Origin of the sequence: Siphonobacter sp. (genome assembly GCF_048595215.1) — a bacterium.
Lineage (GTDB): Bacteria > Bacteroidota > Bacteroidia > Cytophagales > Spirosomataceae > Siphonobacter.
Genome location: NZ_JBMDWJ010000150.1, coordinates 1 through 57671 on the forward strand (window position 1 = coordinate 1; position 57671 = coordinate 57671).

General features: G+C 49.8%; 45 protein-coding genes. 16 read left to right on the forward strand and 29 right to left on the reverse strand.

Annotated features, from left to right (window positions below; all coding sequences use genetic code 11):
* The 4 genes from ACOJTG_RS08635 to ACOJTG_RS08650 all read left to right on the forward strand — a co-directional run.
* The coding region (locus tag ACOJTG_RS08635; protein WP_420153444.1) for a hypothetical protein at nucleotides 1-185 on the forward strand (185 nt) is incomplete at its 5' end.
* A gap of 542 nt (nucleotides 186-727) precedes the next feature.
* Nucleotides 728-1300 carry a gluconate 2-dehydrogenase subunit 3 family protein gene (locus ACOJTG_RS08640; protein WP_420153445.1) on the forward strand — a complete coding sequence of 191 codons (573 nt, stop codon included), beginning with the start codon at nucleotides 728-730 and terminating at the stop codon, nucleotides 1298-1300.
* Nucleotides 1301-1375: 75 nt separating this feature from the next.
* Nucleotides 1376-3085, forward strand: coding sequence for a GMC oxidoreductase (locus tag ACOJTG_RS08645; RefSeq protein WP_420153446.1), 1710 nt, complete (start codon nucleotides 1376-1378; stop codon nucleotides 3083-3085).
* 164 nt (nucleotides 3086-3249) lie between these two features.
* Nucleotides 3250-5661 carry a TonB-dependent siderophore receptor gene (locus ACOJTG_RS08650; RefSeq protein WP_420153447.1) on the forward strand — a complete coding sequence of 804 codons (2412 nt, stop codon included), beginning with the start codon at nucleotides 3250-3252 and terminating at the stop codon, nucleotides 5659-5661.
* A gap of 57 nt (nucleotides 5662-5718) precedes the next feature.
* Here the strand turns inward: ACOJTG_RS08650 and ACOJTG_RS08655 are convergent, their stop codons facing one another.
* On the reverse strand, nucleotides 5719-5994 hold the full coding sequence (locus ACOJTG_RS08655) for a hypothetical protein (RefSeq protein ID WP_420153448.1): 276 nt from the start codon (nucleotides 5992-5994) through the stop codon (nucleotides 5719-5721).
* Nucleotides 5995-6444: 450 nt separating this feature from the next.
* Nucleotides 6445-7485 carry a class A beta-lactamase gene (gene bla / locus ACOJTG_RS08660; protein WP_420153449.1) on the reverse strand — a complete coding sequence of 347 codons (1041 nt, stop codon included), beginning with the start codon at nucleotides 7483-7485 and terminating at the stop codon, nucleotides 6445-6447.
* 310 nt (nucleotides 7486-7795) lie between these two features.
* On the opposite strand from bla, the gene ACOJTG_RS08665 reads away from it, so the two are divergent.
* Both ACOJTG_RS08665 and ACOJTG_RS08670 read left to right on the forward strand, forming a co-directional pair.
* Nucleotides 7796-10909 (forward strand): SusC/RagA family TonB-linked outer membrane protein, encoded by a 3114-nt coding sequence (locus ACOJTG_RS08665; RefSeq protein WP_420153450.1) that lies wholly within the window; start codon nucleotides 7796-7798, stop codon nucleotides 10907-10909.
* Between the two features lie 13 nt (nucleotides 10910-10922).
* A complete protein-coding gene (locus tag ACOJTG_RS08670; protein WP_420153451.1) occupies nucleotides 10923-12344 on the forward strand; it encodes a SusD/RagB family nutrient-binding outer membrane lipoprotein in 1422 nt (473 codons plus the stop codon).
* A gap of 157 nt (nucleotides 12345-12501) precedes the next feature.
* Here ACOJTG_RS08670 and ACOJTG_RS08675 read toward each other — a convergent pair whose 3' ends face one another.
* Together ACOJTG_RS08675 and ACOJTG_RS08680 are read right to left on the reverse strand one after the other, a co-directional pair.
* Nucleotides 12502-14388, reverse strand: coding sequence for a mucoidy inhibitor MuiA family protein (locus ACOJTG_RS08675; RefSeq protein ID WP_420153452.1), 1887 nt, complete (start codon nucleotides 14386-14388; stop codon nucleotides 12502-12504).
* 157 nt (nucleotides 14389-14545) lie between these two features.
* On the reverse strand, nucleotides 14546-16024 hold the full coding sequence (locus tag ACOJTG_RS08680; RefSeq protein WP_420153453.1) for a tail fiber domain-containing protein: 1479 nt from the start codon (nucleotides 16022-16024) through the stop codon (nucleotides 14546-14548).
* A gap of 180 nt (nucleotides 16025-16204) precedes the next feature.
* Here ACOJTG_RS08680 and ACOJTG_RS08685 point away from each other — a divergent pair, with 180 nt between their 5' ends.
* Together ACOJTG_RS08685 and ACOJTG_RS08690 are read left to right on the forward strand one after the other, a co-directional pair.
* A complete protein-coding gene (locus tag ACOJTG_RS08685; protein ID WP_420153454.1) occupies nucleotides 16205-16780 on the forward strand; it encodes an RNA polymerase sigma factor in 576 nt (191 codons plus the stop codon).
* A gap of 13 nt (nucleotides 16781-16793) precedes the next feature.
* Nucleotides 16794-17828 (forward strand): hypothetical protein, encoded by a 1035-nt coding sequence (locus ACOJTG_RS08690; protein WP_420153455.1) that lies wholly within the window; start codon nucleotides 16794-16796, stop codon nucleotides 17826-17828.
* Between the two features lie 58 nt (nucleotides 17829-17886).
* On the opposite strand, the gene proC is transcribed toward ACOJTG_RS08690, so the two are convergent.
* From proC to ACOJTG_RS08750, 12 genes are all read right to left on the reverse strand, one after another.
* Nucleotides 17887-18687, reverse strand: a complete 801-nt coding sequence (gene proC, locus ACOJTG_RS08695) for a pyrroline-5-carboxylate reductase (protein WP_420153456.1) — start codon at nucleotides 18685-18687, stop codon at nucleotides 17887-17889.
* A 29-nt stretch (nucleotides 18688-18716) separates the two neighbouring features.
* Nucleotides 18717-19070: a four helix bundle protein gene (locus ACOJTG_RS08700; protein WP_420153457.1), complete on the reverse strand. Its 354-nt coding sequence runs from the start codon at nucleotides 19068-19070 to the stop codon at nucleotides 18717-18719.
* A gap of 84 nt (nucleotides 19071-19154) precedes the next feature.
* Nucleotides 19155-20267: a redoxin domain-containing protein gene (locus tag ACOJTG_RS08705; RefSeq protein WP_420153458.1), complete on the reverse strand. Its 1113-nt coding sequence runs from the start codon at nucleotides 20265-20267 to the stop codon at nucleotides 19155-19157.
* On the reverse strand, nucleotides 20264-21727 hold the full coding sequence (gene gatB / locus ACOJTG_RS08710) for an Asp-tRNA(Asn)/Glu-tRNA(Gln) amidotransferase subunit GatB (RefSeq protein ID WP_420153459.1): 1464 nt from the start codon (nucleotides 21725-21727) through the stop codon (nucleotides 20264-20266). Before gatB ends, ACOJTG_RS08705 begins: the two co-directional genes overlap by 4 nt.
* 99 nt (nucleotides 21728-21826) lie before the next feature.
* Nucleotides 21827-22288 carry an SsrA-binding protein SmpB gene (smpB, locus tag ACOJTG_RS08715; RefSeq protein WP_420153460.1) on the reverse strand — a complete coding sequence of 154 codons (462 nt, stop codon included), beginning with the start codon at nucleotides 22286-22288 and terminating at the stop codon, nucleotides 21827-21829.
* Between the two features lie 182 nt (nucleotides 22289-22470).
* Complete coding sequence (locus ACOJTG_RS08720; protein WP_420153461.1) at nucleotides 22471-23757, reverse strand: nucleotide disphospho-sugar-binding domain-containing protein; 1287 nt, start codon at nucleotides 23755-23757, stop codon at nucleotides 22471-22473.
* A 169-nt stretch (nucleotides 23758-23926) separates the two neighbouring features.
* On the reverse strand, nucleotides 23927-24544 hold the full coding sequence (locus tag ACOJTG_RS08725) for an OmpH family outer membrane protein (RefSeq protein WP_420153462.1): 618 nt from the start codon (nucleotides 24542-24544) through the stop codon (nucleotides 23927-23929).
* Nucleotides 24545-24647: 103 nt separating this feature from the next.
* Complete coding sequence (locus ACOJTG_RS08730; RefSeq protein ID WP_094814773.1) at nucleotides 24648-25022, reverse strand: hypothetical protein; 375 nt, start codon at nucleotides 25020-25022, stop codon at nucleotides 24648-24650.
* 36 nt (nucleotides 25023-25058) lie between these two features.
* Nucleotides 25059-27491, reverse strand: a complete 2433-nt coding sequence (locus ACOJTG_RS08735) for a penicillin acylase family protein (RefSeq protein WP_420153463.1) — start codon at nucleotides 27489-27491, stop codon at nucleotides 25059-25061.
* 140 nt (nucleotides 27492-27631) lie between these two features.
* Complete coding sequence (locus ACOJTG_RS08740) at nucleotides 27632-28417, reverse strand: LytR/AlgR family response regulator transcription factor (protein WP_104714853.1); 786 nt, start codon at nucleotides 28415-28417, stop codon at nucleotides 27632-27634.
* Nucleotides 28414-29565 carry a sensor histidine kinase gene (locus ACOJTG_RS08745; RefSeq protein ID WP_420153464.1) on the reverse strand — a complete coding sequence of 384 codons (1152 nt, stop codon included), beginning with the start codon at nucleotides 29563-29565 and terminating at the stop codon, nucleotides 28414-28416. Before ACOJTG_RS08745 ends, ACOJTG_RS08740 begins: the two co-directional genes overlap by 4 nt.
* Entirely contained in the window at nucleotides 29562-30629 is a 1068-nt protein-coding gene (locus ACOJTG_RS08750; RefSeq protein WP_420153465.1) for a sensor histidine kinase, read from the reverse strand. Before ACOJTG_RS08750 ends, ACOJTG_RS08745 begins: the two co-directional genes overlap by 4 nt.
* Before the next feature lie 749 nt (nucleotides 30630-31378).
* On the opposite strand from ACOJTG_RS08750, the gene ACOJTG_RS08755 reads away from it, so the two are divergent.
* From ACOJTG_RS08755 to ACOJTG_RS08765, 3 genes are all read left to right on the forward strand, one after another.
* A complete protein-coding gene (locus ACOJTG_RS08755) occupies nucleotides 31379-32257 on the forward strand; it encodes a c-type cytochrome (protein WP_420153466.1) in 879 nt (292 codons plus the stop codon).
* A gap of 194 nt (nucleotides 32258-32451) precedes the next feature.
* Complete coding sequence (locus ACOJTG_RS08760; RefSeq protein ID WP_420153467.1) at nucleotides 32452-33009, forward strand: hypothetical protein; 558 nt, start codon at nucleotides 32452-32454, stop codon at nucleotides 33007-33009.
* 148 nt (nucleotides 33010-33157) lie between these two features.
* Entirely contained in the window at nucleotides 33158-33823 is a 666-nt protein-coding gene (locus ACOJTG_RS08765; RefSeq protein ID WP_420153468.1) for a hypothetical protein, read from the forward strand.
* A gap of 60 nt (nucleotides 33824-33883) precedes the next feature.
* Here the strand turns inward: ACOJTG_RS08765 and ACOJTG_RS08770 are convergent, their stop codons facing one another.
* Nucleotides 33884-34915 carry a glycosyltransferase family 4 protein gene (locus ACOJTG_RS08770; protein ID WP_420153469.1) on the reverse strand — a complete coding sequence of 344 codons (1032 nt, stop codon included), beginning with the start codon at nucleotides 34913-34915 and terminating at the stop codon, nucleotides 33884-33886.
* Between the two features lie 786 nt (nucleotides 34916-35701).
* Here ACOJTG_RS08770 and ACOJTG_RS08775 point away from each other — a divergent pair.
* The 3 genes from ACOJTG_RS08775 (at nucleotide 35702) to ACOJTG_RS08785 (ending at nucleotide 40220) form a co-directional block, all read left to right on the forward strand.
* Nucleotides 35702-37537 carry an ABC transporter ATP-binding protein gene (locus ACOJTG_RS08775; protein ID WP_420153470.1) on the forward strand — a complete coding sequence of 612 codons (1836 nt, stop codon included), beginning with the start codon at nucleotides 35702-35704 and terminating at the stop codon, nucleotides 37535-37537.
* 194 nt (nucleotides 37538-37731) lie between these two features.
* Nucleotides 37732-38583: a glycerophosphodiester phosphodiesterase family protein gene (locus ACOJTG_RS08780; protein WP_420153471.1), complete on the forward strand. Its 852-nt coding sequence runs from the start codon at nucleotides 37732-37734 to the stop codon at nucleotides 38581-38583.
* 86 nt (nucleotides 38584-38669) lie between these two features.
* Nucleotides 38670-40220 carry a GH3 auxin-responsive promoter family protein gene (locus tag ACOJTG_RS08785; protein WP_420153472.1) on the forward strand — a complete coding sequence of 517 codons (1551 nt, stop codon included), beginning with the start codon at nucleotides 38670-38672 and terminating at the stop codon, nucleotides 40218-40220.
* A 78-nt stretch (nucleotides 40221-40298) separates the two neighbouring features.
* Here ACOJTG_RS08785 and ACOJTG_RS08790 read toward each other — a convergent pair whose 3' ends face one another.
* The 11 genes from ACOJTG_RS08790 to ACOJTG_RS08840 all read right to left on the reverse strand — a co-directional run bounded on the left by ACOJTG_RS08790 (nucleotide 40299) and on the right by ACOJTG_RS08840 (nucleotide 55117).
* The gene (locus ACOJTG_RS08790) at nucleotides 40299-40916 is read right to left on the reverse strand and encodes a porin family protein (protein WP_420153473.1); all 618 of its coding nucleotides are present in this window, start codon (nucleotides 40914-40916) and stop codon (nucleotides 40299-40301) included.
* Between the two features lie 42 nt (nucleotides 40917-40958).
* On the reverse strand, nucleotides 40959-41666 hold the full coding sequence (locus tag ACOJTG_RS08795; RefSeq protein WP_104714843.1) for an OmpA family protein: 708 nt from the start codon (nucleotides 41664-41666) through the stop codon (nucleotides 40959-40961).
* 262 nt (nucleotides 41667-41928) lie between these two features.
* Nucleotides 41929-42234, reverse strand: a complete 306-nt coding sequence (locus ACOJTG_RS08800; RefSeq protein WP_094815052.1) for a (2Fe-2S) ferredoxin domain-containing protein — start codon at nucleotides 42232-42234, stop codon at nucleotides 41929-41931.
* Between the two features lie 65 nt (nucleotides 42235-42299).
* Entirely contained in the window at nucleotides 42300-43388 is a 1089-nt protein-coding gene (locus ACOJTG_RS08805) for a sensor histidine kinase (RefSeq protein ID WP_420153474.1), read from the reverse strand.
* Between the two features lie 191 nt (nucleotides 43389-43579).
* The gene (locus ACOJTG_RS08810) at nucleotides 43580-44095 is read right to left on the reverse strand and encodes an MOSC domain-containing protein (protein WP_420153475.1); all 516 of its coding nucleotides are present in this window, start codon (nucleotides 44093-44095) and stop codon (nucleotides 43580-43582) included.
* A gap of 108 nt (nucleotides 44096-44203) precedes the next feature.
* Entirely contained in the window at nucleotides 44204-46129 is a 1926-nt protein-coding gene (locus ACOJTG_RS08815) for a c-type cytochrome (protein ID WP_420153495.1), read from the reverse strand.
* A gap of 48 nt (nucleotides 46130-46177) precedes the next feature.
* Complete coding sequence (locus ACOJTG_RS08820; protein WP_420153476.1) at nucleotides 46178-48022, reverse strand: family 16 glycoside hydrolase; 1845 nt, start codon at nucleotides 48020-48022, stop codon at nucleotides 46178-46180.
* Nucleotides 48023-48118: 96 nt separating this feature from the next.
* Nucleotides 48119-49750 (reverse strand): RagB/SusD family nutrient uptake outer membrane protein, encoded by a 1632-nt coding sequence (locus ACOJTG_RS08825; RefSeq protein ID WP_420153477.1) that lies wholly within the window; start codon nucleotides 49748-49750, stop codon nucleotides 48119-48121.
* Nucleotides 49751-49765: 15 nt separating this feature from the next.
* Nucleotides 49766-53104, reverse strand: coding sequence for a SusC/RagA family TonB-linked outer membrane protein (locus ACOJTG_RS08830; RefSeq protein ID WP_420153478.1), 3339 nt, complete (start codon nucleotides 53102-53104; stop codon nucleotides 49766-49768).
* Nucleotides 53105-53300: 196 nt separating this feature from the next.
* Nucleotides 53301-54380 carry a FecR family protein gene (locus ACOJTG_RS08835; protein ID WP_420153479.1) on the reverse strand — a complete coding sequence of 360 codons (1080 nt, stop codon included), beginning with the start codon at nucleotides 54378-54380 and terminating at the stop codon, nucleotides 53301-53303.
* Between the two features lie 131 nt (nucleotides 54381-54511).
* Nucleotides 54512-55117, reverse strand: coding sequence for an RNA polymerase sigma factor (locus tag ACOJTG_RS08840; RefSeq protein ID WP_420153480.1), 606 nt, complete (start codon nucleotides 55115-55117; stop codon nucleotides 54512-54514).
* A 145-nt stretch (nucleotides 55118-55262) separates the two neighbouring features.
* On the opposite strand from ACOJTG_RS08840, the gene ACOJTG_RS08845 reads away from it, so the two are divergent.
* Nucleotides 55263-55460 carry a DUF2188 domain-containing protein gene (locus tag ACOJTG_RS08845; RefSeq protein ID WP_420153481.1) on the forward strand — a complete coding sequence of 66 codons (198 nt, stop codon included), beginning with the start codon at nucleotides 55263-55265 and terminating at the stop codon, nucleotides 55458-55460.
* Nucleotides 55461-55506: 46 nt separating this feature from the next.
* On the opposite strand, the gene ACOJTG_RS08850 is transcribed toward ACOJTG_RS08845, so the two are convergent.
* The gene (locus ACOJTG_RS08850) at nucleotides 55507-56481 is read right to left on the reverse strand and encodes a c-type cytochrome (protein WP_420153482.1); all 975 of its coding nucleotides are present in this window, start codon (nucleotides 56479-56481) and stop codon (nucleotides 55507-55509) included.
* 185 nt (nucleotides 56482-56666) lie between these two features.
* Here ACOJTG_RS08850 and ACOJTG_RS08855 point away from each other — a divergent pair, with 185 nt between their 5' ends.
* Entirely contained in the window at nucleotides 56667-57539 is an 873-nt protein-coding gene (locus ACOJTG_RS08855) for a hypothetical protein (RefSeq protein ID WP_420153483.1), read from the forward strand.
* Nucleotides 57540-57671 lie beyond the last annotated feature (132 nt).

The following is a 57671-nucleotide window of genomic DNA, read 5'->3' on the forward strand; positions in this document are numbered from 1 at the left end:
TTTATCCCTCAAAATCGGGTATAAAAATCCCCCTAAATTTAGGGCCCCTTTTATCACTTAACGTAGCTGACTTCCCGGAACCATTAACCGAAAAATTGGACTTTTACCCTGAAAACCCTCCTCTAAAACTTAAAATATTGCTCTGGAAAAGGATTTTTACTCGTTTAAGTGGATTTTCTCTTTAGATAAGATTGAGAGTAATTTTGTATATACTTCCGCTCCCTTAAATCAACGGACTCTTCACTAGGCCTAGCCGAATCGCTTGTCCATTCAATCTTTTCGTTTATTTTCACAGTGTAAACATGTATACAAAGAGTACCCAAGGATCCTTAAGCACTCGCTGTTGGCGGACAGCGGGTGCTTTTTTTTTGTGCCCTTTTGCCAAACACACCCGTAAAATTCGGCGAAGTACTACGGGCAAATTCCTGAATCTTACGCCTACGTATTTTCCCCTGAGCATTTTTCTAGCCTTGTTTTCGTTGAATTCCTCTCTTTTAAACGAAGATGAGTACGGCCTACTCCCCTTTTTCCACGCTCCTGAGCATAACCTTGCCGCTGGCATGAATGGCTAAGAAACCCCTGAATTTAGGAAATTTTAAGCCCTATTTTCCACCCCTAAATTTTGTCTATCCATGGTATTTTTGTAATTTTCCCTGCTTATTCAGCCTCTTGCTAGTGGGCTCTGAATGATCTAACGTTTTACGTACTTAACACGCTTACTTTCCGCATGAAACGCAGAGAAGCATTACAAATGGTAGGGGTTATGATGGGAGGTTTGCTGGTAACCCCAGCGTTAGCCGACATCGTAGAGGGTCGCCGGGCTCTCCCTACGACATCCGCTACACTGGTCTTTGACCAGCCTACCGAAGATCTCATCGCTGAAATTGCTGACGTGATTATTCCAACGACGGCAGACTCACCCGGAGCCAAGGCGGCCGGGGTAGGCCCTTTCCTGAACGTACTGGTTTCGGATTGTTACCCGAAGGAATACCAGGAACGCCTGCAAAATGGCTTGGCTCGGGTAGACCGCGAAACCAAGGCTGTTTACGGAAAATCGTTTAAGGATGCTTCACTCGAGCAGAAAACGAATATTCTCAAGCTGGAAGAAGCGAATGCCTACGCGGACCGTAAAGCAGGGGTAAAAGAGGCCCCCTTCTGGTTTACGATTAAGGAGCTCTCTATGTTTGGCTATTTTACTTCAGAAATCGGAGCAACGCAGGCCCTGAGCTATGAATATGTACCGGGCCGTTATGAAGGTTGTACGCCGTTGAAACCAGGCCAAAAAGCCTGGGCTACCTAGGAGATGCCCCCAACGGTGCTTATTCCCCTTTTGTTACCGGGCTATGGCCCCCTCAAACATTGAATTCTTAAGGAAATGAATATTCTTCGAGCAAACGAACAAAATACGTATGATGCCATCGTGATCGGTTCGGGAATCTCCGGCGGCTGGGCTGCCAAAGAGTTGACCGAGAAAGGCCTGAAAACGCTGGTACTGGAACGTGGCCGTAAATTCGAACACGTCGTTGATTACGAAAACGCACTAAAGAAACCCTGGGAGCTTACGCACCGCGGCCGCATTACCAATGAAGAGCGGGCAAGCCACCCCTTCCTGAGCCGTGATTACCCCTACGGTGAAGCCAATAAAACCTACTGGTTCAACGACTCGGATGCTCCCTACAGTGAGCTCAAGCGTTTTGACTGGTACCGCCCCAACATTGTCGGTGGTAAATCGATTATGTGGGGTCGCCAAAGCTATCGCCTTTCGGATTTGGACTTTGAAGCCAACTTGAAAGAAGGCATCGGTACGGACTGGCCGGTTCGTTACGCAGAGATTGCCCCCTGGTACAGCTACGTGGAGAAATTCGTCGGCGTATCGGGCAGTAAAGATGGACTCGCTCAATTGCCCGATGGCGAGTTTCTGCCGCCCATGCAAATGAACTGTGCCGAGCAGGCCGTTAAGAAAGGCATTGAAGGTAAATTCCCGAACCGGGTTATGACGATTGGTCGGGTGGCTAACCTGACCCAGGCTGGTCCCGCTCAGCAGAAAGTAGGTCGGGGTCCCTGTCAGTACCGGAATCTTTGTTCGCTGGGTTGCCCCTACGGTGGTTACTTCAGTAGCCCTTCAGCTACCATCCCCGCGGCGATGGCTACGAAGCGACTGACGATTCGCCCCAATAGTATCGCGTCTGAACTCATCTATGATCCGGCCGCCAAAAAAGCCAAAGGCGTTCGTATCGTGGATTCTGAGACGAACGAAGTGATGGAGTTTTTCGCCAAAGTGATCTTCGTGTGCGGTGGAGCCATTGGTACGACTGCTCTGTTACTGAATTCAACCTCAGATCGTTTCCCCAATGGTTTTGGTAACGATTCGGGTCAGTTAGGTCATAACCTGATGGATCACCACTTCCGTACCGGAGCCAGTGGTATGGTGGAAGGTCTGGACGATAAATATTACTTCGGTCGCCGGGCGAATGGTATCTACATTCCCCGTTACCGTAACATCGGTAACGACAAACGGGATTACGTTCGTGGCTTCGGTTATCAGGGCGGCGGTAGCCGTCAGGGCTGGAATGGCCTCGTAGCTGAGATGGGTTTTGGAGCTGAGCTGAAAGAAAAAGCAACCAAACCCGGTCCTTGGAGCATGAACCTGGGCGGCTTTGGTGAAACGCTACCCGCTTACGAAAACCGGATGTTCCTGGATAAAACCAAAAAGGACAAATGGGGTCTACCTACGGTTGTGTTCGATGCCGATTTACGCGAAAACGAGAAGAAAATGCGGAAAGATATGATGAACGACGCGGCCGAAATGCTCGAAGCCGCGGGCGTGAAGAATATTCGAACGTTCGATAACGGCTCGTATTTGGGTATGGCTATTCACGAAATGGGTACCGCCCGCATGGGACGTGATCCTAAAACGAGCGTTCTGAATGGTAATAACCAAGTGTGGGACGCGAAAAACGTATTTGTTACGGATGGAGCCTTCATGGCTTCAGCAGGTTGCCAAAACCCTTCCCTGACGTATATGGCCTTTACGGCCCGGGCGGTTGACTTTGCCGTGAAGGAACTCAAGAAGAAGAATTTGTAATCTTTCTCTAAGGTATATTCGTAAAAAGCGTAGAAGATCCTCTTCTACGCTTTTTGTTTTTAGTCCGTATTCGTAAATTATTTTTATTTAGATTCATTAAAAAATATTTGGAATTCAACGGAGTCCGCCTTTGTTTTGCAGGCTATTTAGAAAAATTCCAAATTATGAGAGCACTTCGACTCTTCTTTCTTTTTTCCCTTTTTGCGATTTCTTCCCTGTATGCTCAGCACACGGGCGCTATTCGTGGCCGCATCACGACCAAAGATGGTAAACCTGCCGAAGGCGTTTCGGTAGGCATCCGGGGAACTACGCACGGCTCTTTAACGGATGAATTCGGCGAGTACCGAATGACCAAAGTAAGTCCGGGTACGCACATCATCGTCGTATCGGCCGTGGGTTTGAAAACCCAGGATAAAACCATTGATCTGCAAGCGAAGGCAAGTATTATCGTTGATTTCTCCCTCATTGAAGACCTGGCTCAATTACAGGAAGTTGTCGTAGCGGCCAGCCGTAATCGTTTTAAAGCGGATAAGGTTTCGCCTTCCCTTCGTTTACAGACTCCGTTACTGGAAGTACCTCAAAATATCAAAGTCATCACGAAAGAACTCCTGGCCGACCAACAGGTGTTTGACATGGTTGATGGCGTTACGCGTAACGTCAGCGGAGCCATCCGTTCCGGTCACTGGGACAATCAGTACGCCAATATTTCAATGCGGGGGACGTCCATTCCGGCGTTTCGTAACGGCATGAACGTAAAAATGCCCTGGGGCCCGCTAGCCGACGACATGTCGACGGTCGAACGCATTGAGTTTGTGAAAGGTCCCGCCGGTTTCATGATGGCCAATGGCGAACCGGGCGGGATGTACAACGTAGTCACGAAAAAACCAACGGGTACGAATCAAAGCTCCGTTTCCTTCACCACGGGAAGTTACAACACGGTACGGGCGGCCATTGACCTCGACGGCAAACTTTCCAAAGACGGCAAACTGCTCTATCGCCTAAATACGGCCTACCAGACGCGGGATACCTACAACAAGTTCAATTACAACGACCGCTATATCATTGCTCCGGTCATCAGCTACCAGATCGATTCCAACACCGTCATTACGGCCGAATATACTCACCAGCACGTTGAAGCGTTAGCTCTGGGTAATTACACGTTCTCAAAAAAAGGCTTTGGTGAGGTTGGTCCGGAATTCTTCCTGGGCGATCCGTCTCTTAATCCCCGAATCATTCAAGATCACAATGCCTTTTTGTACTTCTCGCATCGCATCAACGACCGTTGGAAGCTAAACGCTCAAATTGCGTACTTCAACTATTCCCTCGGTGGGGGCGGTACCGTATGGGTAACGTCTATCGATAGTGTGGGCAACATGCGGCGGAATTACAACATCGGTGATGAGCTGGCTATTAACAAAACGGGTCAGCTTACCTTACAGGGTGAAGAGCGAACGGGCTCCGTCTTGCACCGCATTCTGGGTGGGATTGACATGGGTAACCTGAAAACGTGGGGAGATTTCAGTACCACGATGCTCGGCGACCTCCAACTGGCGGGCAACGCCAATTTTAACATTTACAATCCTACGTACGGTATTCCGCTGGCGAATATTCCTCAGTTTGATCGTTCCCACAGTATCCGGGAACGTTCGGGTTCGAACATCTACGCGACCAACTTGACGTATTCGGGGATTTACCTACAGGATGAGGTGCATTTGTTTCAGGACAAATTACGCCTGACCGTGGCTGCTCGGTATACGCAGTCCCGGACGGTAGGTAAAACAAAAGCTACGGATATCAAAAATAACGTCGTAACCCCGCGTTTTGGCTTTAGCTACTCCGTCAACCGTGAAATGAGTATTTATGGGTTATATGATCAGAGCTATCTGCCCCAGGCGGGAGCCGATTTCGATGGAAACGTCTTCAAGCCGGTCTATGGTAATAATACGGAATTCGGTATTAAGAAAGACTGGCTGGGTGGCAAGTGGAACTCTACCTTTACGATCTATCAGATTACGAAAAGTAATGTGTTGACGCCTGACCCTCGTTTCGGTATCAACAACCCCCAAAACTGGCAGGTACAACTGGGACAAATTGTCTCTAAAGGTGTTGAGTTTGACTTGACCGGTGAAATTGTTCCCGGCCTGAATGCCACCCTGAACTATGCCTATACGGATCCGAAGGTAACGAAAGATGAGACCGCAAACCCCGCTAACAATCGCAAAGGAACCTATCTAACCGGAACGGCCAAACACATTACCAACGGCTGGCTGACGTACCGGATCAAGAGCGAGCGTTCGGCCCTGCGGGGACTGGGCTTCTCGGGCGGTTATCAGTACCAAGGGGAACGTTTTGCTGGAGCCGGTTTGAAGGAATCAAACTTCCCGGACTTTTTCCGTCTCGATGCGGGTGTCTCCTACCAGGCCCGAAAAATAAATGTTTCTTTGTTAGTGAATAATCTGGCGGACAAACGGATGTTTACCTCCGGCAGTGCTCCGGCTAACCCCCGAACGGGCTACTATACGTACATCTACGAATTTCCCCGGAATTTCCGACTGAACTTTGGTTACAAGTTCTAGCCTACCCTCTACTGAAAGCCTCCGCCATTCGTTGCGGGGGCTTTTTTAGTTAATGCTTTAATCGAGTATATCATCATCTGATACGCTATTGGAAAGGGGATTTTTCACCGTCAGCGGCAGAAAAAAGGTATGCTGACAGAATCGGCAACGTACATATTTTAGCGGTAGAAAACCGGCTAATTTTTTCATCCAATCGGGTCGACTCAGACGTTCCAAGTGGGCCGTCCGATGACACTTAGGGCAAGCCCAATCGTGGGCGGTTCGCCGCCGAATGGTTAGTAATACACCTGCATAGGTAACGAGTACAAGAAAGATAAGGGCGGCAGCAAGCATAGTGGAAAAGCGGTAAAGCATCCAAAGATAATCTCTTTTCACTAAGTCGCCAAGCCCTACCTTGGTAAAGTAATACTATAAAAAACAGTACATATCCCCAGGTAATCAACATTCTTCAAACTGATGTATCCCCTGCGTCGACAAAGTCTATGAGGAGCATAAATCTTCGAAAAGACCTGCCTTGGTTACCATCAACGTAATTTAGTATACGCCCCTATCCCCTACTGGGTACAATTTAATAACGCTATCGATCTGCTGCATATGGCAAGTCATTCTCCCTTGTTCAGGTTTGTTACCGTTGCCTTCGCTCTCATTATATTTCTTTCGTAGAGCCTTTATCTAGTGATGGAGATCAATTCTGTTACGCTTGGGACTGCTTGAGCACGCTCGGCAAACCCGTCAGCGTACCCAAGCAGTTCAATGCGTATGAAGTAGTGGAAAAACAGAGGCCTATTTAGACGCGGCCGGGTGATACAGAAAATAATCGTATACACTTCGACTGATCTGAGCAATGGTTTGTTCCCGAAGCTCGGAAGGTGCCAGCGAAGCTCCTACCATAACGGCAATGACGATATGACCCGCATTGCCGGGTAGAGTAATGATTCCCACATCATCGGTAGCCGATGCACCCATCGTACCCGTTTTATGAGCCACTACCGTTTCAGGAGTCAAATACCCCTTCAAACGACCCTGTCCGCCCCGGCAACGTTCCATGATCGCCAGCAGCGTATCCCGACTAGCAGCGGATACGGCTTTCGCCTGATAAATTTGGGTGAGTAACTGAACCATCGCTTGCGGAGTAGAGGTATCCCGGGGATCTTTATCAAACGTTGCCTGGGCCGTTTTCCGTACCTCCGGTGTTAATCGCTCTTCCAGGTTGGTGTAAAAACCAGGATTTTTCCACTGACTCGTATCCGGCAGCGTTACGCCTTCCCAATCGGCAATGAGCTGGATGATGGTACGGTCTACGGACATACCCTCAATGCCTAACGTCTTCAAGCGATGTTGTACGGCCCCGGTTCCACCCGCCAGGCGAATGAGTACATCCGTGGCCGAGTTATCACTGATGACCATCATCAACTCCATCAAGTTCTGAAGCGAAAGGTGAACGCCCGGTTTGGCAAACAGCGTCTCTAGCGTACCACTTCCGGGATGCAGATCCGAGGGCTTTAGCTCCGTCATGGTCAAATACGAAAGTTCTCCTTTTTCGATCTTGCGGAGTAATTCTACGGCCACGGCCACCTTCATCGTACTCGCCATCGGAAAGCGATCGGTGGCGTTCATCCGAATCTCTTGCCCACTTTCCAGGTGCAAGGCACAGACCCCTACTTTGCCTTTGGCCAGCCTGGCCATACGTTCAAGTTCCTGTTGTAAACGCTGCGTGGCGAGGTCGCTCGTTTTTAACGAAGATTGTGCCGAAACCAGTAGCGGCAAAAGAATGAAACTACAAATAAGCCTTAGGGAAGGAAAGCCGGAAAAGATCATTTTCATACGAACGAGAACGCCTGAACGAGTATCAGTTTATGATTAAACGTCGAACCTAGCATTTTTCCTACATAAAATAAAATCACTTGAATAGTTTACGTACATCTTTCCCAAATGTCAAAATAATATTTTTACTTTGATGCTTTTCCCAGAATAATGTTCATTTCAAACATTTAACTCCTTTATCTTCATTCCATGAAGCCGATTAAAGAGGGAAGCGGATCGTGGCAGCCTAACGCTCATGGGTGAACGCTGCTACTTCTCAACCCGCCACCGCTGGATCTTTAGCTCTGCTTTTTAACCAATTAAACCTTTTATGCACAAACGCTTACTATTTTCCATTCTTACGCTTTTCCTGTTCTCGGGTTCGCTGGCGTTCGCTCAGCAAATTCGTGGAAAAGTCACCGTAGAGGGCGATAACACGCCACTGCCGGGTGTCAATGTTTCCCTAAAGGGTACTTCCAGTGGTACCGTCACCAATGCTAATGGGGAATATAGTATCAATCTTACCGCCGGGCGTACGGTACTGGTTTTTAGTTACATCGGTTACGTAAATCAGGAAGTTGACGCCAACGGCCGTAGCACCGTAGACGTGACGTTGAAAGCCGACAACAAACAGTTTAATGAAGTCGTTGTCACCGCTTTGGGTATTAGCCGGGATAAGAAGGCGTTAGGCTACGCTGCTCAGGGCGTCGGTTCGGAGGAACTGGTCCAGAACCACCAGCCTAACCTCGTGAATGCGTTACAGGGAAAAGTGGCCGGGGTTACGATTTCGAGTACGGGCGGTGCACCCGGTCAGGGGGCTCGTATTTTGATTCGCGGGATTAACTCCATTGACGTCAGTCGGGATAATCAACCTTTGTTCGTGATTGATGGGGTCCTGCTGGACAACTCCACCTCTACGCTGGGAAATGATGCCGCGGGTCGTGGCATGAGCAACCGGGCCGCCGATGTGAACCCCGAGGACATTGAAACGATCAACATCCTGAAAGGGGGAGCGGCCACGGCTTTGTACGGCTTACGTGGGGCCAATGGCGTGGTCGTCATTACAACGAAATCAGGCAAAGCCGGATCTCTACGGGCCAACTACAGCGGCACCTACGGTTTTGAAAATGTAAATAAATACCCGGACGTACAGGATAAGTACACCATTGGCTGGCAGGGTCAGTACGATCCGAACAGCTTCTGGCCCTCCTGGGGACCGACGGTTGAGGAAGCCCGGAAAATTGATCCAACGCATCCGGCTAAGCTCTACAATCACTTTAAGGATGCGTACCGCACGGGTCAACAGTTTCAGAATAACCTTTCGTTTTCGGGCGGTACGGACAAAATCAACTTCCTTTCCTCGATCTCGCACCTGAATCAGCAGGGCGTTATTCCCTTCACCAACTACGAAAAGCTTTCGCTACGACTCAATAGCAATATCAAATTCAGCGATAAGTTCACGACGGGTGTGAACCTGAATTTCATCAATTCCGGGGGCGATCGCTACAATGCCGGTCGGTACAACGAAACCTTGAGTTACTGGTCACCCCGCTACGACGTCCGCGATTATCTGACGCCCGACGGAACCATGAAGGCTTACTCAGGTGATAATGCCAACCCGATGTATAACGCGATGACGAATAAATTCCGGGACAACGTCAATCGTCTCATTGGCGGGGTAAATTTCATGTATGCCCCCCTTTCCTGGCTGACGTTTACGTACCGGGCTGGTTTGGATACCTATTCGGAAGACCGGCTCCAAACGGCTCCGGGACCCAAAGGCATTGCGGGTGAATACATTTCCGGAGATAATGACCTGGGCTTTGTTTATCAGTACCATACCAATTTCCGGGCCATTACGTCTACGTTTGCCGCCAGTGCTACCCACAAATTTGGCGACCTGAATACGACACTCCGCCTAGGACACGATTTGTACGACCGTCGCATTCGCAGCTTTGGAGCGGAAGGTACGGAGCTGACCGTTTACGATTACTTTGATTTGCGGAATGCTAAAACCATCGTTCCGGTGCAATCGGCCGAAGATTACCGCCTGATGGGTCTTTTCGGGGAATTAACGTTCGATTACAAGGATTACCTGTTTTTGACCCTGACGGGCCGGAATGACATGACGTCTTCCCTGCAATCACCCAACAACTCGTTTTTCTATCCTTCGGCCAGCTTGGGTTACGTGTTCTCCCAACACATTAAACTACCCGAGGTACTGAGCATGGGTAAACTCCGGGCCTCGTACGCTAAGATTGGGAAAGACGCCGCTCCGTATTCGACTGCTACGGGTTATTCTTCCTACCAAAGCCTGCCTTCGGGCCTAACGGGCTTCACGCGTGGGGCTTTGCTGGGCAACCCGAACCTGCGTCCGGAATTTACCGATACCTATGAAGCGGGTCTGGAACTGGGCTTCCTCAATAACCGCCTGGGACTGGATTTCACGTATTATAACTCGCTGAGCAAAGATCAGATTATTCAAGTGAATGTCTCTTCCGGTACGGGTTATGTACGGGCGGCTATTAACTCCGGAGAAATGCGGAATCGGGGCGTTGAATTGATTTTACGGGCTACGCCCATCAAGACCAGCAAGTTCAACTGGGACATCAACCTGAATTTCTCGGCTAACCGGAACAAGATTGAAAGCATTCGGCAGGATTTGACTGAAATCAGTTACGCTTCCGAATTCGGTTACGCGAACTCAACTGTAACGATGAAACTCGTTCCCGGCCTAGCCTACGGTAACCTCTACGGAAGAGCCTACCAGCGGTACTACCCCACCACTGGAGAAGAACAACCAGCGGTACTGGATCGGGATCGGCCCATTGTAATTGGAGCCAATGGCTTCCCGGTGATTGGTACGGCTCAGAAGCTGCTGGGAAATACACAACCCAAATGGCTGGGCGGTTTGAACAACACGCTGCGTTACGGCAACTTCACGTTTACGGCCCTCTTCGATGCTCGCGTCGGTCAGGATCGCTATAACCAAATGGGCAACTTCTTCTCGGCGTTTGGCATCGCCAAATACACCGAAGATCGCAACGATACCAAGGTATTCGAGGGGGTTTTGGCTAATGGCACACCCAATACCAAAGCCGTTTGGCTCGGTCAGGGCGTTGGTCCGGATGGCTTTAACTACGGGAATGGCTTCTACCGGAATGTCCACCGGGGCGTTTCAGAGCTGTTCATCGAGGATGCTTCCTGGGTACGTCTGCGTTCGGCGAGTTTATCGTATTCCATTCCTTATTCCTGGATTAAATCGTCCATCGTGAAGAACGCCCGCCTCAGCGTAACGGGCAATAACCTGTGGCTGTGGACCAAGTACACGGGCTTTGATCCCGAGGCTTCGACCACCAACAGCGGTAGCAACGTAGACGGCTTTTCGGGCTTTAGCTACCCAGCCGTGCGTAGTTTCCTGTTTTCTCTGAATGTAGGTTTTTAATGATTTGATGGACATGAAAAGCACTTTGAAACGATATACCCTTTTAGCACTGACCACCCTGGGCTTAACGACGCTTTCGGGTTGTAAGGATTACTTTGACTTAAACGATAACCCCAACCTGATTTCCAATCCACCGCTGGCCTCCCTGCTTTCGACGGCAACGCAGAAAACGGGCCTGAACTCCCAGCGGGTGGGCGGAATCACTTCGTATTTCGTGCAGTACCTGGCCAGTCCTAGTACGGCCAGTCCCACGGACACGTATCAGGTAACCGATTACACCGGAACCTGGGATGCAGTTTATTTCGGTATGGCCGATTTAAGTGATCTCAAACGAATGGCTCAGGAACAGGGGGCTTCGGAATACGTAGGAGCCGCCGATGTGATGCTTTGCTATCACTTAACGCTGATCCACGATTTATTTGGGAATGCTCCTTTTTCGGACGCGTTTGCTGGTACTACGCTTACGCCTAAGTACGACAAAGCGGAAGATATTTACGCCGCTGCTCTGAATCTGGTCAATGAGGGGATTACGGAACTGAGTAAAACCGATTCCCGCGTAAAACTGGCGGCGGCCAACGATCTTATTCACAAAGGCAACACGGCCGCCTGGATTAAAACGGCCTACGCCCTAAAGGCTCGCCTGCTAACTAAAGTATCTAAAACGAGTGCTTACAAGCCCGCCGATGTATTGGCTGCGGTGGAAAAGTCGTATACGTCGAACGCCGATGATGCTCAAATGGCCAGCTTTCAACTCCGGAACCCTTGGGCTCAGGTAGCCCGCGATAACGCGAACTTGCTACTCGACGGCTGGTTGTCGGAGCAGCTCATCGATCAGTTGAATGGTACGACGTACGGTTTGTTCGATCCCCGCGTAGAGAAGATCACGGATAAAACGGTAAATGGCGTCTACAAGGGCACCATCAACGGACAGGGTAACATTGGAGCCGCCAACACGATCAAGGATGAAAGCTACATTACGCTGAATTCGCCCCTAACGGGTGATGCTTCGCCCCTGCTGATTGCGACCTTCGCCGAACTCAAATTCATTGAAGCCGAAGCAGCTTTCCGAAGTGGGGATAAAACGCGGGCCTACGCGGCGTACCTATCGGGTATTCAGGCGAACATGGATAAACTGGGCGTAGCTTCAGCCGCCAGCCAGACGTATCTATCGAACGCTACCGTAGCCGTGGGATCTCAAAATCTAACGCTCGATCTGATTTTCAAAGAAAAGTACGTAGTCACGTACCTCAATCCCGAAGCCTGGAATGACGCCCGCCGTTACGATTACAAATACAAAAACTTTACGTTACCCCTGAATGCGGCTCTGCCTACGTTCATTCGCCGGGTAGCGTACCCGAACGGTGAACAGGCGAAAAATACTTCCAACGTTCCAACGGAAGTACCTTTGTCTACGCCGCTTTGGTGGGATAAATAAGCCTACGAACTACGTTTTATCAGAAAAGGCGACCTCACGGGGTCGCCTTTTTCATTGCAAGATCGTATGCTATTTACAGGCCTTCATGAGTACTTCTTTGCCGCTCCTAAGAAACGATACTTTTTCTGAGGGGAACGAAGGGCTTTACGGTCAGGCCTTACTCTAAAAGGGAAGCCGTTGCCTTAGGCGATCGAATGGTATACGAAAACGGTGCACTTTGGGCTTCGCCGGGTTTCAGATTCCATCGCCAGTGGAAAATACCCGTCTCGTGATTCACTTCGGCTCCGCTGGCCTGACGATCGAGGATTTCAATCTCTTTCATTTTTGAAATGGGAAACTGATCGTATACCACCAGCGAGATGGGTTGGCGACGGGTGTTGCGTACGCTGATTTCGTACCGGCGTTCCTCGGACTGTGTACTACCCAGGAAGGATTTCTTCGTGAATTCCTTCTTCTTGATTCGCTGTACCTGGACCGCTTTGTCGCGTCCCAGTGACAAGCGAAGGGTATCACCCGTATTTTCCAGATTCAGCGTTGATTTTCCTACGTAATTGCCTTCCAGGAACAACTGAATATCACCATTTAATAAACCGTATTGTTCCCAGTTGGGAATCTGAGCGGTAAGGAATACGTCGGCATTGAGTTTAGGTACGGCACTGTATTCGTACAGAGCCGGTAATTCTACCTGCTTCACCTCTACGGCGTATACTTTTCCATCCGATGGAATGGTATAGGGCATTTTAATGTCGTAGGTGAAACTGGTGGGAGCTTCTTTTTCATTCAGTTCCAAGGGCACACCGGCTACTTTTCCCTGTAAAGATTGGACAGCTCCCGTTACAGTCTGTCTACGTTGCGTACTCTGCCCTACGACCACTACTTCATTCAAAACCTGTTGGTCTGCTTCCAGTTGCACATCCAGTATTTCCGAGAAGAAGGGTTTTCGTTGGGATCGAAAGCCAATCCCAGCAAAGAAGAGTTGGGTTGCATTTTGCGGCAGTTTCGGTGGGATGCTCAAACGATAGAAGCCATTTTCATCCGTCAGCGTACCTAAACTCGTTCCCGATAACGTCACGGAAGCGTTAGCAATCGCCATTCCCGCCACGTCGGTCACTTTACCAGAAACCTGCGTAACCGTGGGATTGTACGTTTGACTGATGGGAGAGTTCAGTTCAGGATAGTAATTCGTCTGGCCCGTCACCCAAGGCTTAAGCATAGATTGCGTCGCCCGTTGCCGGGGATCTGCGTTGGAAAGACTTAGCTGGATTTGTTTCCAATCTTCGCCCGTGTACTGAAACACCTGAGCTTTGTAACCCATTTGCAGGGGTTTCGTCAGATCATTGACTCGAGCGTCGTAACTAGGAATCCAGCCCGCGTCGGCGACAAAATAGGTAAGGGTAAATTGAGCTTGTGCGATGGGTTGTGGACTGGAAATAGTAAGCCATACTTCCCCTACCTGCTGATCCGTATCCGTATTGACGCGGGTTTGTTCACTGTTAAGGGTCTTGAGTTCGTCGTTATACTGATTGATTTTACGTTCCAGTTCGAGTTGCTTCGTTAGTACTTCCGTTAGGCGAGTTCGCTGGAAATCCGCCGCTTCTTTGATCTCACTGGCTTTGAGCGTTTGTACTTTCCCACCCAATTCCTGATTCTTCAGTAAAAGAGTTTCTTCCTGTTTATAGACTTGCAGCAGCTTTTGTTCCAACTGAATTTTAGCTTCGATCTCGGTCCGGCGTTTATCAAACTGCTTCGTTTTCTCCAACCGCGATACGCCTTCGTCGGCGTAGCTCTGCTGAGCCTGTACGGACAGCACCGTAAAATTCCCCTCCCCTCGTAGCTGGAGGCTCTGCTTATCGAGTTTAGGGGATAGGTTTTTGAAATACAGTTCCGTTCGGCCAGCGGGCAAAGCCGTTTGAGCGGATCGCTGAATCTGAGCACCGTTTAGGAAAACCGTTACTTTTTCGAGTTTGGAAGTCAGCGGTATAGGCGTAGGTTCCGCTAGGGCTACAAAGGAGCTAAAGAGTAGGAAAAACAGCGTTCGCTTCATCGGGAAAGGGTTAAGATTCAATCTTTGGATGCAGCAGCGACTTCAATTCCACACGTATACTGAAATTTTTTCTTTTAAATTTTCTGACGATCCAAAGAAAAAGCCCACTGAATAGCTGTCAGCGGGCTTTTTATGTATTCAACAAGAAACCTTTCAATTACTGCTTGGCATAGCCACGAAGCTGTTTTTTCACCCAATCCATATCCGATTGCAGCGAAGCGGTCTCTTTCTGAAGATTCTCGTTAGTCGCCCGAAGTTTTGCATTTTCGGCTTTCAGCTGATTCACCTCTTCGATGAGTGCTTTAATCGCAATCAGGTTGACGCCATCAAAATCGGCCTGATTGATGGATTTATCTTCGCCAATCGTTCCCACGTCATCCTTACCAAAGGCCGCGTAGAAATCCTGAGCCATGGGGCCGTAGTGACGGTACTGCTTGGCATCCTGACCTTTGTAGTTCCAGGAACCGAGTCGCATCTGACTGATTTTTTTCAGGAACGAAGCACCATCGGCCGCACGGAAGTTTTCCTTACGGGTCGAATCTGAGATGGTTTGCCAGGCATTGCCATTCGGAAGAACTTGTACGCCTACCGATGCAATGGCATCCGTAAACAACTGATAGCCGCCAGCAAAACGGGTCATAAATTGGTTCGGGGCAGTAGTTTGAAGATACGGATTAGAAGTGTTTGAAGAAGAAGCATCGCCTATAATGACGCTTCCCCTATTACCTTGCCCCGTACCTACAGCATTACCTAAGGCCATACTTCTTTCACTGGATGCATTTACTGTCCGGCCTATGGCATATGCGTAATTTCCAGGACTAGTTGCAGTAGAACCTATAGCTACGGAAGACTGGCCTTCAGCAGTTACGAAACGCCCTAAAGCTATCGAATACGGGGTAAACGTTTTAGCATAAAAACCCACAGCGAGCGAAGCCTCGCCAAGAGCCGTAGAATTAAGGCCCAAAGCAGTGGAAGCTCGACCAGATGCCAGAGTAGCAGAACCGACAGAAAGGGCAGCTCGACCATTAGCAATCGTGACTTCTCCTAACGCCGTAGCATAAGCACCACTGGCTTCCGTTCCAAAACCCATGGCTACGGCAGAGCTATCCGTAGCCTTTACTGAAGTACCCATAGCAATCGCACCGTTAGCGGTAGCTAGTGCTTGCTCGCCCGCAGCCAAAGAAATACGGCCATTGGCTTGGGTATCTTTACCCAAAGCGGTGGAATATTCTCCTCGGGCGTAATTAACGTAGCCCAGTGCGACTGAATAATTACCGATTGCACTATTACCCAATCCCATGGCTACCGAAGAAAGTCCGGAAGCAGTTGATATGGTTCCGAAGGCCGTAGCCCCCTTTGCACTTGCAACGGTATACTCTCCCCCGGCAAAAGAATTTTCTCCTACTTTCTCATTACGCCAGCCGTCAGTACCAGCCAAGCCAGCACGAAAAGCACCTTTAGTAGCATACCAAACGAGTTTTTTCCTTACTAAAGAAACCGTGTCATCTCCAAATAAAACCGTTTTGCCCGGTGCAACGTGAAAAAAAGCTTGGGGAGAAGAAGTACCGATACCCACTTGGGCGTACGAAGAAAGAGTGGCAGCCAAAAGGCCCGCCGTAAGTAAAAGGTGTTTCATAGGTGCGTTAGTTAGGTCAAACCCTGGACAATGGGTCCAAATATAGAATAGACGTATACACCTTTTTAGAGTACACAAAGAAATATTTTACGAAGCCTTCTTCCAGGAAATTAAGCGTTCCTCAAAGGATTAACCTTTGTTACCCACTATCTTGCCAGCGGCTACCAACGCCCTATTGCTGTGTTTCTAAAACTATTCCATAAATCCGACGCCGTCCCCAGTGAAACCGAATTGCTTGAGCAGTATCGGCAAACGGGTGATTTGCGGATACTGGGGCAGTTGTACGAGCCGCACATGGAAATGCTGTACGCCGTTTGTTACAAGTACCTTTCCAGCGAAGACGCCGCCAAAGATGCCGTCATGCAGGTCTTTGAAGAACTGGTACACAAAGCCCGTACGCACGAGATCAGTAACTGGAAAAGCTGGCTGCATAGCGTAGCCAAGAACTACTGCTTGATGCAATTGCGAAGCCGCAAAGAATTTGTTGACGCCGAACGTATGGAATCGGAGGACCGTTTGCATCTAGTAGAAGAAGCACCCGAAGAACCGTTGCCTTTGCAGGAACTGGACGATTGTCTGAAAAAACTCAATCGCGAACAGCAACAAACGGTATCGCTGTTCTTTTTACAAGAAAAAAGCTACCGACAGATTGTCGAGGAAACGGGTTACGAACTCAATCAGGTCAAGAGTTATTTACAGAACGGTCGGCGGAATCTTAAACTTTGTATGGAAGCCCAGGTAGAGCGATTTTCCTAGTACCTAATCAAGCATGGCAGCAACCCAAATCACCGCAGAATTGCTCCGCCGTTACGTGGCGGGTCAGGCATCGGATGCCGAGCAGCACGCCGTTGAGCGAGCCGCTTTGGAAGATCCGTTTGTGGCGGATGCGTTGGAGGGGTTTCAGGCCATGCCCTCGCCCGTACCCACTGATTTATCGCAAAAACTCTCGGCCCGTATTGCTTCGCCCCGGCCCTTCACCGTTATCTATGGCCGTCGGGTCGCCGTAGCCGCTGGCTTAGTCGGCGTACTGGCTACGGCCTACGTACTGCTCACGAGTATACCGCAAACATCGCCGGAGACACCAGTCGTAGCCACCAAATTGGCTCCACTGTCCTCGCCCGCCCTGGCGGATACATTGAAAACGGAGCAACCGGCTATTGCCCTTCAGGCGAAAGTAAAAACAGAACTAAGGGCAAAGGCTCAATCCAAATTCCGAGCACAGCAGACGCCTGAGTCTTCTCCCGATACGCTGACGATTCCTCCGGCTACGCTCGATGAACAACCCATCATGGCTAGCCGTATGATGATTGAACCTACGCGAGCCCGGGTAGTCCCCCCTACCGATACGCTGCTTTCGGGTACCGGTCAGCTCAAAGCAACCGCCAACCAGCCGACCGTAATGGCCCGCAAAAAGGCGGCACCCTCGCGTGAAACGGGTTCGGTAGCCCGGCTAAAAAGATCGGAAATTACGGGAGAACTGGAACTGGAAACCGAAGCTGATTACGCCGCCCGGACGCGTGATTCGGTTGTAGTAACCGAAGTTCCTACCGTACCGCCGCAACCCCAGGGCGGTATGGAAACGGTGCAAGCGTATCTGCTCGAAAAGAGCCAGCAACGCCTGCAGGGAGCTCTACTGGAAATCAGCTTCCGAAAAAATGGTTCGATTAGCCGCGTACGATTCCTGAAGAATCCGGGTCGGGTTTCCCGCCGGGAAGTACTGCTCTGGTTGCAGCAAGGTCCTCGCTGGCAGGCGGCTTTTACAGCCCAGGGCTCAGTACCTTTCACGCTGAAACTTTCCCTTTGAGCATAAAAAATCCCTGTTCCGGTAAAGGAGAACAGGGATGTATGTTTCGTAACTTCGCTTACTTCGACAGTTCCGTGGAGCGTTTCTGGGCGGCGTGTAAACCCGCAATCAGCGATTCGGCCAGATGATTTTCTTCGAACGTTTTCAGGGCCGCTTCGGTTGTACCGCCTTTGGAGGCTACGGCTTTGATCAGCTCATCGAGACTTTTATCGGCTGTCTGAATCAGATGATACGAGCCTAACATGGTTTGTTTGACGAGTTGTGCCGACAGACTTTCGGGGAAACCCATTTGCTTTCCGGCTTCAATCATCGCCTTTACCAGATAGAAAAAGTACGCGGGTCCGGAGCCACTGACGGCGGTAACGGCATCCAACAGACTTTCATCCTCCAGAAATACCGAACGTCCCGTGGCATTGATGAGGTTTTCGACCCGGCGTAAATTCTGAATATCGACTTCTTTCGCCGCCGCAAAAGCCGTCATTCCCATGCCCAGCATAGCCGGGGTATTGGGCATGGCCCGTACCACCAGCGGGTGATCGAGCACGGTCTGAATTTTCTGAATGGATACGCCCGCCATAATACTCAGGACCACCTGATTGTACCGGATAACGGTTTTCAATTCCGCGTGTACGCCCGCAAAATCCTGGGGTTTTACCGCCAGAATAATCAGATCGGCTTCACTGATTCGAGGTCCAATGGTATCCACAACGACCCCCGTCCGCTCAGCCCGGAGTGCCTCGCCGCGTTCGGCCGATTTCTCGATCAGAAACAGGTTTTCTTTTTGAACCAGATCGTACTGAATAAAGGATTTGGCAAAAGCCATTCCCATATTCCCACACCCAATAATGGCAAGCTTCATAACAGAGGAAAGATGATAGATGAAAGACGTTATCGTTTCATTTTGGAGGTTTTGATACTGGCAATGAGAAGCTTTTGAATCTCTTCGCAATCTATTAAAAAGGAATTTGCCAAGCGATCTTCCAGTAATTTACTGTCCCTAAGCAGGGAAAGCCAGTAATGCGTCTCACTAGCCTCCTTATTAGCAATGGCCAGCTTATGAATAAAATCGGGTCTACTTTCAGCCTGTTCAGCTTCGCGAATAAGAGCACCAATGGCCGTACCACTTCTCAGTACCTGCTTTGAAAGGACGTATTCTTTCTGCTCGTCCCTGAGAAAAGAATACAGTTTGATGATACGCAGAGCAAAAGCATAAGATTTTTGGTTAGCGACTTTCTCTTTCATACAAGAAGCAGGCTAAATTTGAGTAAATATACCCAGTCCTAACCTTAGTCACTATCCTCTCACCTCTTTACTCTACTTATCTACTTAGGGCATTAACTCCTTCAACTTGGCCTCCAAGGCCTCGCCGCGAAGTTCCTTGGCGATGACCTTCCCCTGCGGATCGATGAGTACCGTGAAGGGAATGTGCTGAATCCCGTAATCAATGGCCGCGGCGGAATCGAAGTATTTCAAATCGGATACCTGGGTCCAGGTCAGACCATCTTTTTGAATGGCATCCGTCCACATTTTCCGGTCTGAGTCCAGCGATACGCCGTAGATTGTAAAGCCTTTGTCTTTATACTGGTTGTAGAGGCGAACCACGTTGGGGTTCTCCCGACGGCAGGGACCGCACCAGCCCGCCCAGAAGTCGATGAGTACGTATTTACCGCGTAATGAAGAAAGCGAGACAATCTTCTGCTGCGGATCGGGCAGGTTGATTTCCGGAGCCGGACTACCAATACTCAGACCTTTCCGACTGGTTTGTACCCGACGCACCGTAGCGATAAAGGCTTTGTAAATCTTAACGTTAGGTTTTTCTTTCTCAAACCGATCGGCCAGTTGTTCGAATACCTCGAAATCCTGTTCCTGATTCAGAAAATTGGTAGCGTACAAAGCCGCCAGTGAAGAGCCCATTTCGGGCAGTAAGGCCTTGACCTTGGTTACCATGTCGGTTTGCCCCTGCTCGAACTGCTGCTGAATTTTCTGCTGAGCCGTTTTATCTTTCTTCTGGGTAGCCTGTTCGTACGACAAATTCAGTCGATCCACCTGATTCTTGAAAGCGGCGGCCATGGCATTGAGCTGATCGTAGTAAGCCATGTTTTTCGAACCTGTCACCTTCGTTGCCTGCGGGGCCTTTACGTCAGCCTCTACCTGCAGATTCTCACTGCCTTCCAGCAACAAAATAACCGGTTTGCTTCCGCCGAGCAATAAGCGGTAAAAACCACCCCCATCGAGTACTTTCCCTTTCATTTCGAATCCCTGACTCGTAATCACGGACGAATCAATAGATACGGGCAAGCCGCGATCATTGACGATCTGCAGGTAGGCTTTTTCGTTGACATTCGGGTTTCGTACCTGTCCCTGAATATGGTAGGTATCCTGCTGAGCGAAACCCGTCAGCGTCGATAGGAAAAGAATCGTGGAAAAAATCAGTTTCATAGCGTACTAGCGTCTAACGATTGGGCTACGAGCTGATTGGTTACTTTCGGGTCGGCCTGGCCTTTCGACTTTTTCATGACTTCGCCCACGAATAATCCAATCAGTCCCTTTTTGCCTTTTTTGTATTCCTTGACCTTATCGGGCCAGGCTTGTAATACTTCATCAATCAACGCCTGAAGTACGTCACTATTGCCCTGTTGCAGCAGTTGCAAACGTTCGGCCAGTGCCAGCGGCGAAACATCAGGGGTCTCAATCAGCGCCGGGAACAGCTTTTGAGCCGCTGCCGAGTGACTGACTTTGTTTTCTTCTACCAGTTGAATCAAAGCAGCCAGTGTCTGCGGAGTTAACGGAAATTCCGTCAGATCCTGCTTGCTTTCGTTCATCCAGGTACGAACGGAACCCATCAGCCAGTTTGCAGCCGCTTTTGGAGTCGTTCCGGCGGCGATCAGCGCCTCCAGATACGCAACCGTTGCTTTCGATTCGGTCAGCGACAAAGCATCGGCTTCGCTCAGTCCGTACTGCGTCGTGTAGGTTTGAACGAGCTGGCGGGGCAGCGTCGGCATCTGGCTACGGATGCTTTCCAGCTGTTCGTCCGTAATGAGGATAGGTACCAGATCCGGCTCGGGGAAATACCGATAATCGTTCATCGTTTCCTTCACCCGCATGCCGTACGTCCGACCCGTTTCGGGATCGAACATCCGCGTTTCCTGAATGATGGTTTCGCCGGCTTCCACCATGGCTACCTGCCGCTCGTATTCGTACTCGATGGCTTTTTGCAGAAAGCGAACCGAGTTCATATTCTTCACTTCCACCTTCGTACCCAGCACCGGATCGCCGAACTTGCGAACGGAGATGTTGGCGTCGCAACGCAAACTACCTTCCTCCATGTTGCCATCGCAGATGTCCAGGTAGCGAACCAGCTTCCGTACCTCCGTCAAATACGCGCCGGCTTCTTCGGCCGAACGCATCGAAGGGTCCGATACGATTTCAATGAGTGGGGTTCCGGCCCGGTTGTAATCGAGCAGGGTATCGCTGGAATGTTCGTCGTGAATGGATTTGCCCGCGTCTTCTTCCAAATGCGTATGGTGCATCGGAATGGCCTTTTCCTGCCCATCTTTTCCCTTAATCCAGATTTCACCACCGATACAAATCGGATGTTTGTCCTGAGAAATCTGATAGCCTTTCGGCAGATCGGGATAGAAATAGTTTTTCCGGTCGAATACCGTACGGCGGGCAATCTGACTATTGGTTGCCAGTCCGAAACGCACGGCCAGTTCTACGGCTTTGGCATTCAGCTTGGGCAAGGTGCCGGGATGCCCCAGCGTGATAACGGAGATATTCCGGTTGGGCAGGGAGCCGAACTGGTTGGCATCAGCCGCGAAAATTTTACTTTCGGTCAGTAACTGGGCATGGACTTCCAGACCAATGACCAGCTCGTACTGGGATTTAATCGACGACACGGTAGGCTATAATGGATCAGAACGCAAAGGTACGCTTTTATGGGGAAAGGCTTTAGCCCGGTTCCGAATTCAACGGTACCGGGCTATGGGTTCCAGGGGCTACTCGTCGCGGGCCATGTCGCGTTTGACGTCTTTTTCTTTGATGTCCTGACGCTTATCGTGCAGTTTTTTCCCTTTGGCCAGAGCAATATTGAGCTTGGCAAAGCCGCGATCCGAGATGAACAGACGCGTCGGGACAATCGTTAGGCCCTGGTCTTTCAGCTTACCCACCAGGCGACGGATCTCCTTTTTCTGAAGCAGTAACTTGCGATCCCGAATGGGTTCGTGGTTGTAGTGGGTCCCTTCTTCGTACTTGGAAATGTTCATGTTCCGTACGTAGAGCTCATCGTTGAGCAGCAGACAGTACGCATCAGTGAGGTTGGCTTTGCCCTGACGAATGGATTTAATTTCGGTTCCGGATAAGATGATACCCGCCGTGAAGGTTTCTAAAAACTGGTATTCAAAGGAAGCCCGGCGATTTTTGATCTCGACGTGCTTCTGTATTTTCTCTTTTTCTGCCATATCGGTTCCTGTAATAGCCGGCCTATCCTTCTTTGGCCGGTTCTTTTTCACGAAAAAAAGTGGACCTCTAGCCCAGCGGCGTGAATTGATTCCAAAGATAGCTTTCGAATAGACAACTTGACGCGTTTCTGCTGGGCCCGACCGGTTTCTACGCTGGACCGTAGCCGGAAATAAACAATCATTTATTCGTTCCAGAAACGCTGAATATGCTGGTGACAGAGTTCATGCACCGGATAGCGGGCACATTCTTTCGCCAGTCGTTTGACGTTCCGGCGGTAGCTTCCCTGCTGCACTACCTCATCCACAGCCTTTTTGATCTCACGGGCTGTCGCCATTTCCGTTTTCAGGCGAATACCCAGCCGGAAATACGCCACCCGGGCGGCAATCTCATTTTTCCCTTCGTGCAATCCCGTCGCTACGATAGGTACGCCGTGCTGAACGGCGGCCAGCGTACTGGCGTAACCGGCGCTTGTCACGAATACGTGCACCTGCGGCATGAGCGCCTGAAAATCCACGTAATCTTCCAGTACAAAATGAGTCTGCGGAAACTGTTGCCGCAACTGCTGGGTCTGGTGTCCGCCCGTAGTGGCAATCACCAGCGTAGAGAGATCGGAGGTAAAAGCCTCCAGCGTTGGAATCAAGAGCTTTTTCGGATCAGGCTGATGCAGGCCCTGGGATACCAGCACGACGCGCTGGTATCGTTTCGGACACACCCGTAGGGGCCCTGACACGGGCATTACCGCCCGGTACGGAAAAAGCGGCCCCACAAACTGAACGTTCGCACTCAGATCCCGGCGTTGGTATTCGAAGCCCGGTACGCCGCATTGCAGATATACATCCGCTTCCCGCAGGACCGCATCCGGACAAAAATCCCGACTGGCGGGTAATCCATACTGCTTTCGCAAGGTATTGTAGAGCTGCGTAGAAGGCTTGAAAAAGTAGTTTCGAACCCAGTACTCAAGCAACCGCTGGCGACTTTTACTGAGCAGCGACTGAGCGGGTTGCCAGCCTAAGCCGTAGGGAGGAGCATCCCTTGAAGAAACGCCGAGCGGCCCCAGCCCGAATACGCCCACGGGAACCTTGAAAATGGATTTCAGAAAAGGAGCCGCCATAAAGGCCATGTCGCACAACACCGCATCGAAGGGAAACTGTGCGTAAACGGCTTTCAGATCGGTCAGAAAATCAGGAATGGGAGCCAGGAAGCGGTGGGTCAGATCGAAACGCAAGCGGGTGAGCGTACGTGTGAGCTTTTGACGTTGCGGCCAAACCTGGTTGACTTCGGTAGCAGGCACCTCCGTAGCCCGCTGAAAAGGGTAAAAGCCTAAGCCGAGTTTAGTAATGAGCGACTCATAACTCGGACCCGTATACCAGCCCACCTCATACCCCTGGGATTGGAGGTATACTGCCAGAGCCGTCAGCGGTCTTACGGAGTCGGGGGTTGTCGCTACTAATAGTTTCTTCGCATTCATTCCTGAAATTCAACAGTTCAGCAAACCTACACCACCTTCCGGCAGGCTAGTCAGGCAGCCTGACTGAACTGTTTAAAAGAGAACATGAACTGTAGCGTCCATCCATCGTCCAACAAAAAGCCCTGGCATCAGCGATGTCAGGGCTTTTTGAGTAATGAGGTTAAAGAGCTTATTTCTTTTCCTCTTTTTTCTCTTCGGTTTTGGGCTGCGTCGCCTTGTATTCTTTGTTGAGACCTTCGATCATTTTTTGCGTAATGTCGAGTTTCGAGTCTGCAAATAGAATTCCGCCACCTTTCTGATAACCCAGTACGTATTGGTACTTATTATCGTTGTTGTATTTTTTGATGTACTCGAAAATGTTGTCGTACAGCTTTTCGGTTTGATCCGCCCGCTCTACCGACAGGTCATTCGCGGCTTTCTGACGGTAGTTTTCAAAGTCAGAGGCCTTCTTCTGTAATTCCAGTTGTTTAGCCTGAGCTTCAGCGGCTAACATACCACCGGCCCGTTGTTGGAAAATCTGAATTTCACGTTGGATGGCTCCGCCTTTCTGGTTGAGTTCCACGTCGAGTTGCGTACCCTTCTGTTCGAAAGCTTTCTGAGTATCTTTAAAGAAATCGTAGTTATTCAATAAGGAATCGGCATTTACATACACGATGGCCCGACCGTCAGCGGTCACGGCGGCACTATTGCCACTCGAAGCGCTACTATCGCCTTTAAAATGCAGGTAATACAAAACGGCCACCGCCACGACCAACACGGCATTAAGGGCTAACGAAAGGTTTTTCACTGAGTCTAGCTGGTTTGATTAAACAATTAGGTCGGCAAAAATAGCCAATTGCCCCGAAGTGGCAAGCTCGGTTGCACGCAGTATTTCAGGAATTTACGTAAGACTACCAATAGGCTTGTGCTTTTTCGGCGGGGGAAGGGTTCTTGGGGAAAACCGCCTGCCGTACCAAATACCCACTCAGGGAGGCCATTCCACCCAGCAGGGCTCCACTCCAGGTCGTAGCCGTCAGCAAGCCAATGGTACCAATCCCCCGAAAAAGTTCACTGATCCGGTCCGTTAGAATTCCCCCCGACCGAAGGTGTTCGTAGTAAGCCATACCAAACCAGAGCAGGGCGGTGGCGAGAAAACCGTTTAAAAAAGCTTTACTCCCGCTCTTGCCTTTCCAGGCCGAAATCAGGAACGGTATGATGACAACGGACCACCAGGGAAGAAAGTACTGGACCATTGCGGAAAGTAAAATCATCAAAACGAATTGCATAACGAACGTTTTAATACTGGTAAAGAGTATCCGGCCTTAGCGTTTACTGATTTTCAGCGTACTTAACACCTTAGGATGGTTTTCATCAATGGCTTTCAGGTACACGAGTTCATTGAGTTTGCCTTCCGCCCAGGTGTTGACCATATTGTCGTAATACGGGCTACCGGGATTTCCCGACTGCCCACCCGGATATATACCGTAGGCCTTGGGTCCGTCTTTTCCCAGAGCCACCACCATTCGCCAGGAAGGTCCCCATTTACCCCGGAAGGCATTCGGCACATCGGCACCGCCGCCCGCTACGACGTTGCTGCGACCAAAGGATTTCAAGGGAGGTACCAAGTGAGCAATCGTCGAACCTTTGACCGCTCCCCAAGCCCAGTTTTTCGAGGAATAGGTGCCGTACTGGCGGGTGAGCGAATCGACGGTCGCTTTGAAGCTAAGTCGGATAATATCCGTCTGGTTCTCTTTTACGTCCGCCGTTTCGACGCGATCAAACCATTTGGAATCCGGTTCTTTTAAAATCAGTTGCCAGAGCCGGTCCTTTTGCGGGAGCTGCAAGGGCTTTTTCGCATCCGTAGTAAATTCATCCCAAACGAAGAAGGGAAGGTTTTCCACCCATTTCTCAAAAATGGTAGGAGCTACGGCCTGCGTCGTATACTCATAATCCCACTGTTTCAGAGCCGTATACGTTGAATATTGGGCGGCATTGAGATCCCCCATCTTAATCTGCTCCAGTAAGGTGGGTAGCAAATCTCGGGCTAATACATTGTACGTATCGTTCTGTAATAAACGAAGGCTGTCAACGGTAGCCTGCTCCATGGCTTCCAGTCGTTCATTAATCCGAATGGCTCGGTTCGCCTCCGCAAACCGCCAGTGTAGATAATACGGATACGAATCATCGGTGGGGGCCTGATTGGCCGAACTTACGTAGCCCTGTTTAGGGTTTTTTACGTGCGGATTATGGGCGTGGGGAATCCAACCCTGCCAATCGTGAGCCGCTTTCGAACCGTCCAGCAGGAACTTACCCTGTTCTTTCCATTTCAGCGGAAACTTTCCGTTTACCCAGAGGGCAATGTCGTTTTCATTACTGGCGAAGACAAAGTTTTGAGCCGGAGCAACGTAATGACTCAGAGCCCGTACGTAATCGTCGTAATTTTTCGAGCGGTTGAGCATGTAGAACGTTTTGACGGGATTACCCGGCTCATGAGCAATCCAGCGAAGGGCCAGATTTGGCCTGGGATCATTCCCCCAGCGGGGCAGTGCCACGGGCCCATGATGCGTATACACCACGGTATCAATGACGGATGGTTTGTCTTTGACTTTGATTTCCTCAACCCGGAAGTCGGTTTTATACCACTGCCGTCGGTACAGGTATTCACGCCGGGTCGAATCTTTAAAGACGATGGTGTACAAATCAGCCACATCGGAGCCGACATTGGTTTCACTCCAGGCAATGTCGTGGTTGAATCCAATAATAATGCAGGGAGCCCCCGGCAGTGATACGCCGTAGGCATTGCTTTCGGGGGTCGATAGCTGAATCTGATACCAAATGGAGGGGAGCGTTAAGCCCAGGTGGGGATCACCCGCCAGAATGGGCAAACCCGTAGCGGATTTCTCGCCCGCAATCGCCCAGTTATTGGAGCCGATACCCTCTACCCGCTCGGGCCAGGAAAGGGGTTCCTGCACGGAAGCCGTCCCTTCGGCATAGTCTTTGGGTACTTTGGGAAGGGGACTGCGTTTAAATTTCCATTTCGTTTCTTTAGGGATGATCGGACTTTCACGGTCGGCGTAATCGGGATATAAATCCTGGAGTACCTCCAGACCAAACTTTTGCAGCACATTGGTCAAGGCCGCATCGCCGTCGCGGGGCGTGGCCAGCGTATGCGTCATTTCCACCATCAGCAGCATAGACTTTTCGGGCGTCCAGGCTTCGGGCGTGAAGCCCAGCATTTTGTACTCAATGGGGTAATCAGCGGGTCGTAAATTGGACAGATAGGCATTGATCCCGTCACTGTAGGCTTCGATGACCCGGCGAATTTTCACGTCCTGCTGGACAAACTTCCAGGCTTCTTCGGCGGCTTTGACCGAACCCGTCCGGCGTTTGTACAAATCCAGGGGCAAGGCCTGCTCGCCCACTACTTCACTCAGGCGTCCGGCGGCGGAACGGATCGTCAGATCCATTTGAAACAGGCGATCCCGGGCCGTTACGTACCCTTGGGCGTAGTATAAATCGTGATCATTCTCGGCGAAAATGTGCGGAACCCGGTTATCGTCGTAACGAATAATGACTTCTGACTCAACGCCCGGCAGGTGTATTTCGGCGTCGAGCATCTGGATGCGTCGCTCATTACTCCAAAATCCCGAAAATGGACTTAAGAAGGCCCCCAGGGCAGGCAAAGGACTAAATGAAGTGCCCAGAGCCCACAACAACCCACCCGTCAGGGCCAGACTAAGAACCGCTTTCTTCATGTCGATGTACTGTACGTGATGTAAGAATACAAACGTAAGGGTTCTGACGGCAAGAAAAAAGAGTTTTTCTAGGGGATTCGGTACGTTACTCGGCAGGCGTATTACTTGGCGATTACGGCCCGCGTCGCATTTCTACGGCCTCACTTGCCCATCCATTTTTTAAAATCACTTACTTTTTCGCGGCTAACCAACGCTTCTTTTTCAAAGACTGGTTTGAGCCCCAGAGCCAGCCGATTGCCAAAATACGGTTGAATCTGTTCGACACTCGCGTGCGTAACGATGACGCCCCGACTGATTCGAAAGAACAAATCCGGATCGAGCATGTCGGTGAGTTCGTCGAGGGTATAGTCCACCAAAAACTTCTGTCCGGAATGGGTTTTAAAGAAGCTGAATCGCTCGTCGGTAAAGAAAAAGGCAATTTCAGCTACCTCTACGGATAACAGCCGTTGCCCCTGCCGTACCAGAAATCGCTTACGATATTCTTTCGTCTGCAACTGATTTCGCCAGACCTGTAGTACCTGATCCAGGTTAAACGGTAAGGAAGGCTGTGCACGAGCCGACAGATCATGGTACTTGCGAAGCCCGCGTTCGAGTTCTTCCCGCTGCACGGGCTTAAGCAGGTAGTCGATGCTATTGACTTTGAAAGCCTGCAGGGCGTATTCGTCGTAAGAAGTGGTAAAAATGATGGTACTGAAAATATCGACCTGTTCGAAGATGGCGAAGCTCTGTCCATCGGCCAGTTCAATATCCATGAAAATCAGGTCCGGCTCGGCATTCCCTTGCTGCCGGTTGCCTTCAATCCAGTCAACGGTTTCTTCGATACTCGCCGTCGAGGCCAGTACCGTTAGGCTGGGTTCGATTTCCTGTAACAAGCGAACCAGCTTGCGGACGGCTAATTCTTCATCTTCAACGATTAAAACGTTCATACTTCAGATACATTTTCAGTGAATAAAGGCAACAGAATTTTGAAGTGGTCGGGACCGTTGGTAATCTGCGGTTCCGGTTGATCGAGTAAGCGGTAACGGGCGGTAATGTTCGCTAGGCCTACCTGGGTCGATTCAACGACGCCTGGACGTTTGGCTTTAGTTTGTAAATTATTGCTCACCAGTAATTCGCCCGTGGGGGTTGTTCCAATGTGGATGTACAGGGGCTTGGTAGCCAGGATGACGTTGTGCTTCACCGCATTTTCCACCAGCATCTGAAGAGTCAGGGGTGGCAACTGGTACTTGAGATACGCTGGATCGACGGCTACATCCAGGTGTAACCCAGCTCCGTACCGAGTTTTGAGCAAGTGGTAGTACGAACGAATGAAGGCCAGCTCTACCGAGAGCGGCGTTAGCTCACGTTCGCTGGTTTGCAAGAGATAGCGGTAGACTTTCGCCATTTCATTGACAAAATCTTCGGCTTTTTGCGGCTCGTCGGCAATCAGTGACGAGAGCGAGTTCAAACTATTGAAGAGAAAATGGGGACTAATCTGGCTCCGCAAACTCTGTAATTGCCCTTGTAAACGGGCTTTTTTGAGCGTTTCCTTATTTTTCTGACTGGCCTGCCATTGTTCCAGGGAATAAAACACTTCATAAACAAAGACGAAGGTTAGCAGACAAAACACATCCCAGGCATACAGAAAAACGAGCGTGGGAGGCGTGACTTCCATACCAAACATCCGCTCAAACAGGCGATTCCAGGTAGGAATAACCCCTTGATTCGCCCGCATGGCTCCCAGCGATAATTCCGTATTGAAAAAGCCCCCTACGGCAAACGTCATTACGTAGGAATACAGAAAAAACGCGGATAAACCCGTGAAACACAGCGTCGTCCAGACAATTCGTTTAATGGTCTGCCGTAAATGCGGATACTTCCGGGTAATGCGATCGGCGACCTCGTTATGGGCTAGAAAAGCGAGTGTACTCAGGATCCCGACTACCAGTGTACCACCCGCAAACGTCGACCCCGTTTGCAGGTAGGGTTGCCCAATGAGCAAATACGCCATCAGGGGAATAATCCAAGGGGCGATGAAGGCGTACATCCAGCGACTTCGTGCCGTGGGAAAGCAGCGATGAATCAGCTCTCTCATACCAATGGCAATAAAGGAAGTTCGACGGTATACCGTTGATCTTCCACCGACACCTGTACCGATTCACCCTGTAACAAGTGATAACGAGCCATAAGCATCGACAGTCCAGCTCGGTTGAGGGGAATAGTCACGGAGCGTTTTTGCAGGGAATTACTCACCCGTAATAGCGTAGGCGAAGTCGCCCGAATCTGAATGGATAACGGTTGTTGGGCCAGTACTACATTGTGTTTGATGGCATTATCGACCAGCGTCTGAAGCGTCAGTACGGGTAGGTACTGCGTTCGGGCGGCCTCGCAGACGTCCACTTCCAAGGCAATAGCCGATCCGTAACGCGTGTGAAGCAAATACGAGTAGGCTTGTAAAAACCGCAGTTCGGCTTCCAGCGTGACCAGTCCGCCGCCCGGCGTAGCCATCTGCCCGGCTTGCAACAGGTAGCGATATACGGTCGCCATCTCGTCCACAAAACGTTCCGCCTGCCGCGGATTATCGGCAATGAGTACGGACAAAGAATTTAAGCTATTGAACAGGAAGTGGGGATTTACCTGCTGTTTTACTTCTTCAAGCTGCATTTGTAACTGCTGATGTTCAAGGGCTTCGAGTTCTTCCTGATGAATCCGCCACTGCGTAAAGGCATACACGCCCTCGCTTACCCCGGCCAGTAAAATGTTCATACACGTCATCGCCGCTAGTACCCACGGAGCCTGTGCGGGTTTGTAGGAATAGCCGAACCACTGCGTAGCACCCAACGCATACATCAACTGCTGCCCCAGAAAGAAGTTAATGCCTACAAACAAACTGATCATGCTACTCAGCCGCAGAACGGACTGGTGCGGATGCGGGAAATACACGCCAATTTGCTGAGCCAGCCATTGTAGAAAAAACGCATCCAACGCGTTAAAAACGAACATAATCAGGGAAATGCCCAGCAGGTTCGTCCAGCTAGCCCAGTACAAGCTTCCCCAAAACAGGTAACAGAATACGGGCGTATACACGACAATCAATAACCAGAGCAGGCCACCCCTGAACAAATTGCGTTGTTCCAAAAAAGGAAATAATCGGGGCATAAACGGGTCCTGATTTTCAAACTTCGGTCGAATGTTCAGGGCCCTTGCCACTTGGCGTAGCAGCAATGAAAGGGGCATTTCTTAGGGGCTTGGTCAGGGTAGGTAAAGCTACACTGGATTTAGTAAACCCCTGAGCCGGATCTACCCTGAGCGGGAAAGATTTCTGACTGAATTGTCAAAAAGGATACATGAACTGCGAACCGAGTTTCTTCTATACCCTATAAAGTACCGTCCAGACTCGGACTAAAGAGGTAGTGTATAGCGAAGCTGCTGGCTTTCGGTGAAGGTTCGGATGCATAGTCGGGTAGCGTTTGGGTGGATAAAGATCCCTGCAAACGTACCTCCTTCGTGCAAGGGGTTAAACGCTTCGCTGGTTCAACTGAGACAAGCCCTGCATGAACTGTATTTTAGGTAGCACCAGCCGAAAAGTTCAAGATTTTATTATACACAACTGATAATCTGACAGTTAATCGTCCAATTGCTCGCACGTAGCCCGATACAATTGATCGGGCTTTTTCGGCGATTCATCCCTCAGAAGCTTCACTTGAGTAGGTACGCTCCTTGGAAGCAGCCGGGCCAGGCAAATCTTTGTATCACCAAACCGATTTCTACTTGGTTAAGGGATTTAAGGAGTTAGTACCGTTCAACCTTTCAATCAACGTCTGGAGAGATTCCTGCGATTTGAGTCATACCCAAGCGTAGGATCTCTCTTGTTTTCACCTTCACCTTTCTTATTCCTCTTTTCAATAATGTTGGTAAAAATCCTAAAAGGGACCGGCATAGTACTGGGCTCCCTCGTCCTACTGCTGGGCATCGCCTACGCCGTCATTGCCCGAAACATTACGGAACGCGTCGAAAAAACCTACGACTTTGCCCGCGAAAGTTTTCCCATTCCTACCGACTCCCTGAGTATTGAACGCGGGAAACACGTCGCTCTCATCAAAGGCTGCATCGAATGTCACGGTGAAAATCTGGCCGGAAAAGTAATGATCGATGAGCCGCCCATGGGCCGACTCGTTGCCACCAACCTAACGCGTGGAAAAGGCGGATTACCCAGCGACTACGCCGCCGAAGACTGGATACGGGCCTTACGACACGGCGTGGGCCATAATGGACGACCGCTCATTTTTATGCCCTCGCACGAGACTACCCTGCTCTCTCAGCAAGATATGGCCGCCCTGATTGCGTACTGCCGTCAACTGCCCCCCGTGGATCAGGCCTGGGCTCCGATCAAACTGGGGCCCGTCGTTCAGGTATTTTCGTATCTGGATAAAATGCCGCTGCTGTCGGTTGAAAAAATCGACCACCACCGAGCTCTTCTGACGCAGGCCGATACCAGCGGTGGTATTGCTCAGGGAAAATACCTGGCCGTATCCTGCTCGGGTTGCCATCAGCCTACCTTCAAGGGAGGTGAAGGGGCCGCTCCCGGTTCGCCCCCCGTACCCGATCTGACCCGTAGTGGCCACGTGGGTAAATGGACCCAACAGCAGTTCATCCATACCCTTCGAACCGGTCATACGCCCGAAGGACGTGTCCTCAAGAATGAAGATATGCCCTGGAAAATGACCGCTCAGTATCAGGAAAAAGAACTCGTGGCTCTGTACAAATACTTCCAGAGTCTGCCCTAACCAGACCGCTTACTGGTATTCTAAATCAATACCTAAAGGTCTATAAATGATCGCATGCTCCGTTCCTGTCTTCAATCGAAGTCGCTTTTTTGTGGATTCAGTACGCTCATTTACCAATTGACTCGAATCAGCCCTCCCCTTTTCATTCGTCTGTTCAACCTTTGTATCAGTATTCTATCAAACAACCTTCAATCATGTCACGTTTCTCTGTATCTCTTTCGCTTAAAATGGTATTGTTTGGCCTAATCCTGCTGGTTAGCTCCTGTAAAAAAGATCCCGAACCCGTTGATCCCGATAACCCGGGCCAGGAACAGCCCGGTGGTGGCGGTGGTGGCAACAATGGTACTTCATCGCTGCCCTGTGCGGGAAAAGATTTAAAGATTCAATCTTTCATTTTTACCCTTACCGAGGACGAAAGCGGTGAAGAAACGGGTGGCGATTTAGTCGATGAATTTCCCGAATGTGCCAAAGATGATCGCATTCGTTTCGAGAAAAGCGGTAAGATCTCCGGCAGCGAAGGAAGTAAAGTATGCCCCCCCGACGAAGAGCCGGATACGGAAGTTCCCGTATCGGCAAACAGCCTCTGGAGCTATAACGCTCAAAATAAGACTTTTAAGATGTACGAGGAAGGCAATCCCAATGAGGCCGTTGTTTGGAAAGTAGATGAAGTCTCAAGCAGCTCGCTTAAGATCAGCATCACCGAAAAGTCCGAGGGCTACACCACCAAAATCGTTTTGTTCTTAAAACAGTAGAAGTCGCACCTGAACGGACGTTTATGCCAACCCACGCGTCCGTTCTTTTTTACTTGAAAAATAATGAAAGCGGTGTTTCTCTTCCGCAACTGGATCACGACTAAGCGTGTAGCATTCCTTTTCGCACTCCTTTCTGATTTAACGCACCATGAAACTCTTTTCCATCCTAGTCGGCCTTCTGTTTTCGACTGCAGCACTGGCCCAACTTCCGAATGCAAATACCCTGAAGGCAAAAATTAACGGGGAAGAATTCCAGAGCCAACCCCGCCGGATTCGCATTGGAGCGTACTGGTGGATTACCGCCAATACGAGTAAGCCTGATCAGTCTTTACGTATCTGGCTGGGCAGTTACGATCATACGGACGGCATTGAGCCCGGTACGTATCTGGTCGTAGACGCCGATAAAGCCGATAGTAAGGGCAATAAAGCCAAGGTTCAAGCCGGTAGCGGCTACAAAGGTCTGGCGGTGATTAAGTACGTAAAAGAAACCCGGGAGCCTCGCATGGAATACCACGTGGGCAAATCCCAAAATAATGATGAAACGGTAGTCGTGAAGAAGAATGCCGACGGTTCGCTCGAAGCTACGTTTAGTGGCGTACTGGCAGGCTCGTACTGGAAAGAAAAATCGAGTGCTACGGTATTCGGCGGCATGGGCCGACTGATGAACAAAATGGAAGATAAAGTGATCACCAAAACAACGGGCTTTGATTCTTCCATCGATCCCGAAGGGAATGGGTACAAGCAGCAGAGTAAAAAAGATTCGCTGGTTCTCACGGAAGGCACCTTTCATTTACCCCTACCCAGCAAGCATTAATTGTCTATTCTGACCCCCGTAAATGGCTCGCCACTTCAGCAGTGGCGAGCTTATTTTTTTCTAGAGTAGTGATTGATACACATCCAGGTACTGGCTGGCACTGCGTTCCATGCTAAAGTTTTCGGCTCTTTTCTTCAACTGCTCAGCGAGTGGCGTGGTATTATACGTATGCATGCCCTCCCGGAACACGCGTTGCATGTGCTCGGCTTCGAAATCGGAGAAATAGAAGGCGGCATCACCGCCGATTTCGGGTAACGAAGTCAGATTCGAAATAAAGACGGGTTTACCAAACGACATGGCTTCCACGACGGTAAAGCCAAACCCTTCGGCCAAGGAAGGATGCAAAAAGGCCATGCAGTTATCCAGGTACCAGGCCTTCTCACTTTCCGAAATCGGCCCGGCCAAATAAAGCCGATCACTCACGCCCATATCCTCGGCCATCGTCCACATGCGGGACGCGTATTCGGGTTCATCGTGATGTCCCGCTACGACTAACTCCAGATCGGGATTGGCCAGTAGTAAGGGCAGCAGTACGTGGTAATTCTTTTTCGTATTTACGTAACCCAGCCCAAACAGAAAAGGGCGACGGGGACGGTAAGAAGTAGCCTCCAGGTAGGGCGTACTCAGCTTATTGAGGCCATTGTGAATGACGTGAATGGGCTTACCATTTACGTCACAATTATTGAGTACGTCATTTTTAGTGAATTCCGAGATGCAAACAATGGCATCACTTCGGTCAATGAGGTTTTGCGTATGGGCTAGACTGCGGAGTTGTTCCTCCCGGGCTTTGCCTTCGTGCAGGGCATTCAAATCATGCACCGTCAGTACCACCCGTGTGTCGCTATCCCGCTCCGGAATAATACGGCCCGATTGAAACGGAGCGTGCCAGACTTTACAGCCGGCCAGAAAGGGTTTCCAGATTTTATGCCATTTCCGTTCGATGATATGATGCTTCTCCGGCTGAATTTGAAGCCGTTCGGCGGGCGGTACGTACATCATCATCGGCGGCTTTTGCTGTTTTCGCAACAGTTTGTTCACCTGTTCGCTCATATTTAAGCAGTAGTGATACAAACCCGAGTTGGGAAACTTCATTAAACCACAATCAAGGATTATTGAGGACATAAATTCCTATACATTTTAAAGACATGACTGCATCCGCTACCTAGATAGAGCAGGTTCTGACGATAGGGAGCCGGTCCCAAAATGGGCTTGTTCCTGCGAATGCAGACGAATGAAATACGAATGAACCTGACTAGCTTAAGACCGCTGGGATCCACGCGTGGAAGACCTAAAAAAGCTTTCCAGCATCGCTACTCTGCTTGTCTAGACACCATTTGTGGAGCAAGCGTTGGATTCACCCCAACAAATAATGAGCAAACGGGCCTACGCATGGCGAGTATAGTTAACCGATTCAGCAGGAATCTTATTGTTCATTTTCTTCAGAAGACCCGGTTTTACTACCTCTTTTTTTAGCGAATGGATCGGTATTTTTACGGGTATGAACGTCTTACTTCTCTGATTCATACCTAAGTATTAATAAAGTCATTAAAAAGGTATTTTGTTTCTTTTCCCGCCAGCATACCGCTCATTTTTATCCTTTTTTTTTCACTATTTCCAACGTTTGACTAGTGAAAGTGGGTCTCTAAAGGGCTGTTGAGGAGCCTTTTTTGCTCTAAGTGCTTTTGCAGATCGATGGAAAAATAGTCCGCTTAAGGTGTCATTCCCTGCGTCCGACTTTATTTTTGCCCCGGCAAAGCCTCTATCCATACATAAATTTATCTTTCATTCGTTGATTCTGGGGGCGATACGTGTGTTGATCTTCTTCAAATAATGGATCAGCGTTCTTACTCCCTAAAAAATTTAGAAGTTAGCAAGTAAATGAAAATCTATAGTCGTCTTCTGAAGTACGTAACGCCACTCAGAAAATTCATCATTCCGTTTTTTCTGTTTACGTTAGCGTCGGTCTTTTTCAGCGTTTTTCAATTCGCTCTGATTATCCCCCTTCTGAATTTTTTATTTGACTCTTCACACATTGCCGAAGAGGCCGCGAAATACGCCCGGGAACCTGAGTTTACGCTTTCAGGCAGCTACTTTAAGGACTATTTCTATCATTTGATTTACCAGTTCAAAGTCAGCGATCCCATCTACGCCCTGTACTTTTTAGCAGCTATGATCGTGACTTCGGTATTGCTATCGAACACCTTCCGGTATTTCGCTCAGCGTTGCCTGCTCAATGCCCGTACCATGCTGGTCAAACGATTGAGAGAAGCACTTTTCGAAAAGATTAATCACCTGCATCTGGGTTATTTCACCAAAGAGCACAAGGGCGATTTGCTCTCCCGACTCAACGGGGACGTATATGCGATTGAGAGTGTAGCCTCCAGTTCGCTTGAAGTTATTTTCAAAGAACCGTATACCTTCATTGGCTACTTCATTGCTCTGTTTGCCATTTCTACGAAGCTGACCTTATTTACGCTGATTATCATTCCCATATCGGCGATAGGGATTGCCGCGGTTACCAAAAGCCTACGCAAGGAAGCTCAGGACGTACAGGCTTCCATGGGCCGTTTACTAACGCTGATGGATGAATCGCTGATGGGCATGCGAATCATTCGTTCCTTCAATGCGACGCCCTTTATCCTGAAACGCTTTAGTCAGGAAAACGACTTTTACCGCAAAGCCAGCTCGCAGGGTTTCAAACGTCGCGAACTGGCTCCGGCTTTTTCGGAGGCGTCGGGTGTTTTTGTAGTAGCCTGTATTCTGGTGTATGGGGGTAGTCTGGTGCTGAGTCAGGAAGGAGGCTTGCAGGCGAGTGCTTTCATCGCGTTCATTGCCATTTTCTCGCAGGTAATTCGCCCCGCGAAGGCTATCGTCGTAGCCCTTACGAATATTCAGCAGGGACGGGCCGCCGGTGAGCGTATTCTGGAAATTCTGGACAAACCTATCTTAGTAGAGGATAAACCCGATGCCGTAGAACTAACCAACTTCCGGGATAAAATTGAATTCCGGAATGTCTCCTTCCAGTACGGCGATGCGGCGGTGTTACAAAACATGAGCTTCACGCTTGAAAAAGGCAAGAAAATGGCTCTCGTTGGACCTTCGGGTGTGGGTAAATCAACGATTGCGGATCTTATCCCACGTTTCTACGACGTGACCGACGGCGAGATTCTGATTGATGGTCGCGATGTACGGGACTATAAGATGGAGTCCCTACGGAATCAGATGAGTTTCGTATCACAGGAAATCATTCTCTTTAACGATACGATTTTCAACAACATCGCCCTGGGTCAGCCCAACGCGACGATGGAGGAAGTCATTCACGCGGCTAAAGTAGCCAACGCCCATGATTTTATTACCCAGACCGAAGAAGGGTACCAAACCATCATCGGCGATCGGGGCATCCGGCTGTCGGGGGGTCAGCGTCAACGCTTGAGTATTGCCCGGGCCGTATTCAAAAAATCCTCCATTCTCATTTTGGATGAAGCGACCTCTGCGTTGGATACGGAATCGGAAAAATCCGTTCAGGAAGCCCTGGATCATCTGATGGTCGATAAAACCACGCTGGTGATTGCCCACCGCTTGAGTACCATCAAGGATGTCGACGAAATTCTTATCCTACACCAGGGACAAATTGTCGAACGGGGTAGCCACGAAGAACTTGTGGAAGTAGAAGAAGGTGTATACCGCCGCCTAACGATGTTACAGAATATCTAAGCTCACTTAGGCCATAAAAACCGCTTCCTCCCGAAGCGGTTTTTTTTTGTTCGTTTGGAGGAATGAGAAGACGACTATACTAGGATTTCTACGCTAGTAGGTAGGTGAATGCTTCTCCTGTACGCATGAATATTCGGATAAGATTATCTTTTTTGAAGTTTTCGTATTACTTTTTCAGCCTCGAATGTTCAGCCATGCGGTTGCTTTTCTATCTACTCATGCTGCTTTCCTGCGTAGGTACGGCTCAATCATTTGACGTGCAGGGGCATCGGGGCTGTCGGGGTTTGGAACCGGAGAATACGATTCCGGCTTTTCTGAAAGCTTTGGAGCTGGGTGTATCTACCCTGGAGCTTGACGTGGTACTTTCGCAGGATCAGCAAGTAGTGGTTTCTCACGACTGGTACTTCAATCCCCGCCTTACTACCAAGCCCGATGGAACGCCCCTAAGCCGGACTGAAGCGAAAACCTTACGGCTGGATCAGATGTCCTATGACCGCATTAAAAGGTACGATGTCGGGCTACGCGGCAATGCTGCTTTTCCGGAGCAAAACCCTAAAGCGGCCTACAAGCCTCTGTTAAGCGAAGTGATTGAGATAGTGGATGCGTATGCCGGGCAGCACCAGCTACCTCTGCCGCAGTACAGTATTGAAATTAAAACGAACGCTCATACGTCTGCCGAGATAATGTGTCGACGGGTAGCTCAGCTACTGACGATTCCGGCCGAACGCTTTTGTATTCAAAGTTTTGACGTTGCTGTATTGCAGTACTGGAAAGCCCAGCAAGAGGCGGGCACCTTTCCCAACAATACGCTTTCCTTGCTTGTTATAAGGAAAGGGCTAAAGCGTAGCTTGGAAAAACTAGGATTCCGGCCCGATATTTTTAGCCCGGAGTATCGATTCATTTCGAAGCGAACCGTACGAAACGCTCATGCCTTGGGCATTCGAGTCATACCCTGGACCGTTAATGAGCGGCGAACCATGCTGCATCTTCAACAACTCGGGGTGGATGGATTGATTACGGATTATCCAAATCGATTTAAAAAGTGATAGATTTGAGTCTCTGGTTTTCGTGGATATGGTGATTCGCACTGAAATGTTCTAAAACCCTTCGTCCGTTAAGCTTCAGCATGCCTATGCTACCCCTTTTTAATGATACGCTGGTCTGGATTCTACAACGTCGGATGGCCCGTATTGAAGCCTTCCGCCGTGATCCTTGGCCTATTCAGGAACGCCAACTCCAACGATTGATTCGTTCGGGACGGTCAACGGTGTGGGGTAAACAGTACGGATACCGCCAGATTCGTAGTCTCGCCGATTTCCAACGAGAGGTTCCTGTTTCAACCTACGAAGATCTATTTCCGTACATTGAACGGGTGATGAAAGGGGAAGATCGCGTCCTGTGGCCTTCACCCATTCGCTTTTTCTCGAAATCTTCGGGCACGACCAACGCCCGTAGCAAATATATCCCCGTCACCCGCGAAGCCCTCGATGAAGGGCATTTCCGGGCGGGTAAGGACATGATGGCCCTTTGGGTAGACCATAAGCCCGATACGCGGGTGTTTGAAGGAAAAGGTCTGTCTATTGGGGGAAGTTTAGCCCAAAACCAGCTCAACGAACGTACGGTAACGGGTGATATTTCGGCAGTAGTCATGAAAAACTTGCCTTCCTGGGCTCAGTTCATTCGTACGCCTTCCCTACAAACGGCCTTGATGGACGGTTGGGAATCCAAAATTCAACGGATGGCCGAAGAAGTTTCGCAGGTCAACGTTACCAGTGCGCTGGGCGTACCTACCTGGACGCTGGTGCTCATTCAGAAGGTACTGGAACTGACGGGTAAAAAGAATATTCTGGAGGTTTGGCCGAATTTCGAAGTCTTCATTCACGGGGCCGTGGCGTTTCAGCCCTACCGGGAGCTGTTCCGAAAAGAAGTCTTTAAAGGCGATACCGTCCGGTATTTGGAAACGTATAATGCCTCCGAAGGTTTCTTTGGTTTACAGGATGATTTGAGTCGGGTAGATGAATTATTACTCATGCTGGACTATGGCATTTTTTACGAATTTGTTCCGCTGGAAGAGCTCGGTAAAACGCATCCCAAAGCCTATACCTTACCCGAGGTTGAACTCAACCGCAATTACGCCGTAGTCATTTCAACCAATGCCGGTTTGTGGCGGTACCTGATTGGCGATACTGTACGCTTTACTTCCAAGTATCCCTACCGCATTAAAATTTCTGGTCGTACCAAACACTTTATTAACGCGTTCGGTGAGGAAGTCATCATTGAAAACGCCGAAACGGCCCTAACGCGGGCCTGCCAGGCGACGGGAGCCACTATCGCCGACTATACCGCGGCTCCGGTATACATGGGGAATGGCAGCAGTCGGCACGGCAATCGCGGCGGCCACGAATGGGTAATTGAGTTTTCGACACCACCCGATAATCCGGATGTGTTTGTGGATGTACTCGACGAAACCCTTCGACAGGTTAACTCTGATTACGATGCCAAACGCAGCTTTGATCTGGCTCTGATTCGTCCCGTTGTACATATGGTACCGCACGGAACTTTCTACGAATGGATGAAAGTAAAGGGGAAACTAGGCGGCCAGCATAAAGTGCCTCGATTATCCAATTCCAGGGAATACTTGGAAGAGATCCTGAACATCAGTCCTGAACATCTGGAAATCTGATTTTTACCTGATCATTGATCATCAAAAAGAGCGACTCTTGTAGGAGTCGCTCTTTTTATGGGTGAAAAGGAAAGCTAATTAAAGTGTTACACCAACCGAGAGTTGAGCGGAAGTATTTTTCGCATTGCCCAACACTTGCTGAGCTACAAACGAATCCGCCACTTTTTGCAGACCCAGGTTGTACCGCGTACTAATCAGGAATTTACCAAAGTACAGCGTTAAACCCGCTCCTACCACATAATCAAACCGCTTGAAATTATCGGTATCCAATAGCGTCGATGAGCTACCTGCGATATTATTCTTGTTTTCTGCCGCAGCTTTCAACAGGTAACCGAAATACGGACCGGCGTGAATGTCGACAAAGTCTCCTATCTTAAATGTAGCAAGCACGGGTACTTCAACGTAGTTCAATTTGAACTTGCTCTCATTTTCAAAACCAGCAACATTAAAGGTCGCCCGCGTTCCCTTGTTAGTATAGCCTACTTCCGGCTGGATATACAGAAAATCGGTAATCACCGGAATTTGCGTAAAGGCACTGACGTGGAACCCGTACAAAGGATTGCGTTCCGTATATTCTTTAATGCGAAGGTTACTGGCCGAGAATCCCCCCCGAATACCGGTACGAGCCGTAGTAGACTGGGCAAAAACGCTGGTCGTAGCCAGACAGAAGGCAAAAATGATTGCTAATTTTTTCATGGATGATAAGGGTTGAGCGATGAATGTATTACTGTAATTTACTTATTGTCCCTTCTGAGCGTCTTGTTTCATTTGTTCGTTCGCAGAAATCGCGATTTCTACTCGGCGGTTCAGGCGACGACCGTCTTCGGTATCGTTGCTGGCTACGGGTTGATTGAAACCGTAACCTTTGATCGTCATCCGACTAGCCCCTACGCCTTCCTGACGCAAAAAGCTCGATACGGCAGCGGCCCGGCGTTCGGATAAATCCTGATTGTATTCGGCCGTTCCGCGATTATCAGCGTGACCTTCAATGAGCAAATTCGTATCGGGATTTTTCTTCAGCGTTTCGGCTAGTTTGGCCAGATTTTCGCGGGTTTGCGGACTGATTTCCGTCGAGTTATAGGCAAAGAGTAACTGGCCATCCATCGTTACGCGAATTCCTTCCCCGACGCGTTCTACCTTAGCTGCTTCGCCCATATCTTTCTCAATCTGCTTGGCCTGTTTATCCATCTTACGACCAATGATGGCTCCGGCGGCACCCCCTACGGTGGCTCCCAGGATCGCTCCGATTGCGGTGTTCTTCGAAGCACTACCAATCACGCCCCCTACTACGGCTCCGGCACCTACGCCGATGGCCGCACCTTTCTGGGTTTTATTAAACTTGGACTTTTTCGGTTCTTGAGCGTTTCGGTTACACGAGAAAAAACTGGAACTAAGCGTGGAAACCAAAACCATCATCCACATACCTTTTACAATGACGCGTTTCATGGCTTTACTAAAGATTGTTTACGGATGTACCTACGAAAAAAAGGTCGCCCGGAGTTTAAAAATGAACTTGAGATTTGTTAAAGAGCGTTAAAACAATCTATACGTCTCTGATAATCAATACACTCATTAGGAATCTTACCCCGTAGTCATAACGATGAAAAATGGGGAATTATTTACTCGAATCGTAAATGACTACAAAAAAAAAGACTCTTCCCAAGATCAGAAAGAGTCTTTTTTTACCAAGCTAACACTCGAATAAATCCTATACGTTAAGCTTCAGACGTTCGACGACCTGATTACCAACGAGATGGCTCTGAACAATTTCTTCTACGTCGGATAATTGTACATTTCCGTAAAATACGCCTTCCGGATACACGACCATGGCGGGTCCGAATGCACATACGTCCAGACAACCCGTTTTCTGAGCCCGGATATCGACTTGCAAACCCAGTTCCTTGATTCTACCCTTGAAGGCTTCTACCAGAGCCAGTCCGTGTTCTTCGCCGCAGGAACGCTTCGGGGCAGGTTTTTGATTGGTACAGATGAAAAGATGCTTTTTATATTTCATAAGGCTCGTTACTTGAGCTTGCAAAAATAAGGCTCAACTGCCGGTATACACTACTTTCCTCGGTTTTAGATCAGAGCCGGAGCCAGGAGAGGCATGGTTACCACAAAATGACCGTCGGTGTCACTAATAATAGGCTCGGGCTGAGCCAGCAGGCGATACTTGGACGCAATGTTAGCCAGTCCTACCTGATGCGATACCACCCGCGTCGTTTTGCGTTGCAGGTTGTTACCTACCCGTAACCAGCCTTCTTCGGTAACATCAATGGTAATTCGTAAGGGCTGATGGGGCTGGATTCGGTTGTGTTTCACCGCGTTTTCAACCAGTAACTGTAGCGTTAGCGGGGGCAATAACCACTCCCGATACGAAGCGGCTACCTCAATCGAGAGTTCAACCCCTTGCTGATAGCGGGTCCGGAGCAAATGATAGTAGGCTTCGATGAAATCCAGTTCCTGGGAAAGGCGGGCCAAATCCTGATCATTGGTCTGCAGGAGGTACCGATAGACGCGGGCCAGCTGTTCGACGAACTGCTCCGCCTGACGGGGTTCCTCCGTAATCAGCATCGAAAGCACATTCAGACTGTTAAAGAGAAAGTGTGGATTGACCTGATTTTTGAGAATTTCCAGCTGGTTGACCAGGGCTTCACGTTTATACGCCTCGGCCATGAGCGTCTTTTCTTTCCATTTCTGGAAAGTATAATAACTCTCGTACAAGCCTACCGTTAAGAAACTGGCCGTAATACTGATGCAACCAATCGTTACATACGTAGAAAAGGTGGGAGCAAAAGTCGCCATTTGCTCATAGACTCCTACCTGTTTGTACACGCCCCAGAAGATAAGAACGGTAACCACGGTATTCATCAAGATAAATACCCCCAACTCCAGAGCAATCCGTTTCGGCGTTTGTTCGATACCTGGATATCGGCTGATGATTCGACGGATAAGTACCGCCTGAATCAATAATCCGCCAAAAACAATCAGGTACGAGGCCGTGGTGGTCACGAGAAAAATTTTCCCGTTCTGAACGTAGGGTTTACCCAGCCATACAAAATTGCCCAGGGGTACGGTCCAGGAAACAATACCCAGTAACATCCAGACATTCGCTCCGGATAGCTGAATAAAGGGTAAGCTAATTAAACGGTGGATAAACGTTTTCATTCCAGAGCCGGATCGGATACGCAAGGTAGGCTTATAGCCCGATAGGTCCTGACAAGCGATCAGGCCCCTACCTTTGAAAAGAATCACACACCGGGCGGAAAAGCGTACTTACCTTTTCATTAGGGCTACGTAAATATAGAGAAAGCAGGCTCGGATTTGATGGATCCGATCCGGTAAATTCTCGCGTTTGGCTACTCTTTTTCAGACGCTTGTACTTCGTCGAGTACTTCCAGCGAATCACCGACCTGAATGTTTCCTTCCTGTAAGACTTTCGCGGTAATGCCGCCGTGTCCCCGCATGGCATTGTATCCACCCACACCGAGCACTTCTTCCATGCGACTGCAGGGATGGCATTCGCCCGTGTATTCGAGTACGACCTCGCCGATTTTAAACTGTTTACCTTTTAAGGCCTGTAGGTTCACGCCCCGAATGACCAGGTTTCTGCGTACGTCAGCCGGGTCTACCTGTTCGCGACCAACGAAAGAAGCAACGGCGTCGAGGTGTTCGCGGGAAATCAGCGTTACCTGTCGCTTGCTTTCGGGTTGACCTTTGTAACGGTCGCCATCCAGTCCCGTACCGATGCGTACGTAGGTTTCGGATACGGATTCTACGGGTTTACGCGGACCGGTTCGTAAGCCAATCCATTCCAGGGTGCCGGGCTGGCTAAAGTGATTCATCAGTCCGTGCATGGGTCTTTCCTCTGCCATTGTCATTTCTAGTTTGTATAGCGAAAGATACCCATAAAAAATCGTACGTCCGGTGACTTACTGAAACAGTAAGCCACCGGACGTAGCGAAAATCGTTGCAAAAAGCGATTACTTTTTCAACGAATTAATCCAGGCTGCAATTTTCAGCGCATCTGCTTTCGGAACCTGCGGCATGGGCGGCATCTCCGTGGCGTAATCCGGCCAGTTTTCAGGCTTGGGATTGTGAATCAGCTCAACAATTTTTTCGTTGGTATAGCCCCGCTTGGCTACTTCCGTATATGCCGGACCCACCTGACGCTTGCTGGTCTGATGGCAGGCCAGACAGGTATGTTTGGTGAGTAAGGGCTTCACTTCATCGTAGCTCGGTACGTTTACCTTTACAGTTTTTGGTCCGGTTTTAGCAGGAGCCGTTTTCCCAGTACCCGTAGCCGGGGTTTCTTTTTCCGGAGCGGGCGTTTCAGCGGCTACGGCCGTGCTCCGCGTACTGACTTCGCTCATCGCCAATTTTTTACCCGTTGGAATATTGTTCAGGGTATAGAACGCCTGCGGGTGTACGAGTGAATAGAAGCCTTCCGTACTCCGCACACCATCCAAACGCAGTTCGTGGATGTAGTAGCGACGCAGGTTATCAACAATCAGGCGGGCTTTCAGTCCATCTTCCGATACTTTGACGCCTTTAATGGCATTGCTCTCCCGCAAAATCGGGGGGCTACCATAAACCGGATGGTACTTATAAACGAAGCTATCCACCGTATACGACGCCAGATCTTCGGCCGACTTCCGATCCACGGGTTGCGTAAATTCGATTTCAAACCCATCCGGCATGGCCCGTACGGCCTTCATTTCGAACGGTGTTTTTTCGTTCCAGACCAGGCGTTGCAGCCCTTCGCTGGCTTCACCAGCAGAGCCCCAGCCCCGGTTGGTTTCACCGACGAACAGTGATCCGTCTTTACCCCAGGCCATCCGCAGTACACCGGACTGGAAGCCCGCCCGGAAATCGAAGGAAGCGCCCTGGTATTCATCGTTAATTTTTTCCATGAATACCCGCATGATCTTCGACTGTCCCTGATCGCCTACCAGTACCTGTCCGGCGAACGGACCGAAATTACCCTGAGGAATTTCGAGAATCTCGGAGTTGGAAATTCCCTGGATCCCGTGGGGTAACCACACGGCGGGCAATTGCAAGGCCGGGAATTTCTCTTTCAGCGTGTATAAAGGAATCGGCGTTTCGTCGACCACGTTTTCGGGTTTAATGGCCCGGCCATTGGCATCGCGACGACGACGGGAATCCACAATCGCGTACACGTCCTCCTGCTTAATCTTCACGGGTGAGTTCGGCAGGTCCGACCAGCGTAAACCCGCCGGGTGACCCACCCAGGCTCCTTTTTTCAGGTGCCATACGCCACCCGAACCAATCCAGTCGCCCTGGTTGTCGCTATAGAATAATTCACCGTCGATGATACCCAGACCGCAGGGCGAGCGTACGCCCGTAGCCCAGGGTTTCATTTGCCCGTCTTCGGTAATGTTCATCACCCAACCCCGCCAGGGGACGCGACTTTCGCCCGCCCACCATTCTTCGTTCCCAAAAGCCACGTTGCCCGAAACAAAGAAGCTACCATCCGGAGCAATTTTGGGGCCGAAGCTGTACTCGTGATAGTGACCCGACAAAGGCCAGGCGTATACCGTTTCCAGCACATCGGCTTTACCATCCTTATCCGTATCGGTCAGTTTGGTTAACTCCCCGCGTTGGGCACAGTAAAAGGAGCCGTTTTTGTACACCATACCCAGTATTTCGTGCAGACCACTCGCGAACTTGCGGAAAAACGGGCGACGGCTCGTGGGGTTTTCAACAATATAGATGTCGCCTCGACGGGTGGATACGCCCAAATCCCCGTTGGGCAACACGGTCATTCCGCCCACTTCCAGTAGCGTGCCTTCGGGAGCAGGTACGCGAAAGATGCGGAAAAAATCTTCTTCTTTGGGTGATTCCTGAGCCACGGCAAGCGTAGTCGTTAGTGCCAGCGAAGCCAGCATCGACGCCCGACGAAACCAGGAAGTATGCAATAAAGCCATAACGATTGCTTAGAATAAAAGGGAGTAACTGAGTTTTCCACTACGCATGGGCACGAGCAGTTCCTGCTGGCCGTCCACCTGACGAATCAGGGGTTTCACACCACCCTCCAACTGGATGTAGTAGGCTTTGTCACCAATCAGGTACAACTGATCATTCAGCGTTTGAATACGCTCGGCCTGAGCCAGACGGGCGTACAGATCAGCGGCGGGTTTTTCTACCGTGATTTCACGTTTTACGCCTTCCCGACCGGGCAATACCTGAATGGCATCCTGTACTAGCGAACCGTAGCTCTGGTAGCGGAACGTAGGCTGATTTTCCTTCAGCGTATAGCCTTTCGGACGGAACTGACTACCCACCGTATCCGCAGCCCAGGCCGCCTGCGGCGAAGACAGACGACTCAGGCTCAAAGCCGGCACACCGAACCGTTGTACCATACCCGTAGGCCGTGAGGAGCCATCGCCCCGGCTATTCCACATGGGGGTAGCGTCGAGAAATTCCCCTTTCCAGACTTGCACCAGGGCTCCCTTGTCAAGATCGTAGGTATAATGCACCTCTTCCGGACTACCGACGGAGATGGCATGCGTGACGCGTACCCGCTCGCGGCCATTCGGTACGTCCATGAAACTGCGGTGAACAATCGGGTTATTCGCTTCAATCAGGATGGGTCCATTTTCGTTACCCGTCATGCCTTCCGCATTTCCATCGCCCAGATAATAAGGCCGCAGACCCGTACCTGAGATCATCAGTCCGAGCGAAGGTGCACCGCGACCGTTGATTTTGGAATACATCAGTTCAACCGGCACATTCCCAGCGGGGAGTTCTACCGTTACGGGAGCACTCCGCATGGACCATTCCCCGACCGATTTGCCATTTACTTTCAACGCGGTAAAACCGTTGACGCCTACGACCTGCATCGTGTACGAACCCGCTTCTTTCACTTGCAGCGTGCCTTTGTACTGAATCAGGAAGTTACTTGGCGTGGAAACGACACCAGCCGACAGGGATTTGGCATTTCCTTTCGAAGCTGGCGTAGCCGTCTTCAAATCGGGTTCCTTGTCGTAAGCACCGGTGTATACTTGATAGGTCAGAGAGGTTAAAGCGGGACGAGGTGTATCGTACGCTGTATACTGAATATTACGGAAAGCCACGGCTCCGTGATCGCCCTGAATCAGGATCGGGCCACGGGCTACTTCATTATTGGCCAGCGGACCCCGCGTGGGACCCGAAAGCTCTACGTTTTCGTGAATGGCCACGCCATTGAGTTCCAGTCGAACGATGCGAGCATTTTCCACTTTTACGCCTTTGGCATCGAAGCGAGGAGCCTGAAAGGAGATACGTAGGTGTTGCCACAGACCGGGAGCCTTGCTGGCATTTTGGCGGGCGGCCTGGCCTTCGTAGCCTTCTTTACCCGCTCCGCGACTTTCGTCCCAGCGTTGGTAGATGGAACCGTTATCACCAATTTTAGCTCCTTTGACGCCCCAGCTGTCCATAAGCTGGATTTCGTAACGACCCTGCAGGTAAATGCCCGAGTTGGAGCCTTTGGCCATCAGGTAGTCAAGCTCCAGATCGATGTCTCCGTGTTCGAGCGTAGAAAGTAGGTTGGCTTTGTTTTTCTCGTTGGGAAGATTGACCAGTACTCCTGAGCCTTTGCTCGTACTGAGCGTGGCCGACAGGGGAGCTGACGCGTCCCCTACAATCTGCCAGTTCGAACCATTCGGTTTCTTGAAGGCACTCAGATCAGTCAGCTTCAAGGCCTGCCCCGTGGGCGTCTGCTGAGCCCAAACACCGGAGTGAAGCACGCAGCCGACCATCAACCCCCAGAGCAGAGGTTTATACGGTTGTTTCAATTGCATGATGGTAAAATGTTGAAAAAAAGGCGGCAAGTAGAAAAAAGAGGATTAACGTTCGCAGCATACGTTGCTCCGTCCGTTAATCCTCCCATCAATCCCTTATTGAGCCGGATAACCCGGGTTTTGCTTCAGGTTCGGGTTAGCTGCCAACTGACGTTGCGGCAGCGGATACAGGTTCTTGTTCTGATCACCGCTCGGCGTATGATCCCACCAGCTGGCGGTCACGAATTTGCCAAAGCGAATCAGATCCGTCCGACGTTTGCCTTCGAAGATGAACTCGCGACCGCGTTCGGCCAGCATTTCATCCAACGTCAGCGTAGCCGTAGTATAGGCTTCTTTCTCGAAATCAGCAGCGGAGAACGCCCGCTTGCGAACATCGTTCACCAGTTTCACGGCTTCAGCCGTAGCGGTACCACCGCTTTTCCGCATGAGAGCTTCGGCTTTGTTGTAGTAGATCTCCGACAGACGGTACAAGGCCCAGTCGTTACTCCAATACTTCGTCTCGGACTGACGACCCGGACGGTACTTGTTGAAACGAGCACCGCTGTTTTCTTCACCCGTAATCATGGAAGAAGCCGTACCGTTTTCACTCGCCCGACGGATTTCTTTCACAAATACCAGTTGACGATCTTTGTATTCTTCCGTGCCCAGTACCGGACGGGTGGGATCAGCCGCGTAGAATTGGGGTCCAATTAAAAACCACTCTTTCTTGCGAAGATCCGTGTCCTTGAATGCATCGTAAGCCGAAGGAATCACGACTACACCGTTGTTACCATTATTATCACCATCGTAGATAAAACGCTGGTTAAAGTGGTAGAAGTCACTATTCCAGCCACAACGCGTGGAGGTTAACTGAGCATCGTACACCAGTTGGAACAGAATTTCTTTCGAGTTATTATTGGTGTTACTGTAAGTAGATACTAAATCCGCATCCAATACGGGAGCTCCATTCAAACCTCCCGTCTGACCGCTGATGATCTTGTCACAGGCGGCGATACACTCATCCCAGCGAGCTTTTCCAGACCATACTTCGGCATTGAGGTATAACTCAGCCAGCATGGAGTAACCCGCCGCTTTCGTGATCCGGCCAATATACTTTTGCTCAAGGTTTGGCAGTAAGTCAACGCTTTCGGTCAGTTCTTTTTCCACGAAAGCGAATACTTCCGCCCGAGGACGCGTCTCGGGACTCGTTGGCGTTCCTACCGTCGTAACGATGGGAATATTGCCGTACATATCCATCAGCTTCATGTAGTGATACGCCCGGAACACCCGCAGTTCAGCGATGAACGCATTTTTGTCCGTTTCACTGACACCTACTTTCGCAAAATCCACCCGGCTAAAATCGCCCAGGGCGTTATTACAGAAACCTACCCCCGTAAACATCAGGTTATAGGGGTTCCATACAGTGTTTTCGGTGTACGACCAGCTGTGACCATGCAGACGAATCCACTGGGCATCATCGTACCCGTGACGACCCTTCTGCGGCCAGGCTAACTGATCCGCCGAAAGTTCGGTAATCCGCCAGTGACCGTTTTGTCCGGTCGGAGCAGTCCAGGCGTTAGCGTGCGTATACGGACGCAGTACGGCTGAAAGAATTTCCTGACGGTTGTTATAGAATTTGGAAGCGTCAATTTCATTATACAGCGTCTCATCAAGATCGGTACAAGCATTCGTACCCGTGAGAATCGCCAGTAAGCCAGCGTACACCAGCCCTTTATAGTAACGTTTCATGAATGCGTTCGAATATTAGAATTGAACATTAAGACCAAGCGTGTACGACTGCGTACGGGGGTAGAAACCACGACCATCGATACCAGGATCCAGTCCGACATCATTGATTTCCGGATCCATACCACGGTATTTGGTAATGGTCAACAGGTTACGACCCGTAGCGTACACCCGCAGATTCTTGATTACGGGTGAGTTGAATCGCCAGTTATAACCTAGCGTTACGTTGTCCAACTTTACAAATCCACCCGGTTCTAGGTAATAATCCGAATACTGGAGAGCATCGTTGATCTGGTTGTTACGACCCAGGGCATCTTTCAGTACGTTCGTGGGCAAGTACACTTTGTTACCGAAGAATACCTGTTGCAGGTTCAGAATGTCGTAACCCAATTTACTCCGGAAGAATACCGTCAGATCAAAGTTTTTGTACTGCAGACGGTTGTTCCAAGACAGATACACTTTCGGAATACCATTACCGATGTAGGTGTAATCTTCGTTAGCCACAATTTTATCCGCCGTTACGGCTTCACCGGAGGCTTTGTAGAACAACCATTTGCCTTCGGGTGTGAAACCGGCAAACCGTTTTCCGTAGAAGCTACCCAGTGAACCACCTTCGATGGTACGGATCGCATCTCCTAAAGCACCGGTACCACCGATACCACCGAAGTTCAGGAATGTAGCCTTGAAGACATCACTCGACAGCGAAACCAGGCGGTTTTTCTGCGTGCTACCCACAACGTCCATACTCCAAGAGAAATCCTTCTTCTTGATGACCGAGCCGCTCAGGCTTAACTCTACCCCATTGTTATCAATCGTACCTACGTTCGTAAACAGCGTAGCCTGGATGTAAGGAGGCAATTGGGTATTGAAGTCACCTAACAGATCTTTTGTCCGGCGACGGTATACGTCAAACGTACCACTCAAACGACCTTTGAAGAGGGCAAAGTCCAAACCAAAGTTTAATTCCGCCTTCCGCTCCCAACGAAGATTCGGGTTGGGGTTATTAGTCGGTCCGTAGGTTTGACGCCATACGTTATCGTCGTTCAAGTAGAAGTTACCCGTACTTAAACGTACCAGTGAACGGTAGTTTGGGATTCCCTGGTTACCCGTGATCCCATACCCTACGCGGAACTTCAAATCATCAAAGACATTGAGTGACTTGATGAAATTTTCCTGAGCTAAATTCCAACCTACGGAAGCTGCGGGGAAGTTACCGAACTTGTTATTCTTACCGAAGCGAGAAGAGCCTTCCCGACGCAGAATGAACTGAGCGATGTACTTGCCTTTGTAATCGTAGTTCAACCGGCCGAAAAACGCAACGAGCGTATTGTCTTCTTTAAAGCTGCCCAAGGAAGATTTACCCAAGGCGATGAAGTTACCTGCACCGAGGTTATTTTCCTGGAACTGATCGTTTAAGAATCCACTGTTTGCTCCTTGAAACCAGGAACGCACGTTATACTGATAACTATAACCAGCCAGTGCTTTGAATCCGTGATCCTGATGAAACTTGGTTTCGTATTCCAATGTAGACTCGAACGTAGACAAGTTTCTGATCTCATTGTACTTACGTGCATACCCTGTTCCAGCGATAGGCGTACCGTTTAACTGATCCAGCACCGAGCGACGCGAATCCCGGTTCCGGTATTCATCATCATTCCAAACATCCCGCTGAACAGCTCCAAAGGCACTCGCTTTAAAGCCTTTAAAGGGTTCTAACGTAAAGCGGATATCGGCAGAAGTCGTTTGCTGATCCCGAGTCAACCTCTCTTGGTTCAAGCGACCAATGGGGTTTACGGTCGACCCTTCCTCGTAGTAGCGGCCCGTCTTAGGGTCAAACAGCGGTTGCGTCGGGTTACGGCCCAGGGCCTCTTCAAAATCACCCGTATTACCACCTAGCAAGTTCGCTTTATTGAAGTTGGTCGCCAGATTAGCCGACGTAGAAAGCAGGTTATTTAATGATTTCTGAAAGACGCTTAAACGACCACCAAATTGCTTCCGCCAGTTTTGAATCGTAATGGGGTTGGCTTCGTTGTAGTACATCGAAACGCGGTAATTACTATTCGCACCGCTACCGCCTGAAAGAGCCATGTTGTGGTAGTGGCTTAAATTACCTTTATCAAGCATCAGATCGTAGAAATCCGTATTCGCCCCCAAATCACGCATCTGACTCGCCTTAGGGTTCGTTGGATCCTGCATCGCTGCCCGCCAATCCGCAGCGGTTAAAAACTGAGGGCGTTTAGCAACGACTTCGTGCTGAGCATAGGTAGAATACGTCAGCGTTGGAGGGCCTCCTTTTCCTTTTTTCGTCGTCACCAGAATTACCCCGGCATTTCCCCGTGTACCGTAGATTGCCGCCGCTGAACCGTCTTTCAATACGTCAAACGATTCAATATCATCTTGTTGCAGCAGATCCAGATTACCACCGGGAATACCATCGATAACGACCAGGGGTGAACGATCTCCATTGATGGAGACAATACCCCGCAACTGAATAGCCGGGCTAGAGTTCGGGTTGTTACCCTGGGTACGCGTAATCTGCAGACCCGCTACTTTACCCTGAATCAAATCCAGTGCATTCCGCGTGCCACCCTGGTTGAAGTCTTCAGTTTTGATCGTCGATACCGCCGAAGTTACTTCCTGCCGACGCTGCGTACCGTAACCGACGACTACGACTTCGTTGAGTGACTTGATGTCCGATTTCATCGTTACATCAATTGTCGTCTGGTTGTTTACGGGTACTTCCTGGCTTTCGTAGCCAATGGAAGAGAACACCAGTACAGCATTGCCATCGGGTACGTTTAAGGAATAACGACCTTCGGCATTCGTGACCGTACCTACGTTCGGCGTACCTTTTAGCAGAATGGTTACGCTGGGTACAACTGATCCGGTTTCGTCTTTTACTTGACCCGTAACCGTCAGCAGGGGTTTATTGCCCTGAATTTTGCTGGGCATCATCAGCGTGATGTACCGCTCAATGAACGTAGGTTCCAGGCGGTTGGCACGCGTCAGAATCAACCGATTGCCGACCAGTTCAAACTTAATTTGAAGGGGTTGGAGCAAGCGTTGCAGCACCACGCTCAGACTTTCATTCGATGCGTTCAGCGTTACCGAACGTTGCGATTGAATCAGATCAGGGCTATAGGAAAATTTAACACCCGCGGCTTTTTCCAGCTGGGATAGTACTTCACTCACACTCTTATTTTGAAGCTCGATGCTGATCTTTTTATTCATGAACTCCTGAGCCCGGCCATCAAGGGCGACGGAGACATTCGTAAAGAAGGCAACAATCAGAAGCTGGAGTACGGTTAATCGCATGATCTTCCACCCAATTTCTTTGGAGAATAACGGTTCTTTCATACATTTGAAATGGTTTTTTTAACAGAAAAACGCAAATAAATCCCTGCATCCGTTAGAGGCGGATGAGCACAAGCTAGTCAGAGGGAATTGTTTGAAAGTCAGTGATGGTAGGAACATCACTGGCTTTTTTACTTTAGAAAGGGGTTACGACATAAAAGGCAGTTAGGGGTTATGGTATAGGGTTTAGTTCAAATGTTTAAGGTCGGCAGCCCCGGCCACTCACGGCAACATAGTTGTCCTGAGCCGCCCAGTTGGCTTCTATCGTCTTACAGATAATATCTAGTTTCTGCGAAAGGGTCCCTTCTTTCAGATCGGTTGTAATGCGGCAATTGCTCAGCAGCGGGTTCTGAAAAATGACCTTGATACCGTAGGTACGTTCGATTTCCGCAATCACTTCACTGACGGGCACCGCATTATACACCAGGTTTACGGGACGGAGTACTAAGGTTTTAGCCTCCGCCAGCGTATTGACTGGACTCCGGAATAAGCGGGATTCTTTCCGGGCAAAAACGACCTGTTCGTTGGGTTGCAGCACCAGGTCCTGCCCTTGCTTCGGCGTAGCCTCGGATACCGGTTGGGAAGACACGGAAACTTTTCCCGTACGAACGGTTAGCGTAACATTATTATCTCGATTGTAAGCCTTAATGTTGAAACTAGTTCCTAATACCCGGGCGACTAACCCATTGGCGTATACTAAGAAGGGCCGGGTGGTGTCGCGTACTACTTCGAAGTACGCTTCTCCTGACAGAGAAACCATACGGTTCTGGGCCTGGAATGGATTTTCGTAGCGAAGGTTACTTCCCTTTTGGAGAATAACGGAACTGCCATCGGGCAGGGAAACCAGACGGGGTTTGGTATGCGTATTACTAATCGTAACCGAGTCGAATTGCGGCGTAGTCGTCACCTGAGCCAGCTGCGGGGCATCCGAAGGTTGCAACATCCACCAGCCTAAACCCACCGCCAGTACTACGGCGGCGGCGGCTACCCAGCCCCAGGCGAAGGAACGCCGTACGGGTGCCGGGAACAATTGCTGGCGAACGGATTGCCAAATTTCTTCTTCTTTCTCAGGGTCCGCTTCCACCTGAGCGAGTTCTGTACTCGCTTTTTTAAGCCTACGCACTACGGCAGCCGCCTGACGGATCTCCGCTTCGTGTTCAGGGTATTGCCGCTGATAGCTTTCCCAATAAGCCACGGTGGACTCATCGGGGGCATTTACCCACTTCCGAAACGAAGGATTGCCAATAAATTCTCGTAGTAAGTCAGGCTTTTGATCCATGCAGACAAACGTTTCTAGGAGAGATAGTGCGGAAAGACACCTCTCAACTCAGTTTTTAAATTATTTTTTTTATTAATTGTACTTCGCAGCTTTGGGGTGATAGCTTCAGCTCGCAGAAATGCAATGCTCCCTCAGCGTAAACAGAAGAGTATCACTACTAAAAGCGTATCCGTCAGCAGTTTACGCAGCAAGCCATACGCCCGGTTCAGGTGATTATTTACGGATTGCTGGTTGATGCCCATAATTCCCGCAATTTCCTCCGTACTGAACTCATCATAGAAAGCGAGCATAATCGCTTCCCGCTGCCGGCTGGGCAGTTCTTCCAAGGCTTTTTTTAATCGGGCATTTTGCTGGAAAGTAACTTCTTCTTCAATCAGGCTGGCTTCAATGGCCGGACTGTGAAGCCCCTGAAATTTATCTTCGGGATTATCCTCGTCATCTTCAGCTACCAGGGGCAGATCTGCCTGTCGGAGGTTATACAGGCGATTTCGTAGGACTCGGAATAAGTAGAATTTGATGGTATGGAGACTCTTCAAATTTTCCCGTCGCTTCCACAATTCCACGTATACATCCTGAATGGCATCTTCCACCAGCTCCGGATCATTACAGATGCGTTTACCGTAGGAAAGCAGCATCGAGAAGTGGTTGCGGTAAATTTGCTCAAAAGCCTGCACATCACCTTTTTTAAAGGCGATCCAAAGTTCCGTATCGTCCGTATGGGTCAGGCTTTTCGTCAAGGGCTACTCGTTCTAACCTTCGAATATACAGCCTAAATAATGCGAACAAAAATCTATTGACGGGGAAGGAGTCTTTACCTATACGTTAGCGAGTAAAAATGGTATACCTTTTTCTGCACGTCTGCCTAACCAACCTGTTAGAGCGATGCCCTGGACGAAAACGAATTATCCGGACTCTCTGAAAAACTTCATGGCTCCGGTTCGAAAAAAAGCAATTGCTATTGCAAACGCCCTGTTAGCGGATGGTCGGTCTGAAGACTCTGCCATCGCGATTGCCACGGAAAAAGCGAAAGAATGGGCTGAGAATCGCGGCTTGAAAGTTCGTAAAACCCGTACTACCTAAGTGATACATTTCCACCCGACCCAGAAGCGGCCGGGTGGGAATGTATTTAATACGGAACAAACCGCTGGGTAGCATTTACGACTGGTTTGAGCGTTTGCAGATACGCATACATGGCTCCCAGGTCTTTTTCCTCCATGCCGCCGTACATGGTCCAAGGCATAGGCGTCTGGAAGTTACCGTGATTGATCGAACGCGGTTCGTAGGTAGCATCGGCGTAAGACTTAAAGCGGGCAATGAATTCCTGGCGAGTCCAGCGACCCAAGCCCGTCTCCAAATCAGGGGTCAGGTTAGCCGATACCACTACACCCAGATCTGAAGGAAACTCTCTTCCGCCGGCAAAAGCCTCTTCTTCGATGATCTGCCCATCTTCTACCCGAGTATGACATTCTTTACAGCCAGCGGCGTTGATCAGATACGCTCCGTACGCTACTTCATCCGATTCGTCAGGACGTTGCTGAGGACTTGCCGGTTCGGGAAGGGTATTCATCACCAAGTTGAAAGGAAAATCAGCCTTACTTTCGGGCACGGCATTTTCCTGAGCGGGAATACTCCGCAGGTAGGCGATAATGTCATACACATCTTGGGGATCCATCCGACCGTAATACTGATAAGGCATGACGGGAAATAAGGCCTGTCCGTCTTTGCTAACCCCCGTCGTGATGGCTCGGAAGATTTCGCCGTCGGTCCAGGTTTTTAAGGCGGCGGGGGTGATATTGGCCGAATAGAAAGTTCCGGGCAACCCATCTTCTTTAGTAAATACATTGCCTCCCTTTCCTAGCGTACTACTAACCATGGGTCCCGAATATTTGCGAAAATTGCGGGTACTATGACAATCCATACAAACGGCTACGTGATGGGCCAGATATTTGCCCCGTTGGATTCGTTCAGGACTTACATTTACCTTTAGCTTGGGTGGGGTTCCTACCTGAGGCAAGGCCAGATTTAGATAGATAAGAATGACACTGATGATACTAGCGATTCCTATTGCCAGCGTGGCAAGGGCTTTTCGAACGGGTTTCATTGACTTGGCGGTAAGGATCAATTCTGGATACCGTTGACGAAGAGGGCTGAAGTCAACAGAAGTGGCTTAAGAACAAACCTATGAAAAAAACCTGAAAGCGAAGCCTGGCGTTGTCTACACTAAAGCCTTTTTACTCACCGTTTATAGCTTTGACTCCTGAGTTACGAGCCTTCTTTATGATCCATATGAAATCTTTTTTGATTGGTAGTTTAGTATTTTTTTCTTCGGTCCTGCACGCTCAGGACGCCAAAAGTTTACTCGATGATGGCCTGAAGAAAGCCCAGGCCGGTCAGGTACGCGAAGCCCTTACCTCCTTCGATCAATCCATTGCCCTTAAAGACGACTATCCGGTACGCCAGAGCCGGGGAATGGCGTACTCACTGTTACGTCGGTATGAGGATGCGGTTACGGATTTTACTAAAGCGATTTCCTTTAAACCGGATGCGAAAAAATCCATGGTGAGTCGAGGTATTGCCCGTAAGAAACTAGCCGATTATCGCGGAGCCCTGAGCGATTTCTCAGCCGCTCTGAAAGTCGATAGCAAACTTGCCGAGGCTTACTACAACCGAGCCCTGGTCTATGAATTACTGGGCGAAACGGAGAAAGCTTGTAGCGATTACAAAGCGGCCTTTGCCCAAGGCATGAAACCCGCCGAACTGAAGGTGGAAACCTGTACTAACCCGCTACCTACTCCGCCTAATCGGAAACCTTTGTTACAACTGGCGGGTACGGCGACGGATGCCAAATACGGTACGACTAAAGCTACACCCATTAAAGTCGGAACGAGTCCGGCTGGCGAGTACGAAAACCTGACGACGTACCTGGATTTACTCCGCGACGGCCAGAATAAACCCGTGGAGTACAAGAAGACGGGTTCGTTACCGTATGCCTCCAGCAACGCTCCCAACGGAAAAGGTACCATTGATGTCGTGGAGATTAATTACCGGGATACGAAAAATGTAGCCAAGAAAACGACCTTGTATTTAACCATCTTCGATTTTGAAGCTCCCAAAGCTCCCGTAGGTTTGAAAAGTGTAGTACCCCTGACTGGTAAATAAGTTGCGTTTTTGATAGATACACAAACGGCTCGCTTTCTGAAGCGAGCCGTTTGTGTATGCGGTGATACCTTGTCGTCGTTGGCAGTTAAGCTAGCATTACCACGAATCAGAGTCCGCCGATGTGCTCAATAA

Coding starts and splice junctions, on each gene's coding strand:
- ACOJTG_RS08665 (WP_420153450.1), top strand. CDS start 7,796: ATGCACAAACGCTTACTATTTTCCATTCTTACGCTTTTCCTGTTCTCG.
- ACOJTG_RS08740 (WP_104714853.1), bottom strand. CDS start 28,417: ATGAACGTTTTAATCGTTGAAGATGAAGAATTAGCCGTCCGCAAGCTG.
- ACOJTG_RS08750 (WP_420153465.1), bottom strand. CDS start 30,629: ATGCCCCGATTATTTCCTTTTTTGGAACAACGCAATTTGTTCAGGGGT.
- ACOJTG_RS08705 (WP_420153458.1), bottom strand. CDS start 20,267: ATGAAACTGATTTTTTCCACGATTCTTTTCCTATCGACGCTGACGGGT.
- ACOJTG_RS08825 (WP_420153477.1), bottom strand. CDS start 49,750: ATGAAACGTTACTATAAAGGGCTGGTGTACGCTGGCTTACTGGCGATT.
- ACOJTG_RS08655 (WP_420153448.1), bottom strand. CDS start 5,994: ATGCTTGCTGCCGCCCTTATCTTTCTTGTACTCGTTACCTATGCAGGT.
- ACOJTG_RS08770 (WP_420153469.1), bottom strand. CDS start 34,915: ATGAAGTTTCCCAACTCGGGTTTGTATCACTACTGCTTAAATATGAGC.
- ACOJTG_RS08680 (WP_420153453.1), bottom strand. CDS start 16,024: ATGAAACACCTTTTACTTACGGCGGGCCTTTTGGCTGCCACTCTTTCT.
- ACOJTG_RS08755 (WP_420153466.1), top strand. CDS start 31,379: ATGTTGGTAAAAATCCTAAAAGGGACCGGCATAGTACTGGGCTCCCTC.
- ACOJTG_RS08780 (WP_420153471.1), top strand. CDS start 37,732: ATGCGGTTGCTTTTCTATCTACTCATGCTGCTTTCCTGCGTAGGTACG.
- ACOJTG_RS08835 (WP_420153479.1), bottom strand. CDS start 54,380: ATGGATCAAAAGCCTGACTTACTACGAGAATTTATTGGCAATCCTTCG.
- ACOJTG_RS08760 (WP_420153467.1), top strand. CDS start 32,452: ATGTCACGTTTCTCTGTATCTCTTTCGCTTAAAATGGTATTGTTTGGC.
- ACOJTG_RS08690 (WP_420153455.1), top strand. CDS start 16,794: ATGGCAGCAACCCAAATCACCGCAGAATTGCTCCGCCGTTACGTGGCG.
- ACOJTG_RS08790 (WP_420153473.1), bottom strand. CDS start 40,916: ATGAAAAAATTAGCAATCATTTTTGCCTTCTGTCTGGCTACGACCAGC.
- ACOJTG_RS08765 (WP_420153468.1), top strand. CDS start 33,158: ATGAAACTCTTTTCCATCCTAGTCGGCCTTCTGTTTTCGACTGCAGCA.
- ACOJTG_RS08640 (WP_420153445.1), top strand. CDS start 728: ATGAAACGCAGAGAAGCATTACAAATGGTAGGGGTTATGATGGGAGGT.
- ACOJTG_RS08785 (WP_420153472.1), top strand. CDS start 38,670: ATGCTACCCCTTTTTAATGATACGCTGGTCTGGATTCTACAACGTCGG.
- ACOJTG_RS08745 (WP_420153464.1), bottom strand. CDS start 29,565: ATGAGAGAGCTGATTCATCGCTGCTTTCCCACGGCACGAAGTCGCTGG.
- ACOJTG_RS08735 (WP_420153463.1), bottom strand. CDS start 27,491: ATGAAGAAAGCGGTTCTTAGTCTGGCCCTGACGGGTGGGTTGTTGTGG.
- bla (WP_420153449.1), bottom strand. CDS start 7,485: ATGAAAATGATCTTTTCCGGCTTTCCTTCCCTAAGGCTTATTTGTAGT.
- ACOJTG_RS08645 (WP_420153446.1), top strand. CDS start 1,376: ATGAATATTCTTCGAGCAAACGAACAAAATACGTATGATGCCATCGTG.
- ACOJTG_RS08850 (WP_420153482.1), bottom strand. CDS start 56,481: ATGAAACCCGTTCGAAAAGCCCTTGCCACGCTGGCAATAGGAATCGCT.
- ACOJTG_RS08700 (WP_420153457.1), bottom strand. CDS start 19,070: ATGAAAGAGAAAGTCGCTAACCAAAAATCTTATGCTTTTGCTCTGCGT.
- ACOJTG_RS08820 (WP_420153476.1), bottom strand. CDS start 48,022: ATGCAATTGAAACAACCGTATAAACCTCTGCTCTGGGGGTTGATGGTC.
- ACOJTG_RS08845 (WP_420153481.1), top strand. CDS start 55,263: ATGCCCTGGACGAAAACGAATTATCCGGACTCTCTGAAAAACTTCATG.
- ACOJTG_RS08810 (WP_420153475.1), bottom strand. CDS start 44,095: ATGGCAGAGGAAAGACCCATGCACGGACTGATGAATCACTTTAGCCAG.
- ACOJTG_RS08830 (WP_420153478.1), bottom strand. CDS start 53,104: ATGAAAGAACCGTTATTCTCCAAAGAAATTGGGTGGAAGATCATGCGA.
- ACOJTG_RS08795 (WP_104714843.1), bottom strand. CDS start 41,666: ATGAAACGCGTCATTGTAAAAGGTATGTGGATGATGGTTTTGGTTTCC.
- smpB (WP_420153460.1), bottom strand. CDS start 22,288: ATGGCAGAAAAAGAGAAAATACAGAAGCACGTCGAGATCAAAAATCGC.
- ACOJTG_RS08670 (WP_420153451.1), top strand. CDS start 10,923: ATGAAAAGCACTTTGAAACGATATACCCTTTTAGCACTGACCACCCTG.
- ACOJTG_RS08730 (WP_094814773.1), bottom strand. CDS start 25,022: ATGCAATTCGTTTTGATGATTTTACTTTCCGCAATGGTCCAGTACTTT.
- ACOJTG_RS08855 (WP_420153483.1), top strand. CDS start 56,667: ATGAAATCTTTTTTGATTGGTAGTTTAGTATTTTTTTCTTCGGTCCTG.
- ACOJTG_RS08650 (WP_420153447.1), top strand. CDS start 3,250: ATGAGAGCACTTCGACTCTTCTTTCTTTTTTCCCTTTTTGCGATTTCT.
- ACOJTG_RS08815 (WP_420153495.1), bottom strand. CDS start 46,129: ATGCTGGCTTCGCTGGCACTAACGACTACGCTTGCCGTGGCTCAGGAA.
- ACOJTG_RS08675 (WP_420153452.1), bottom strand. CDS start 14,388: ATGAAGCGAACGCTGTTTTTCCTACTCTTTAGCTCCTTTGTAGCCCTA.
- proC (WP_420153456.1), bottom strand. CDS start 18,687: ATGAAGCTTGCCATTATTGGGTGTGGGAATATGGGAATGGCTTTTGCC.
- ACOJTG_RS08775 (WP_420153470.1), top strand. CDS start 35,702: ATGAAAATCTATAGTCGTCTTCTGAAGTACGTAACGCCACTCAGAAAA.
- ACOJTG_RS08805 (WP_420153474.1), bottom strand. CDS start 43,388: ATGAAAACGTTTATCCACCGTTTAATTAGCTTACCCTTTATTCAGCTA.
- ACOJTG_RS08800 (WP_094815052.1), bottom strand. CDS start 42,234: ATGAAATATAAAAAGCATCTTTTCATCTGTACCAATCAAAAACCTGCC.
- ACOJTG_RS08720 (WP_420153461.1), bottom strand. CDS start 23,757: ATGAATGCGAAGAAACTATTAGTAGCGACAACCCCCGACTCCGTAAGA.